The organism is Oribacterium parvum ACB1 (genome assembly GCF_000238055.2).
GTDB lineage: Bacteria > Bacillota > Clostridia > Lachnospirales > Lachnospiraceae > Oribacterium > Oribacterium parvum.
In genome coordinates this window covers 1,227,843-1,285,513 of sequence record NZ_KE148312.1, presented here as the reverse complement: position 1 = coordinate 1,285,513, position 57,671 = coordinate 1,227,843, and the positions used below count along the sequence as shown (strand labels likewise).

Annotated in this window: 42 protein-coding genes (1 of these 42 only partly in view); 10 read left to right on the top strand and 32 right to left on the bottom strand. The window is 44.6% G+C overall.

Going from position 1 to position 57,671, the window contains the following annotated elements; translation table 11 throughout:
* The first annotated feature begins 270 nt into the window (after positions 1-270).
* The 4 genes from HMPREF9625_RS05795 (at position 271) to csrA (ending at position 3,057) form a co-directional block, all read left to right on the top strand.
* Positions 271-1,500: a flagellin family protein gene (locus tag HMPREF9625_RS05795; RefSeq protein WP_009534848.1), complete on the top strand. Its 1,230-nt coding sequence runs from the start codon at positions 271-273 to the stop codon at positions 1,498-1,500.
* Positions 1,501-1,697: 197 nt separating this feature from the next.
* Positions 1,698-2,264, top strand: coding sequence for a hypothetical protein (locus HMPREF9625_RS05790; RefSeq protein ID WP_009534849.1), 567 nt, complete (start codon positions 1,698-1,700; stop codon positions 2,262-2,264).
* Between the two features lie 35 nt (positions 2,265-2,299).
* Positions 2,300-2,761: a flagellar assembly protein FliW gene (fliW, locus tag HMPREF9625_RS05785; RefSeq protein WP_009534850.1), complete on the top strand. Its 462-nt coding sequence runs from the start codon at positions 2,300-2,302 to the stop codon at positions 2,759-2,761.
* 47 nt (positions 2,762-2,808) lie between these two features.
* Positions 2,809-3,057, top strand: a complete 249-nt coding sequence (gene csrA / locus HMPREF9625_RS05780) for a carbon storage regulator CsrA (RefSeq protein ID WP_009534851.1) — start codon at positions 2,809-2,811, stop codon at positions 3,055-3,057.
* Positions 3,058-3,191: 134 nt separating this feature from the next.
* Here the strand turns inward: csrA and HMPREF9625_RS05775 are convergent, their stop codons facing one another.
* From HMPREF9625_RS05775 to HMPREF9625_RS05640, 27 genes are all read right to left on the bottom strand, one after another.
* Positions 3,192-4,274: a DUF4349 domain-containing protein gene (locus HMPREF9625_RS05775; RefSeq protein WP_009534852.1), complete on the bottom strand. Its 1,083-nt coding sequence runs from the start codon at positions 4,272-4,274 to the stop codon at positions 3,192-3,194.
* Between the two features lie 99 nt (positions 4,275-4,373).
* On the bottom strand, positions 4,374-5,201 hold the full coding sequence (locus HMPREF9625_RS05770; protein ID WP_009534853.1) for a carbohydrate ABC transporter permease: 828 nt from the start codon (positions 5,199-5,201) through the stop codon (positions 4,374-4,376).
* A 15-nt stretch (positions 5,202-5,216) separates the two neighbouring features.
* Positions 5,217-6,122 (bottom strand): carbohydrate ABC transporter permease, encoded by a 906-nt coding sequence (locus tag HMPREF9625_RS05765; RefSeq protein ID WP_009534854.1) that lies wholly within the window; start codon positions 6,120-6,122, stop codon positions 5,217-5,219.
* 148 nt (positions 6,123-6,270) lie between these two features.
* Positions 6,271-7,581, bottom strand: coding sequence for an ABC transporter substrate-binding protein (locus HMPREF9625_RS05760; RefSeq protein ID WP_009534855.1), 1,311 nt, complete (start codon positions 7,579-7,581; stop codon positions 6,271-6,273).
* Between the two features lie 195 nt (positions 7,582-7,776).
* A complete protein-coding gene (locus tag HMPREF9625_RS05755; RefSeq protein WP_009534856.1) occupies positions 7,777-9,684 on the bottom strand; it encodes a DUF5696 domain-containing protein in 1,908 nt (635 codons plus the stop codon).
* 229 nt (positions 9,685-9,913) lie between these two features.
* Positions 9,914-11,686: an oleate hydratase gene (locus HMPREF9625_RS05750; protein ID WP_009534857.1), complete on the bottom strand. Its 1,773-nt coding sequence runs from the start codon at positions 11,684-11,686 to the stop codon at positions 9,914-9,916.
* Between the two features lie 182 nt (positions 11,687-11,868).
* On the bottom strand, positions 11,869-12,429 hold the full coding sequence (locus HMPREF9625_RS05745; RefSeq protein WP_009534858.1) for a TetR-like C-terminal domain-containing protein: 561 nt from the start codon (positions 12,427-12,429) through the stop codon (positions 11,869-11,871).
* A 114-nt stretch (positions 12,430-12,543) separates the two neighbouring features.
* Entirely contained in the window at positions 12,544-16,245 is a 3,702-nt protein-coding gene (rpoC, locus tag HMPREF9625_RS05740) for a DNA-directed RNA polymerase subunit beta' (RefSeq protein WP_009534859.1), read from the bottom strand.
* Positions 16,246-16,255: 10 nt separating this feature from the next.
* Positions 16,256-20,152, bottom strand: a complete 3,897-nt coding sequence (gene rpoB / locus HMPREF9625_RS05735) for a DNA-directed RNA polymerase subunit beta (RefSeq protein ID WP_036569782.1) — start codon at positions 20,150-20,152, stop codon at positions 16,256-16,258.
* Positions 20,153-20,507: 355 nt separating this feature from the next.
* Positions 20,508-21,029, bottom strand: coding sequence for a hypothetical protein (locus tag HMPREF9625_RS05730; RefSeq protein ID WP_009534861.1), 522 nt, complete (start codon positions 21,027-21,029; stop codon positions 20,508-20,510).
* 100 nt (positions 21,030-21,129) lie between these two features.
* Complete coding sequence (locus tag HMPREF9625_RS05725; RefSeq protein ID WP_009534862.1) at positions 21,130-21,546, bottom strand: YwiB family protein; 417 nt, start codon at positions 21,544-21,546, stop codon at positions 21,130-21,132.
* Positions 21,547-21,841: 295 nt separating this feature from the next.
* On the bottom strand, positions 21,842-22,918 hold the full coding sequence (locus tag HMPREF9625_RS05720; protein ID WP_009534863.1) for a D-alanine--D-alanine ligase family protein: 1,077 nt from the start codon (positions 22,916-22,918) through the stop codon (positions 21,842-21,844).
* A 192-nt stretch (positions 22,919-23,110) separates the two neighbouring features.
* On the bottom strand, positions 23,111-23,389 hold the full coding sequence (yajC, locus tag HMPREF9625_RS05715) for a preprotein translocase subunit YajC (RefSeq protein ID WP_009534864.1): 279 nt from the start codon (positions 23,387-23,389) through the stop codon (positions 23,111-23,113).
* Between the two features lie 105 nt (positions 23,390-23,494).
* Positions 23,495-24,682: a tRNA guanosine(34) transglycosylase Tgt gene (gene tgt, locus HMPREF9625_RS05710; protein WP_009534865.1), complete on the bottom strand. Its 1,188-nt coding sequence runs from the start codon at positions 24,680-24,682 to the stop codon at positions 23,495-23,497.
* Positions 24,683-24,789: 107 nt separating this feature from the next.
* Positions 24,790-26,943, bottom strand: coding sequence for a protein translocase subunit SecDF (locus HMPREF9625_RS05705; RefSeq protein ID WP_009534866.1), 2,154 nt, complete (start codon positions 26,941-26,943; stop codon positions 24,790-24,792).
* Positions 26,944-27,132: 189 nt separating this feature from the next.
* Positions 27,133-27,624, bottom strand: a complete 492-nt coding sequence (locus HMPREF9625_RS05700) for a MarR family transcriptional regulator (RefSeq protein WP_009534867.1) — start codon at positions 27,622-27,624, stop codon at positions 27,133-27,135.
* Positions 27,625-27,936: 312 nt separating this feature from the next.
* Entirely contained in the window at positions 27,937-28,365 is a 429-nt protein-coding gene (gene fabZ, locus HMPREF9625_RS05695) for a 3-hydroxyacyl-ACP dehydratase FabZ (protein ID WP_009534868.1), read from the bottom strand.
* A 208-nt stretch (positions 28,366-28,573) separates the two neighbouring features.
* Entirely contained in the window at positions 28,574-29,803 is a 1,230-nt protein-coding gene (gene fabF / locus HMPREF9625_RS05690) for a beta-ketoacyl-ACP synthase II (RefSeq protein WP_009534869.1), read from the bottom strand.
* A gap of 112 nt (positions 29,804-29,915) precedes the next feature.
* Positions 29,916-30,686 carry a 3-oxoacyl-[acyl-carrier-protein] reductase gene (gene fabG / locus HMPREF9625_RS05685; RefSeq protein WP_009534870.1) on the bottom strand — a complete coding sequence of 257 codons (771 nt, stop codon included), beginning with the start codon at positions 30,684-30,686 and terminating at the stop codon, positions 29,916-29,918.
* A 31-nt stretch (positions 30,687-30,717) separates the two neighbouring features.
* Positions 30,718-31,656: an ACP S-malonyltransferase gene (gene fabD / locus HMPREF9625_RS05680; RefSeq protein ID WP_009534871.1), complete on the bottom strand. Its 939-nt coding sequence runs from the start codon at positions 31,654-31,656 to the stop codon at positions 30,718-30,720.
* A 342-nt stretch (positions 31,657-31,998) separates the two neighbouring features.
* Positions 31,999-32,907 carry a nitronate monooxygenase gene (locus tag HMPREF9625_RS05675; RefSeq protein ID WP_009534872.1) on the bottom strand — a complete coding sequence of 303 codons (909 nt, stop codon included), beginning with the start codon at positions 32,905-32,907 and terminating at the stop codon, positions 31,999-32,001.
* Between the two features lie 259 nt (positions 32,908-33,166).
* Complete coding sequence (locus HMPREF9625_RS05665) at positions 33,167-34,198, bottom strand: 3-oxoacyl-ACP synthase III family protein (protein ID WP_009534873.1); 1,032 nt, start codon at positions 34,196-34,198, stop codon at positions 33,167-33,169.
* A gap of 120 nt (positions 34,199-34,318) precedes the next feature.
* Positions 34,319-35,128 (bottom strand): acetyl-CoA carboxylase carboxyltransferase subunit alpha, encoded by an 810-nt coding sequence (locus HMPREF9625_RS05660; RefSeq protein WP_009534874.1) that lies wholly within the window; start codon positions 35,126-35,128, stop codon positions 34,319-34,321.
* 80 nt (positions 35,129-35,208) lie between these two features.
* Complete coding sequence (gene accD, locus HMPREF9625_RS05655) at positions 35,209-36,081, bottom strand: acetyl-CoA carboxylase, carboxyltransferase subunit beta (RefSeq protein ID WP_009534875.1); 873 nt, start codon at positions 36,079-36,081, stop codon at positions 35,209-35,211.
* 65 nt (positions 36,082-36,146) lie between these two features.
* Positions 36,147-36,377 carry an acyl carrier protein gene (locus HMPREF9625_RS05650; RefSeq protein WP_009534876.1) on the bottom strand — a complete coding sequence of 77 codons (231 nt, stop codon included), beginning with the start codon at positions 36,375-36,377 and terminating at the stop codon, positions 36,147-36,149.
* Positions 36,378-36,814: 437 nt separating this feature from the next.
* Positions 36,815-38,458, bottom strand: a complete 1,644-nt coding sequence (locus HMPREF9625_RS05645) for a Na+/H+ antiporter NhaC family protein (protein ID WP_009534877.1) — start codon at positions 38,456-38,458, stop codon at positions 36,815-36,817.
* 83 nt (positions 38,459-38,541) lie between these two features.
* The gene (locus HMPREF9625_RS05640; RefSeq protein WP_009534878.1) at positions 38,542-40,005 is read right to left on the bottom strand and encodes a hypothetical protein; all 1,464 of its coding nucleotides are present in this window, start codon (positions 40,003-40,005) and stop codon (positions 38,542-38,544) included.
* Between the two features lie 255 nt (positions 40,006-40,260).
* On the opposite strand from HMPREF9625_RS05640, the gene HMPREF9625_RS05635 reads away from it, so the two are divergent.
* A complete protein-coding gene (locus HMPREF9625_RS05635) occupies positions 40,261-41,766 on the top strand; it encodes a 4Fe-4S dicluster domain-containing protein (protein ID WP_009534879.1) in 1,506 nt (501 codons plus the stop codon).
* A 319-nt stretch (positions 41,767-42,085) separates the two neighbouring features.
* Here the strand turns inward: HMPREF9625_RS05635 and HMPREF9625_RS05630 are convergent, their stop codons facing one another.
* From HMPREF9625_RS05630 to HMPREF9625_RS05610, 5 genes are all read right to left on the bottom strand, one after another.
* The gene (locus HMPREF9625_RS05630) at positions 42,086-42,994 is read right to left on the bottom strand and encodes a glycosyltransferase family 2 protein (protein WP_009534880.1); all 909 of its coding nucleotides are present in this window, start codon (positions 42,992-42,994) and stop codon (positions 42,086-42,088) included.
* Positions 42,995-43,129: 135 nt separating this feature from the next.
* Positions 43,130-44,482, bottom strand: a complete 1,353-nt coding sequence (locus HMPREF9625_RS05625; protein WP_009534881.1) for a hypothetical protein — start codon at positions 44,480-44,482, stop codon at positions 43,130-43,132.
* A 235-nt stretch (positions 44,483-44,717) separates the two neighbouring features.
* Positions 44,718-45,917, bottom strand: coding sequence for a hypothetical protein (locus HMPREF9625_RS05620; RefSeq protein ID WP_009534882.1), 1,200 nt, complete (start codon positions 45,915-45,917; stop codon positions 44,718-44,720).
* 148 nt (positions 45,918-46,065) lie between these two features.
* The gene (locus tag HMPREF9625_RS05615) at positions 46,066-49,146 is read right to left on the bottom strand and encodes an efflux RND transporter permease subunit (protein WP_009534883.1); all 3,081 of its coding nucleotides are present in this window, start codon (positions 49,144-49,146) and stop codon (positions 46,066-46,068) included.
* A 6-nt stretch (positions 49,147-49,152) separates the two neighbouring features.
* Positions 49,153-50,313, bottom strand: coding sequence for an efflux RND transporter periplasmic adaptor subunit (locus tag HMPREF9625_RS05610; RefSeq protein ID WP_009534884.1), 1,161 nt, complete (start codon positions 50,311-50,313; stop codon positions 49,153-49,155).
* A 315-nt stretch (positions 50,314-50,628) separates the two neighbouring features.
* On the opposite strand from HMPREF9625_RS05610, the gene HMPREF9625_RS05605 reads away from it, so the two are divergent.
* The 5 genes from HMPREF9625_RS05605 to ispE all read left to right on the top strand — a co-directional run.
* Entirely contained in the window at positions 50,629-53,190 is a 2,562-nt protein-coding gene (locus HMPREF9625_RS05605; protein WP_009534885.1) for a Cna B-type domain-containing protein, read from the top strand.
* 463 nt (positions 53,191-53,653) lie between these two features.
* Positions 53,654-56,176, top strand: coding sequence for an Ig-like domain-containing protein (locus HMPREF9625_RS05600; protein WP_009534886.1), 2,523 nt, complete (start codon positions 53,654-53,656; stop codon positions 56,174-56,176).
* A 169-nt stretch (positions 56,177-56,345) separates the two neighbouring features.
* Positions 56,346-56,582: a hypothetical protein gene (locus tag HMPREF9625_RS05595; protein ID WP_009534887.1), complete on the top strand. Its 237-nt coding sequence runs from the start codon at positions 56,346-56,348 to the stop codon at positions 56,580-56,582.
* Entirely contained in the window at positions 56,569-56,946 is a 378-nt protein-coding gene (locus tag HMPREF9625_RS05590; RefSeq protein ID WP_009534888.1) for a type II toxin-antitoxin system VapC family toxin, read from the top strand. The genes HMPREF9625_RS05595 and HMPREF9625_RS05590 overlap by 14 nt, the downstream gene beginning before the upstream one ends.
* 134 nt (positions 56,947-57,080) lie before the next feature.
* Positions 57,081-57,671 carry the 5' portion of a 4-(cytidine 5'-diphospho)-2-C-methyl-D-erythritol kinase gene (ispE, locus tag HMPREF9625_RS05585; RefSeq protein WP_009538427.1) on the top strand. 294 nt of this gene lie beyond the right edge of the window, so 591 of the gene's 885 nt are visible here — the first part of the coding sequence; it begins with the start codon at positions 57,081-57,083; its stop codon lies off the right edge, out of view.

Genomic DNA, 57,671 nt, shown 5'->3' with positions numbered 1-57,671 from the left:
TGTCTCTTTACCACACGCAGTATAGTAGCATGTTTTTTCAAAAGAAAAAATATCTAAATTTCTCTCCTTTTTTCTATTTCACTCTATTTTCATCAGAGTTCTTTCCGAAATTACTTATAGTTTTGAAAAACTCGAACGATATATATTTTGACAGAAAAAGAGGCATTGTCTCTTTTATTGCTAAGCGATGCCAGATAGAAAGGAACAGCGGCTATACGGAGTCAAGTGTAGAGAAAGGATGGACTTCGTAGATATAGAGGAGTAAATAAAATGAGAGTAACAGCAAGAACCTATTATCAGGATTATGCACAACATGTGAATGACCTCCATAGTAAGCTGAACAGAGCCATGGAGCAAGTAGGAAGCGGGCGTCGCTTTGAGAAAGCCGAGGAAGACCCGATTGCCTATTACGCCGGAAAGAGAATTGAAAATCAGCATAATGATGCGGAGGCCAAGAAATCTGTAATCGATGATGTGAAAAACCGTTTGATTCAACAGGAAAAAGGAGCTTTAAGCATTCAAGACGGTATGCGAGAAGTGAATACCAATGTTATTCGCTTAAAAAATGAGCCAAATAACAATATACCCGGAACCGTAGGTGTCTTTGAGTCGGAGTTTATTCAAAGATTACATTCCATGGTGAATACCTTAAACTCCCAGTATGATAACTTCTATGTATATGGCGGAAACGATATGACTACCGTACCCTTCTCCTTAAAAGAGGATTTAGACGGTACTCCCCCAAGCATTACTTTAACCTATAAGCATAAGTTTCCGGGAGACCCGCAGACTACCGAGATGAATATCCGGTACAGCTTTGATGGAGCACACTACAAAAATGATTTCTCCGGAAAAGACGGAAACGGAACTCCCATGGGCGAAGCGGATACTTTAAAGTTTATTCTATCCGCTATGCGAGAGCAGGGCAAGATGAGCACCGGTTACGGTTCTCTCCGGGACCGCAGTACGCTGATCGATACTTATACCGGTGGGCTGAATATGATTACCGGCCTTAGTTCCGATGCCTTGAAATCTCTCAGTGATACGGATGCCATCAATCGTATCAAGGGAGCAAGCAATGGAGGAGCGGTTATCCAGGAAGAGGATTCTCTGATGAATTCTCCTATCGCCTTACTTTCCAAAGCCATCCTTACTTCACACCAATATGTTGATGCACTAAAAACCAATACCGGTGTATCTACCGCGAAAGAGCGTTTCCATAAAGATCTATCCGACTTCATCCTTCAAGATGATGATGCGGAATCCAGAGTAAGCGATACCTACCGCGTACTGGGCATCAAGTATGCCACTTTGGAATCCACGCAAAAGGGACTCGATCTTACCATGGACAGCTTACAGAATGAATACAGTGCTAAACTGGCCATCGACCAGTATGATGCTGCAGTAAAGATGTATTCCTATCAATACAGTTACAATGCAGCCATGAAGGTAGGAGCGCATATCATGCAAGCATCCTTGTTTGACTTTGTAGGTAGATAAAATGATTTGGTCATCTCTCAAAATTACCTGACCATCACGACACGGAGTAAGACGCTCTTGTAAGTTAAGAGTTCTTCTCTTTATGGATGGAAATAGCCAAAAGCTGTTTTTATTCTCCGAAGTCCGTAATAAACAAATGACTTTATTTTTCTACTGTTCATCTGTTACTAAGCCGGACTTTTAAGAGGGAGGCGTGTATGGGACAAGTCATTAAAATAAGTACCACCGACTTTAGGGCCATCCACCTCTCGATAGGCGGAAGGCTGGTCCCCTCTGATTTACTCGACGAAGCACGAGGGAGAGCGCTTCGAATGGGTGCAATGGAAGCTCAAATTGCCGGAACACACGATATCGGGTACCGGCGTGCAGTAAACCTTTGCTATCGAAGTTCCGGTCAAGTCAATTACGGAGCTTTGGTACACAGGATGCGCAGAATGGAGATAAATCCGAATGCTTTATCCCTTACAAGGCAGACGGCTTCTACCCCGAATCTCCACACCACAGATACTACGCAAAGCGCTGCTGCAACGAGCATGGAAGCCTTAGCTACGGTTCAGGCTTTACGAAATGAAAAAAGTGCCGGCTATCTACAGGACCGGGGAGCCTTTGAGATGAGGGTTCATCAGGGAGAGATTGTTTATCTCCCTGCGATGGAAATGGTCATCGTGACCCAGATGCCGGAAATAAAGTTCGAGTACACTGGAGATTTTGTTTACTTTCCCAAAAGACCTTTAGAAGGGGAAAATATGGATATTGTAAGCTAGTGTAGACTTATCATTATTATTCAATGGAGGAAAATATGCAATTACAAACCAAGGACTATGGCGTTATCGATTATGAGGAGAAGGATTTGTTCCACTTTTCTGACGGGCTTTTCGGCTTCAGTCAGGTGCAGCACTATCTTCCGCTCTGTTTAAACGAAGAAGAAGACTCTACCGTTCTTCTCCTGCATGGTGTGGAGGATCCGAATGTTGCCTTCGTAGTCATCAATCCTTTTGCTTTAGATCCTGATTACACTCCTTCCCTCACCGAGGAAGAATTAAGCTACCTTGGTGTAAAGACCGCAGAGGAGTTAAGCTACTATGTAACTTGCATTTTACAAGACGATTACTTAAGCAATACCGTAAATCTGAAGTGTCCTTTGGTAATCAATCCGGAGAATCATAAGGGGATGCAGGTCATACTGGAATCCAGTGGCTATGACTACAAGCACAAACTTGGCAGCTTTACTCACTTACAAGCAGAAAAAGCTGCAGTATAGAGGATAAGATTCCACAGGGATGTGGAAGAAAGAGGTGAAGGAAAACCATGTTGATCCTTAGAAGAAAAAAGAACGAAAGCATCTTAATAGGAGATAACATCCGCCTTACAGTGATTGAAACTGCTGCAGACGGGGTTCGCATCGCTATTGATGCCCCAAAGCATATTTCTATCCTGCGGGAGGAGCTCTCTCATGCAGAGGAAACGAATCGCTCTGCTGTAGCAAAGGATCAGAGTGCGATTTTTGAATTGCAAAACGGACTTCTACAGAGCCTTGCCGTTGGAAAAGCAGAATAATAAAGGGGCTGTAAAAAAAGTCCCAAAAGAAAATTTAGAATAGACCGATAAACCGGTGCTTGCCGGATTTATCGGTCTTTTCGTGGTGACTTATTTTTCAGCTCTTTTTAGTTCTTTTTCATATCCTCTTTTGTCTAGATTGGATCTTTCGACTCTTCCGACGCTTCCGTCTTTACAGAATCCTCCGTCTTCAAAGCTTTGGCATCCTTCTCTTTCTGCTTCTTTGCCTTCGCATTTAACTTCTTATTTAAAAGAAGCAGTGCCATAATGACCAGAAGAACAAGAATAATCTGCGGAATATACACCACGGCAAATACGGCAATGTTCAAGAAGAAAAGTTGGATAGCTAAAATATTTCTATAAAAACCATCTCTTACTTTATCCGAAAAGCTGTAGCTTGGCTTGCTGTTTAGCTGATCATCCACCGTGCCTTGTAATTCCAGATAAATCGTACTGAAATCCACCTTATTGTCATACTCGAGAATTTCCGAATTGTAGGAGTCCAACTGGTAACGAATATCCGTTAGTCTGCTTTCCAGAGCAATTAACTGTTCTACCGTCTCCGCCTTCTCCATAAGAGCCAGGATTCGTTCCTGCTCCGTCTCCAAGGCCTTGATGTGGTTCTTTGCATCTCTGTATTGCAGACGAATATCCTGCAAGTTTTCCGACTTGGAAAGGATTCTCCCCTCGCCATCTAAAAATTCCAAAAAGCCGTCCACATTGTTCTTCGGAATCCGAATGGTAAAGCTCATTCTTTTTGTATCATCCCACTCATTGAGGGTCGAAAAGTCTTCCGACTCAATATAGCCACCCTGCGTCTTAACTTTGTCCTTCAATTCTTTGGCGGCATTTTCCACACTTTTAACGGCAAGACTTATATTTACGGTCCGAATCTTCTTTTCGGAAAGAGCCGCCATATCGGTATTGGTCTCTGTCTCCTCGACAGCATTCGTAGGAATCTCATTTTGTAAGTTTCCCTCTGCATAATCGGAAGAAGTTCCCCTTTCACCGTTTTCCGCCTCTGCTCCGGATGATTTAGCCAGTCCCGACTGCTCTCCTCCCACTCCGCTAAGTTCCGCTTCTTCTTTATATACGGAATTTGCTGCAGAATCATTGTAAGCAGTCTGCTTTGCGCCGGAACAGGAACTTAAGAGTAAGGAAGAAAGCAACACTGCCGCTCCCACTTGCACTTTCCCGTATCGAATCTTTCTTTTCATAATTTTCCTCCCAAAAAAAATTACACGAACGATGATTCTACTCTATAAGACAAGAAAATAAGTTAGCCGGTTACGCTTTTCAACATTTTCAAAAAATTCTTATCCTTTAATTCCGGACTGTGCTACCCCTTCAATAAACTGCTTCTGGAAAATGAAGAAGACGAGAATCACGGGAATAACTGCCATAACCGCCCCTGCCATCTGCATAGGGTACTGTGTCGTATACTGTCCCTGCAAAGTGGAAAGAGCCGGTCCTAAAATCATATTTTTCGGAGAGGTGTTCACAATAAGAGGCCACATAAAGTCATTCCAGGCAAACTTAAAGGTAAAAATACTTAAAGTCACAAGGCCGGGCTTCACAAGCGGCAACATGATTCTTCCAAAAATCTGATAGCGACTACAGCCATCAATAATGGCCGCCTCCTCCAATTCTTCCGGAAGCGAGAGAAAAAACTGCCGCATCAAAAAGGTACCGAAGGCGCTGAAAAGATTCGGGATAAAAAGTGCCGGAATCGTATCCAAAAGCCCCATTTTCTGGATAATCAGATACTGCGGAATCAGGAAAATCTGCCCCGGAACCATGAGTACGGAAAGAAGCAGGATAAAAATGACATTTCTGAAGGGAAATTTTATTCTGGCAAAGGCATATCCCGCCATAGAACAAAAGAGAAGCTGGGCAAGGACTGTCACCACGGTAGAAAAAATCGTATTCAGATAAATCCGTACAAAGGGAAGCGAACGCACTATCTGCGTATAGGCTTCCGTAATGAATTTCTTCGGGAAAATGGTTGGTGGAATTGCCATTGCTTCTCCACTTGTCTTGAAAGAAGTCAAAACCATCCAAAGAAAGGGGAAGATGGTAACACCAAGTCCGGCAATAAGGATTAGATGCACAAAGAGTTTTTTCCAAGATAATTTCTGCTTCATACTTCTTCCTCCTTTCTAATAATTTACCCATTTCTTCTGCACGGAGAACTGCACAAGTGTCACCAGCATAATGACCGCGAAAATCAAAATGGAAATGGCCGCGGCATATCCCTTATAACCGTAATCAAAGGCCTGTCTATAGAAAAGCATGACTACCGTCTGCGTCGATTCATAGGCGGGATTCGATTTCAAAACCATCATATAGACCACATCAAAGACCTGAAAGCCGCTGATAATGGAGGTAATCATGACAAAGAAAATGGTCGGGGTGAGGAGCGGCACGGTAATCTTAAAAAACCGAGTCAGCGGTCCCGCTCCGTCAATCTCGGCCGCTTCATAATAGCTTTTGTTAATGCCTTGCATTCCGGCAAGGAGAATAATCATATTGTAGCCTACGCTCATCCAAAGACCGACCAACATGACAACAAAAATAGCCGTTTTGGGATTTGTAAGCCAGCCGATACGCGGGCCGCCAAAAGAAGTAATCAGCGCATTTAAAATCCCCATTTTCTCATTGAAGACCCATTTCCATACCATGGCAACCGCTGCAGCCATCGTTACGGACGGAAGGAAATAGAAGGTACGATAAAGAGACTTTCCCTTTATTTTCGAGTTTAGTAAAGCTGCAGTCACAAGAGAAAGAAACAAGCCCACCGGTACGGTTACTACGACATATTTCAGCGTATTTCCAAAGGTTTGAAATACTTCCTTATCGGAAAAAAGCTGTCTGTAATTCTCGAATCCGATAAAATGCGTCACATTGAACTTATTTACATCATTAAAGCTGAACCAAAAGTTCTGGACAAAGGGCCAGATGTAAAAAACCAAAAGACCGAGTGTGACCGGCGCAATAAAAACATAGCCTGCAATCCAGTCCTTTACCTTCCAGGACATCCCTGTCTTTTTCTCTTCTGTCTTCATACTTACTCCTTCTATCTTAAGGCTGAAAGCCTTGCCGTATTCTGCAAGAGCTTCAGTATAAGAAGAAACTATCCCGGAAGCGTAATTCTCCCGGGATAGTCTGATTCTTAACAAGTATCGTCCCTAAAGTTGCGATATCCCGTTTATCTTATTGATTCTTTGCAAGGAAAGCGTCCGCTTCCACCTTCAATGCCTTACAAGCATCAGCAAGACTCTCTTCTCCGCTATATGCCTTCTGTAAAGCCTTGGACTCCATGTCATAAAGCTCAGCTGCATTCTTACATACCGGAAGCGGATAAGCCTTATCGGTATGAGCAGTATAAACGGAAAGATCATACTTGTCACTGGACTTGGCAAATAGCTCCTGAGATTCATTTCTTGCAGAAATAACTACTCCAGCATTGCCCTGAATATCCATAGCTTCCTTGCTGCTAAGCCAAATAGCGAGGTCAGTAGCGGCTTCCTTGTTTTTGCTTCCTTCATACACCGCATAGCCTAAACCGTTGATGCAGTTTGTCTCAATGCCGTTAAAGCTTGGAAGTTCAACGCAGTCAATCTTATCCTTAATGGTATCGTTTCCTGCATATTCCGGAACCATATAGGACCCTGCAAAGTTCATAGCCAGCTGTCCGCCCTCAAACATAGCGTCTGAAGAAGTCTCGGAAAGAGCTGCGGAAGAGGGAGAAAGTCCCTTGTCAATCATATCAATCCAACACTGAATACCGCCCTGTGTCTTCGGATCATCGTATCCGGAAGTCTTCTTGTCTTCACTGAGAATCCAACCGCCATTTGCAAAAACCGTCTGATAGTACCAAGTCTGGAAGTCTACAGGACACGCGAAAGGATATACACCGTCAGGAAGTCCCGCTTTCTTGAGTTCCTCCGCCTTTGCCACCAAATCTTCATACGTCATATCATTTGTCGGATAGCTTACGCCTGCCTTATCGAAGATTTCCTTATTGTACCAAAGTGCATTGGTATCAAAATCCTTTGGAACTGCATAGTTCTTTCCGTCTCTTACATAGTTGTTTACAAGCGATTCCGGGAAATTGTCCTTAATATCGGACTTGGCAATAGCATCCGTAAGATCCGCAAGGATACCGCCGTCTACATAGCTGTCTGTATGGAGAACATTTAGCCAGAATACATCCGGTGCCTTTCCGCCTGTCGCAGCCGCTTCCAACTTGGTCCAATACTCTCCGCCCTTATAGGGAGTTAACTGTACTTCTACCGTTACATCCGGATGTTCCTTTTCGTAAGCTTCTACTAACGACTCCATCATCGGTCTCTGCTTCTCATCCCAGATGGCAAGAGATAAGGCGGTCTTTCCTTCAGCCTTATTCTCCCCTGCAGGCGCAGAATCTCCGGACGCTGTCTTGTTTCCGCAAGAAGCCAATACACTCACTCCCATGGTGAGTACTGCCGCCCAAGCGAGCAATGCTTTTGTTCTTTTTTTCATAATTTTCTCCTTTGCTATTTCTAAGCCTTTGAGGAGTAAATCCCCCTTGGCATAGTGAACTTTGATTTAACTTTTTTATTATCTTGATCTGCTAAAAGTATCTTTATCCCCTAAAGTATCTTTATCTCCTAAAAGGCATATCCGTATAGCTTTTTCTTAATGGGAATATCTTCATAGCTTATTCGCGGAATATCTTTATGCCTTATTCCGGAGAAAAATCCGGTAAGTTCCCTCTTTCAGATCCACTTCTACAGAATAGCCGTTTGCAAAGTCGGACCTTTGCCTGTAGCCCTTCTCATCTAGGATTTCATGACGGACAAGCTCCGCTTCCCCAACCTTCTCATGAAAATCACTGACCGTCCGGACTCTTTCCAAGTGGGTCTTCCATGGCATTTCCTCTTCCAAAGTGAAGGCTCCGTCAATTCCCATATAAGCAGGATCTCGCACAAGATACGGTGCACCGCCGTTTAAGAGAGCATAGAGCATGTAGTCCTCTTCCGGAAGCTTTTCCATCATCCAAGGGATAATGAGACAGTCATGATAAACCAGATTAAACATCGGAATCGGAATCCCGTACTTCGGGCTTCCCGGCTCTCTCAGCATAAAGTCATATGGCGCATAGTGGCAGAATACAAGCCAGGGAACAGCCCAGTCATTGACCTCTTCGGAACTTGGCAAAATGTTCTTACTTAAGAGGTAACGGAAGCAGGCATTTCTGTACTCATAGGAATCTCTACGCCTCATTGTATGGCGGGGATTTGCACACTCATCTCCCTCGTTACAGGTAAAAACATCGAGATACGCTCCGTCTAAATGTACTCCTTCTTTTAGAAGTCTTTCGAAATTTCTCCGCACATAGTATGGTGCCTGGATGGTACAAAGATAGGCCTGCGGTCCTCCCGCCCAGCGTGCATGGCTATAAATACTGCCGTCTGCACTTTTGCAGGCAAAGTCATCATCATAGCTTTCCGCCTTCTTGTAAAAATCCCTGTACTGATCATGGATGCCAAAGAGATAGCCCAGCTCTTCCATCGTCTTAGAAAGCTCTCGCATCCCTTCCCATCCACCGGCCTCTGCACAGGCAGGTCCTACATCCGGATGCTTATTGTCATAGCCTGCATCGCCCCATCCGTCAAGATGAAGATAGAGTTTCTCAACTCCGTCCGCCTTGAATGCCTTCATCTCTTCCGTTCTTTTCTTAAACGGAACTAGACGATTATTCTTATCCGGAGCATCCTTATCGAAAAATTCAGAATCCGACTGTACACAAGTCTTGATTCCCTTATGCACAAAAGATGCACCGATCAGTTTTTTTACAGAAGGAGTGGACACCTCCTTTTCTTTCAAGGTCTTCAGTTTTCCCTCTTCTCTTGCCAGTTCTCTATAGCATTTTAAAATAGAATTGTAATCACAATCCGAGAAGAAGATATAGCGCATAATCCGACGGTATTCCATCTGTCCGAGACTCGGCTCTATACGAAATTGCACAGTGGATTCATTTGCCCCCGCCTCATGCACCGCTTCATAGCCCATATTCCAAGGAGTAAGACTCTCCGCGAGATACCCTTCCCCGTTCTTTACCTGTGCAAAGATGGGAAGATAGGCACTCGCTGTTCCGAAACGACCGTTGAAGCCGTCCTGCTTAAAGCGCACATCCCAAGTATTGGGGATCAAGATTCCCTGCTCCTTCGGAATAATCGTGTACCAATCTTTACTTTCCTTTTTGAAGGAAAAGGGTCCCGGGAAAAAGACTTGCTCTACACAGTTCAGAGGAGCCTCTGTTAAAGGAATCCACTCAAAATAGACTTGCTTTGTGCTGTATTCTACCCAAACGAAGGTCTCAAAAGAAAACTCGGAAAGAGCAAAGCCGCTATAGCTGCTACGAATCCCTTCTCCTACACCGCTTTTCACAAGCTCATGTTTCTGTTCTTTGGCCTCTTTAAAGTAAATAGGCTTCTCACAGGCTTTTACGCGAAAGAAAGGAGAAAAGTTCTCCTCCGTTTCCCAAGCTGTCTTTCCTGCCAAAATAGAATATCTCAAATTTTCCTTATCAAATCGCAGGCAAAGCCCATCATAGGAAAATTGAATCATGGATTCATTCATATCAAGTATTTGCTCCTACTATACCTGTTTAACTTATAATTAATAATATCTGTATTATATTCCATTTTTTTTAATTTCACTAGTAGAAATATGCGATAAGTACTATAGCAAAACGAGATATCGCACGCTTTGCGGGCGATATCTCGTTTTGAATAAAAGCCCTCAACTTTTCACCGTTGAGGGCTTTTTGTAAGAAGATTCCTGCATTCCGTGACTGCATCTTCAAAATCTAAATCATTTTGCACTTCTTCATAAGTTTTTCCACTTCTGTTCCCTTGATTCGTTTTAAGGCTGCCTTAAGCACGATATCCTGAATAAAACCGAGCTGTAAGTCTGTAATCTTCTTTCCGTCCCGAAGGGCCACCGTGGCATTTAACAAATCTCGAATATCATATACACTGCCCCAGACCTCCGGAACTCCTCTATCCACATTTAACAAGGTGTACACTGCCTCCATTGCTGTTCGAATGGAATACTCTGTAGTAAACACCGTGTCTCTGGGTGTTTCCGCAAAATTTCCGATAAATGCAAAATTTACAGAACCCTCCGGCACAACCAGGGGACGGTCTCCTTCTTCACGAGGCTGGAAATATGCACTGGCGAAGGGCATCATCACAGGCACGGTATTTGCACTATGGGCTGCGAGCTCCGGAATCTCTTCCACCGGAACGCCTAAGTGATAAAGCCATTCTTCACAGATTTCCTGTCCGGTGCATTCCCGCATGGATTTTTTAACAAAGTCCCCCGGCTTATCGGAAAACATACCGTAGAGCCAAACCAGAACCTGTCCTTTTGGCTGATTTCTGTACTGGGGCTGACGGTTAATGGTCCAGCTTAAGAGCCAAGAGGAATCAGTGACGGTCACAATTCCGCCGGTTACCACTTTTCCGGAGAGAGGATCTCTTTTGCAAATATTTTTGATATAGGGAAGAATCTTTTCATCCAAGGTATTTACCGTAGCACTCACCCAATTGCTGTCCTCCGGGTCCATGCAGAATTTATCCGGCTTTCCGAAAGATGAATCCTGCGTAGCAATCCTTCTCCATAAGTCGAAAGTGCCGCCCGGGTGAATCTCCCCGTCCATACCGGTGGCCTCGGTCTGACTGCCGTAAGTGGAGTTTTCCACATTACTGCCATTCGTATAGAAAACCAAGTCATTTTCCGTTAAATCAATGCTTTCCTCTTTACCGTCTCGCAGAAGTTCAATCCGCCTTGCCTGCTTTTTTCCGGCAGAAATGTCAAAAAGCACATTTGTCACGCTGACACCGTAATGGAACTGTACTCCATGCTCCTCCAGATATTTTACCATGGGAAGCACCATGGATTCATACTGATTGTATCTGGTAAAACGCAATGCCTTAAAATCCGGGAGTCCGCCAATATGGTGGATAAATCTTTGCATGTAGCGCTTCATTTCCAAGGCACTTTGATCGTCCTTAAAGGCAAACATGGTTCGCCAATACATCCAGAAATTAGTCTTAAAAACTTCTTCATCGAAAATTTCCGTCATTTTCACATTAGCCAAATCTTCATCCGGCGTCATGAAAAGCTTCATGATTTCCATACTGCCTTTGTCGGAGAGACCGAACTTGTTCTCCGTCTTCGCATCTTCTCCGCGATTCTTGGTCGCACGGCATAAAGAATAATTCGGATCTTTTTTATTCAGCCAATAGTACTCGTCCAGTACGCTCACTCCCTCGGTTTCGATAGAGGGAATAGAACGAAAGAGGTCCCACATACATTCGAAATGATTGTCCATCTCTCTGCCGCCCCGCATGACATAACCCGCAATCATTTTATCTCCGTCTAAGGCTCCGCCCGGATGAGATTCCTTTTCCAGAATATGAATTCTTTTTCCTTCCATTTGAGCATCTCTTACCAAAAAACAGGCTGCTGCGAGAGATGCCAAACCGCTGCCAATCAGGTATGCCGACTTGTTCTCTATCCCTTCCGGCTTCTCCGGACGGGCAAATGCCTCATAATTTCCACTGGAATAATACATTCTCTAACCCTCCCTTTCTCTTTGTTCTTTCTCTTTGTTTTTTGTTTACAGCCTTATTCTAGTACATTAAAAAGAGGAAAACTATAAACAAAACAGCCGGCATGATAAAAAACTTATCAAACCGACTGTTTTGCTTAAATGATCTCAAAAAAAACTTCCTAAATGATCCGATATTCCGATGCTTACCGATATTTTGAATACGCCTCCAAAGCCCTTGCAAAGTTTCCCTGCATAAGGAGACTCATACGCGAAATGATTTTTTCAGGATTCTCTTTCATATCACGCTGAATCCAATCCAATATAAGCCCGACATAAGCATACTTGTAGAAGTTGGCAATAAAGTCCTTATCTTCTTCGCTGACTACTCCTTCCTTGTCCTCTTCCTCTACAACATCACGAAGAAGTCTGTACGACACCTTAAACAAATATTGCTCAAGTTGCTCTCTACTGACCGTGCGATAAACGTTCATAATCAGCGGCTTATTTTCCAGAATGGAAAGAAAAAGCTGAAGATAGCCTTCCTGCCAAGTTTCATAGCTCTTCTTTCCCGCCAGAATCTTCTCCGCTTCTTCCGCAAATGACCAATCTATCAAGTCATATATATCCTGAAAATGATAATAAAAGGTCATGCGATTCATTCCGCAGTCGTCCGCAATATCCGAAATTGTAATTTTATCCAAAGGTTTTTTTAGAAGCAATTTCTTTAAAGAGGCTTCCAAGGCCCTTTTCGTAAGATTTGACATTGTTTCCCTCCCATTTTTCGAAAGAAAAGAGACACTCGAATGAGCGTCCCTTTTCAAACGGATATCCTGTCTAGGCAGGGCTTACCCATTTCTCCCTATGTTTTTGTTTTCCAATTACAGCTCGTTCTCTCCATCCTTAATGGCTCTTAAGGCTTCCGCCAGTCCGGAAAGTCCCTGCGGATCAGCATCAAAGATTTCCTCTGTGCTAAGAGGCTCCGAAGTTTCCTCCGAAACATTCGGGGTATAGTCTACATGCTCTTCCTTATCGGTAGAAAGCTTTACATTACGATATCTTCTCATACCGGTTCCGGCAGGAATCAGCTTACCGATAATGACATTTTCCTTGAGTCCGATAAGATGATCAATCTTACCGTTAATTGCCGCTTCTGTAAGCACCTTGGTTGTCTCTTGGAAGGAAGCCGCAGACATAAAGGAATCGGTTGCAAGGGAAGCCTTGGTAATGCCGAGCATCGTTCTCTTTCCTTCTGCCGGAGTCTTTCCTTCTTTAATGAGTCTCTCGTTCTCATCTTCGAAATCCAAGCGATCCACAGTCGTTCCCGGAATAAAGCGGGAGTCTCCTGCCTCATTGATACGCTCTTTCTTCATCATCTGACGAACAATCATCTCAATGTGCTTATCATTAATTTCTACACCCTGCAGACGATAAACTCTCTGCACCTCGGAAATCATGTAGTTCTGTACTGCCTTAACTCCCTTAATCTTCAAGAGGTCATGCGGATTGATAGAACCTTCCGTCAAAATATCTCCGGCTTCCAGTACCTGTCCGTCCACAACCTTCAGTCTTGAACCATAAGGAATCAGGTAGGTTTTAGACTGTGCGGATTCGTTGTCCGTAACAATCACTTCTCGCTTCTTCTTGGTATCCCGTATTTCAACCACACCCGGAATCTCCGTAAGAATAGCAAGTCCCTTTGGCTTTCTCGCCTCGAAAAGCTCCTCTACACGGGGAAGACCTTGGGTAATATCTCCACCTGCCACACCTCCTGTATGGAAGGTTCTCATGGTAAGCTGTGTTCCCGGTTCACCGATGGACTGTGCGGCAATGGTTCCAACCGCTTCACCCACTTCAACCGGCTTCCCTGTTGCAAGGTTTGCTCCGTAGCACTTTGCGCAGATTCCGGACTTGGAACGGCAGGTCAATACCGTACGAATCTTTACGGACTGTCTTCCCATCTTGGTGAGCGCGTTCATAACAAGAGGTGCTCTCTTCGGAGTAACCATGTGATTTGCCTTGATGACAATTGCACCGGTCTCCGGATCGATGATATCTTCCGCAAGGAATCTTCCTGTGATTCTTTCCTGTAGAGACTCAATCTTCTCCTGTCCATCGGAAAGTTCAGTAATCTCCATGGAAGGAATCGTCTCCCTTCCTTCAGCGCAATCCAAGTCACGGATAATCAAATCCTGAGAAACGTCTACCAGTCTTCTGGTAAGGTAACCGGAGTCAGCTGTACGAAGAGCGGTATCGGAAAGTCCTTTACGAGCACCATGTGCAGAGATAAAGTACTCCAAAACGTCCAGTCCTTCACGGAAGTTGGATTTAATCGGTAACTCGATGGTTCTACCGGTTGTATCCGCCATGAGTCCACGCATACCGGCAAGCTGCTTAATCTGCTTATCGGATCCACGGGCTCCGGAATCGGCCATCATGAAGATGTTGTTGTATTTATCCAAACCTGTTAAAAGATCATGGGTTAACTGATCGTCGGTATTCTTCCAAGTTTCAATCACTTCCTTATAACGCTCTTCCTCCGTAATCAGTCCGCGGCGGAAGTTCTTTGCAATTCTGTCAACGGTGCTTTGCGCCTGCTCAAGAAGCTCTTCCTTACTTGCCGGAACAGTCATATCGTGAATGGATACGGTCATCGCAGCCTTCGTCGAATACTTATAACCGATAGCCTTTATATCATCGAGAGTCAGTGCTGTCTGCATTGCTCCATGCACATCCATAACCTTTTCCAGAATTTGCTTCAGGTTCTTCTTCTTTACAAGGAAGTTAATCTCGGGAAGCAGTCTGTTTTCCGGAATAGAACGATCGGTGAAACCTAAATCCTGCGGAATAATCTCATTGAAGAGCAATCTACCTACCGTGGTTTCGATAATTCCTTCCAGCTTCTCTTTCTGTCCGTCTTCGGAAACCCATTCTTTTCTTATCTTACATCGAATCTTTGCATGCAAGGTCACGAAGTGATTCTCGTAAGCAAGAATCGCTTCATCTATGGACTTAAAGAGCATGCCCTCTCCTGTATCTCCTTCTCTCTCCTGCGTAAGATAATACACACCCAGTACCATATCCTGAGAAGGAACCGCAACCACGCCACCATCTGACGGCTTTAAGAGGTTGTTCGGAGAAAGAAGCATAAAACGGCACTCTGCCTGTGCTTCCTGCGTTAAGGGAAGATGGATAGCCATCTGGTCTCCGTCAAAGTCGGCGTTGAAGGCCGCACAAACGAGCGGATGAAGCTTAATTGCCTTACCCTCTACGAGAATCGGTTCAAAAGCCTGAATACCCAAACGGTGCAAGGTCGGAGCACGGTTCAACATAACAGGATGCTCCTTAATCACATACTCGAGAATGTCCCAAACGCCCTCATCCAGACGCTCTACCATTTTCTTTGCATTCTTAATGTTGTGTGCCTTACCGGTATTCACAAGTTCCTTCATAACGAAGGGCTTAAAGAGCTCAATCGCCATTTCCTTAGGCACACCGCACTGGTAAATCTTAAGTTCCGGGCCTACTACGATAACAGAACGACCGGAATAGTCTACACGCTTTCCCAAGAGATTCTGACGAAAACGTCCCTGCTTACCCTTTAACATATCGGAAAGGGACTTCAGTGCACGATTTCCGGGACCGGTCACAGGGCGTCCTCGTCTACCGTTATCAATTAAAGCGTCTACCGCCTCCTGCAACATTCTCTTCTCGTTACGAACAATGATTTCCGGTGCACCAAGCTCCAAAAGACGCGCAAGACGATTATTTCTATTGATAATTCTACGATACAGATCATTGATATCGGAAGTCGCAAAACGTCCGCCGTCAAGCTGTACCATCGGTCTTAAATCAGGAGGAATAACCGGAAGATTTGTAAGAATCATCCACTCCGGCTTATTTCCGGAAGAACGGAAGGCCTCTACCACTTCCAGCCTCTTCACAATACGGGCTCTCTTCTGTCCGGAAGAGTTGTCCAGCTCGGAACGAAGACTGCTATATTCCTTCTCCAAATCAATATGAGAAAGAAGCTCAAAAATCGCCTCTGCACCCATACCTACACGGAAATTACCATAGCCGTACTGCTCTATTGCATCTCTATATTCCTTCTCGGAAAGCACTTCCTTATAACTTAGACTTGTCTCCATCGGATCCAAAACCACGTAAGAAGCAAAATAGAGAACTCTCTCCAAAATTCTCGGGCTGATATCCAAAATCAAGCCCATTCTGGAAGGGATGCCCTTGAAATACCAGATATGAGAAACCGGAGCGGCAAGCTTAATATGCCCCATTCTCTCTCTACGCACGGAAGACTTGGTCACCTCTACACCGCAGCGATCACAGATTACTCCCTTATATCGAATCTTTTTGTACTTTCCGCAATGACATTCCCAGTCCTTTACCGGTCCGAATATTCTTTCACAGAATAATCCGTCCTTCTCCGGCTTTAAGGTTCTATAGTTAATGGTTTCCGGCTTTTTTACCTCTCCGTAAGACCAATTCAGAATCTTCTCCGGAGAAGCCAAACCGATTTTTATGGAATCAAATTGTACCGGCTCATTTCCACTTTGAAAGTTTGCCATTTTTCCTCCTCTACTCGTCCTCACCATCATCATCTACTAAGCCGGAAGTGATGCTTTCAAAGAATTCCTCCGCATCCTGATCGGAAAATTCCCCTGCATCATCATTTCCCTCTTCGCTGTCTACCAGTTCTCCGTCCTTAAATTCCTGCTTTGTATAGCCGTAAGCTCCGAAGTTCTCCTGCTTTTCCGTGCGATAATCTCCGCCGGATAAGAGTCTATGCATATCCTGGTTTGCATCATAGAGATCTTCCGTAATCTCCACAACGTTTTGCTCTTCATCCAGAACCTGCATATCAAGACAAAGTGCCTGCATTTCCTTAAGAAGTACCTTGAAGGATTCAGGTACTCCGGGTGCCGGAATATTCTGTCCCTTTATAATCGCTTCATAGGTCTTTACACGTCCCGCAACATCATCCGACTTCATCGTCAGAATCTCCTGTAAGGTGTAAGCGGCACCGTAAGCCTCCAGTGCCCAAACCTCCATCTCTCCGAAACGCTGTCCGCCGAACTGCGCCTTTCCACCAAGCGGCTGCTGGGTTACTAAGGAGTACGGACCTGTTGATCTTGCGTGAATCTTATCATCAACCAGGTGATGAAGCTTTAAGTAGTGCATGAATCCGATAGAGGTCGGACCGTCAAATTTCTCTCCGGTTCTACCGTCACGAAGCTGTACCTTTCCGTCAATGCCGATGGGTACGCCCTGCCACTCTTTTCTATGCTCAAGATGAGCCCCTAAGTACTCATATACCTCCGGATTAAGCTCTTCCTTATGCTTTTCGGAAAATTCTTCCCAGCTAAGATTGACGTAATCATTTGCCAGAAGAAGGGTCTGCTGAATATCCACCTCGGTTGCACCGTCAAAAATCGGGGTAGATACATCGATGCCCAGCGCCTTTGCAGCCAGGGAAAGGTGTAATTCCAGCACCTGTCCAATGTTCATACGAGAAGGCACGCCGAGCGGGTTCAATACGATATCCAAAGGACGGCCGTTCGGAAGATAAGGCATATCCTCAACCGGAAGCACTCGGGAAACGACACCCTTGTTTCCGTGACGACCTGCCATCTTATCTCCTACACCAATCTTACGCTTCTGTGCAATGTAAACACGGACAGACTGAGAAACTCCCGGTGCAAGCTCGTCGGAGTTCTCTCTGGTAAATACCATGGTATTGATAACCGTACCATAAGCACCGTGAGGTACCTTCAAAGAGGTATCCCTTACTTCTCTTGCCTTCTCGCCGAAGATGGCACGAAGTAAACGCTCTTCTGCAGTAAGCTCGGTCTCTCCCTTCGGGGTAACCCTTCCTACTAGGATATCTCCGGCTCTTACTTCAGCACCGATACGGATGATTCCTCTTTCATCCAAGTTCTTTAAGGCATCATCGCCGACACCCGGTACATCGGAAGTAATCTCTTCCGGTCCGAGCTTGGTATCTCTTGCTTCCAGCTCATATTCTTCAATATGTACGGAAGTATATACGTCGTTCTGTACCAGTCTCTCGGAAAGGAGAACAGCATCCTCATAGTTATAGCCTTCCCATGTCATGAATCCGATAAGCGGATTCTTTCCTAAGGCAATTTCTCCATTCTTTGTGGACGGACCGTCGGCAATAACATCGCCGGCCTCCACATGGTCATGGGTATCCACAATCGGCTTTTGGTTGTAACAGTTACTGGGGTTACTGCGCATAAACTTCATCAGCTTATACTCGTCATAGCCCCCGTCCTTGTCCCTCTTAATCACAATCTTAGACGAGGAAGAAAGGGTAACCTCGCCGCTGTTCTTCGCTACTATACAGGCTCCGGAGTCAACAGCAGCCTTATTGGACATACCGGTATCTACTACTGCGGACTCTGTCGTCAGAAGCGGAACCGCCTGACGCTGCATGTTGGATCCCATGAGGGCACGGTTTGCGTCGTCGTTCTGTAAGAAAGGGATCATGGAAGTCGCCACGGAGAAAACCATCTTCGGGGATACGTCCATTAAATCGATACTTGCTTTCGGGAAGGCAGAAGTCTGGTCTCTGTATCTTCCGGAAACGTTGTCATGCTTAAAATGTCCTTCTTCATCGAGAGGCTCATTTGCCTGTGCTACTACGAAATTGTCCTCTTCGTCCGCCGCAAGGTAAATCACCCTATCGGTTACAATCGGATTCGCCTTATCCGTCTTATCCACCACGCGATAGGGGGCTTCGATAAAACCATACTCATTGATTCTTGCATAAGACGCAAGAGAGTTAATGAGTCCGATGTTCGGTCCTTCAGGGGTCTCGATAGGACACATTCTTCCATAGTGTGTATAATGTACGTCTCGCACCTCAAACCCTGCACGGTCTCTGGAAAGTCCGCCCGGTCCGAGTGCGGAAAGTCTTCTCTTATGAGTCAACTCCGAAAGCGGATTGTTCTGGTCCATGAACTGGGACAGCTGAGAAGATCCGAAGAACTCCTTTACAGCCGCAGTAACCGGCTTAATGTTAATCAAGGACTGCGGAGTAATTTCATCCATATCCTGTGTGGACATTCTTTCACGAACCACTCTCTCCATACGGGAAAGACCGATACGATACTGGTTTTGTAAAAGTTCTCCAACGGCACGAATACGACGGTTTCCAAGGTGATCGATATCATCCGGCGTTCCGATTTCTTCATCAATATTTAAAGCATAGCTGATGGATGCAAAAATATCTTCCTTTGTTATGTGCTTTGGAATCAAGGAATGGATATTCTTACGAATCGCCTCCTTAAGGCTCTCAACGCCCTGCTCTCCCACTTCTTCCAAAAGTGCCTTTAAAGCGGGATAATACACCAGCTCATTGATACCAAGCTCTTCCGGATCAATTTCTTCCGGAATCCATGCCCTGATGTCTACCTGCATGGAAGAAAGCACCTTCTCCGTACGGGTCGGGCCGTCAATCATTACGAAAGGAACCGCAGCGTCCTGAATGGTCGTTGCAAGCTCTTTGCTCACCATGGTTCCGGCTTCTGCCAAAAGCTCGCCGGTTTCAGTAGAATAAACTGCTTCCGCAAGGGTATGTCCCTTGATTCTGTTCTTTAAGTGAAGCTTCTTATTAAACTTATATCTTCCCACCTTTGCGAGATCATAACGTCTCGGATCAAAGAACATGGAATTCAAAAGTGACTGCGCAGAGTCAACGGAAAGAGGCTCCCCCGGTCTAATCTTCTTATATAACTCTAAGAGGCCTTCCTGATAGTTCTCGGAAGGATCCTTCTCAATGGATGCCTGTAACTTCGGATCATCTCCGAAGAGATCCAGGATTTCTTTCGAAGAGCTGACTCCAAGCGCACGAATGAATACCGTTACCGGCACTTTTCTGGTTCTATCTACACGAACAAAGAAGATGTCGTTGGAGTCGGTTTCATACTCAATCCAAGCACCTCTGTTCGGAATAATTGTACAACTGTAAAGCTCCTTACCTACTTTATCATGATCTACGCCGTAGTAAATTCCGGGGGAACGTACTAACTGGGATACGATAACTCGCTCTGCACCATTGATTACAAAGGAGCCGTTCTCGGTCATAAGAGGAAGATCTCCCATGAAAATCTCATGCTCGTTGATTTCTTCCTTATCTTTATTAAACAGGCGAACTTTTACCTTAAGCGGGGCTGCATAAGTAGCATCCCTTTCCTTACACTCTTCTATACTATACTTTGCTTCATCCTTAACAAGCTTGAAGTCCACAAACTCCAAACTCAAATGACCGGCAAAGTCCTGGATGGGAGAAATATCATCAAAGGCCTCCCTCAAGCCCTCATGCAAAAACCATTCATAGGAATCCTTTTGGATTTCAATGAGGTTTGGCATTTCAAGAACTTCCTTACTGCGAGAGAAAGTCATCCTGAGATTCTTCCCGGTTCTTACCGGATGCATTTTGCTTTTTTTCATCGACCGTTCACCCCTAATATACGAGACGGACCCGTCTCCTTGCTGAGAATTCACAATAAAAAGCACCCTACAGGGGAATAAGATATGCAGATATCTTTATAGCTCTTGTTGGGTATCCTTTTCTTGTAAAAAATTGACGATTCGTTCACTTCAATCCGGCATCCTATCCCCAAAGTGCGGAAAAAGGGCATAGTTTGCCCTGTGTCTGCCGAATAAGCAAACTTCATACTATCATTTCCCTCTTCCTCTTGTCAAGGCAAAGCATAGTAAAAAATTTACTCTATATTTTATGAATTTCTGTGAATATTTTTATCCAACAAATTCGGATTGGTTCTGATCATTTCTGCAGAATTTCTTACTTTTTCTTCTTACTCTGTTCTGTCCCGTTTTCTTTTACGACCTTCTCAGCCTTTCCTCTTAACTTGGCAAAAAAGCCCTTTTGCTTGGGCATTTCAGGCACAACTCCGCCTCGAACAGACTTAATGGAACGAATATAGATTCCGGAAACGGCAACCTTCACTTCCTTCTTAACCGGGATTATCTCATAGACTGTAGGATCCGCCATAAGAGTCAGGACTCTCGGGCCAACCTTCGCCTTCACAACCGGAAGCTTGGACATACGAGCATAAATCGGCATCTCCTTTTCCACCTGTTCAGGAAGTCCGGCAGCCACCGCTTCTTTCACCCGAAGCTTCTTCTTATCAATAATCAACATGGAGACCTCCATGGTATTGGCTTCAAGCATAGGTTGTTGCATAGCTTGCTTTGCCTGCAGGCGACGTCCCAAAATATACAGAATAACCAAGACAGCAGAAAGAATAATAAGAACTGTAATAAGCACAGAGAACACCGTTTGAGCAGAAATCGCAAGCAACATAAAAAACAACCTCTTCTTTCAAAATGATTATGCATAGCGAAACGAGATATTGCACAGCTTACGCATATAGCCCGTTACGAATTGGAACAACGAAAGTATTCTACCCTTTCAAGGGGAAAATTGCAATGGAGAGTTCCGTCTCCGCAATCATTTCCTCAAACTGATAAAGAAGATAGGAAAGACGCAGTTCTGCACGTCCTGCCGAAAATTCCTCATAGAGATATTTCACTTCCTTTGTATCAAAAGAAAGTGGCATGGCCCCCAGCTCCGTTTCATAGTCCACAGACCATTTGATGCCGGAAAGGTATTCCACTCGCTGCGTCTCCTTCCAGTTTCGCATCATAACCAGTTTGTTTTCCGAAGGAAAAAACTCCAGGGAATGGTGGATGTTATCCTGAAAATAACTCAGAAGATAACTCTTTCCGCGATTTAGAAGTACTCCCTTTTCCTCTATGGTAAACTCATCAAGTTCTTCTCCGATTTTTTGCTTGCTTTTTAATCTGATTTTAACCTTCATTTCTCTCCGCCCTTTCGAGCCTTATAACCAAAAGCGCCAATAGGCAATCCATACTGCGAAACAAGAATCCGCCTGTATTCATCAGGTTCGCTCTATCCTCATCATCAAACCGCACAAAAGTCAATTCGTTTTTCTATACATTAAAAGGGTTCTGCGTGCATAACAGAACCCTCAGGCGATAGAAAGCAAACTTTTTTATCAAATCGATTATGTTTTAAGTATAGCAGTTATTTCCAAAAAAGTTTAAAGTCTAAAGAAATAATTATTTATGAAATTCTTAAGGTCTAGGAAGGAACTATGTCGGTCTGTTTTCTGCACTGGAAATCAGGTTCTCTACCAGCTCTTCAATATTCCATCCCGCTTTTTGAAACAGCATAGGATACATGGAAATAGAAGTAAAGCCCGGCATCGTATTGATCTCGTTAAATACAATTTCCTCTCCCGTAAAGAAAAAGTCCACCCTGGACAAAGAGAAGCCGTCCACTGCCAGAAAAACGGATTTTGCCGCCTTCTGAATTCTTTCCTCTATCCCTTCCGGTAAGTCCGGATTAATATCTGTCTGCGAGTTCGGATTATTGTACTTGGCATCATAATCATAAAACTCCGCCGCCGCTTTAATTTCTCCAACGGAGGAAGCCTTTACTTCTCCGGGTATACCGGAAAATACTGCGCACTCCAGCTCTCTTCCCTTGATACACTCCTCAATCAAAACACGCCTATCTACTGTAAGAGCAAAATCTACCGCTTTTAAAAGCTCTTCCTTGTTTTCCGCCTTACTGACTCCGCAGGAAGAACCCGCATTGGAGGGTTTTACAAATACAGGGAAATGCAAATCCCGCTCTACATCTACGCATATTTCTTCTCTTCTTTTTTCCTTCTTCCACTCGGAATGCCGCAATGCAATGTAGTTCGCCTGACGAACACCCTGTTTTGTCAGTGTTTTTTCCACGGCAAGCTTTGTGGATACCTTATCCATGGAAATGGCAGAGGATAATACCCCACAGCCTACATAGGGAATCTCCGCAAGCTCCAGAAGCCCCTGAACCGTCCCGTCTTCACCGCCCTTTCCATGAAGAACCGGGAACACGATGTCGACTTTTTCCAAATGGAAGCTTCCATCTTCTTCCATAAAAACAAGAGACTTAAGAGCCGCATCCGGGAGAAGCGCCGCTCTTCTTTTTCCTTCTCTCCAGCTATTATCTTCAATTTTTCCTGTATTCTCAACCGGAATCCACTCTCCGGTCTTCGTGATTCCCACAAAAAGCGGACGGTATTTTTCTCTGTTTACCGCTTTTGCCACAGTAAGGACGGAACGACAGGAAACCTCATGTTCTGTGGACTGTCCGCCAAAAAGTAAAAGTAAATTTTTCATTTCGACCCTCTTGATTTTCTTTGTTTCCGTTTTCCATTTCCCAAATATCTTAGGTAAAACAATTTTTCCTGCGTATTATACATAGAACAAATGCATCGCTTATTTTTTCCCAAAAGATATCATACACTCTTCATCCAATATTCGTTATGCATAAGCATTGCCACCCGAGAACCGAGTGGCAATAAATAAAACTTAATTTGCTTTTTCAATCTGCACAATAGCAGCCTTCTGCATAGGAATGCGACAGTTCTTATTTCCGCCGAACTCTACAATCACGGTATCATCCGTCATATCGATAATCACTCCATAGAAACCGGAAGTAGTCAATACCGTATCTCCGACAGCCAAGCTGGACAACATATCCTGCTGCTTTTTCTTCTCCTTCTGCTGAGGACGAACTCCCATAAAATAGAAAATACCGACGATGACCAAAATGTACGCTACCGTTCCGAATACCCCAATGTTTCCCATATTTTTCTCCTTTTGTCCTTTACAATTCTGTCCTTCATTTTGCACCTTTTATCGAAAAAAGCAAGGCTTTTATCCATGCAAAATCTTAGATTTCAAATCTCTGCTTTAGGAATTCTGAATCTTCAGCTTATACAGCGCTTCCGTCTTCCATGCTTCCCACCTTCCTTCCCGAATCGCAAAACGCATCTCCCGCATCAAACGATTATAGTAAGAAAGGTTGTGCAGTACACAAAGGCGCATACCGAGCATTTCCTTCGCCTTTAAGAGGTGGCGAATATAAGCTCTGGAATAACCACCCGTGTAGCTTCCGTCCTCCAAGCGAATCCCCTTACATGCCGGGCAGTCACAGCCCTCCTCTATCGGGCGAAAATCCTTTTCATAAGCGAGATTCCAAAGATTCAGCTTGCCGGAGGCATGATAAACATGCCCATGTCTTCCGTTACGACTCGGGAATACGCAGTCAAAAAAGTCTATTCCGCGGTCTACCGCCTGCACCATGTTTTCCGGTGTACCGACGCCCATAAGGTAGGTCGGCTTATCCTTTGGAAGGAAGGGCACTACATCATCCAGAATCCGATACATGTCTTCATGACTCTCTCCCACTGCAAGACCTCCTACGGCATAGCCCGGAAGCTCCAGCTCGGAGATCTGCTTAGCATGGTTAATTCGCACATCCGAAAGGACGCCGCCCTGATTGATACCGAAAAGAAGCTGGTTTTTGTTAATCGTGCTTTCCTCTTGACTCAGTTCTTCCATCCTCTTTTTACAACGAAGAAGCCAGCGTGTCGTCCTCTCCACAGAGGGCTCAATATACTGCCTGTCCGCCAGTGCCGGAGGACACTCATCGAAAGCCATGGCAATGGTGGAAGCCAGGTTGGATTGAATCTCCATGGACTCTTCTGGCCCCATATAAATCCTTCGCCCGTCAATATGGGAGCGAAACTCCACTCCCTCTTCCCGAATCTTCCGTCCGGTCTTTGCTAAACTATAGACCTGAAAGCCGCCGGAATCCGTGAGAATCGGCTTATCCCATTTCATCATCCGATGCAGTCCGCCAAGCTCCTTGATCACCTTGTCTCCGGTTCTTACATGAAGATGATAGGTGTTGGAAAGCTCCACCTGTGTTCCGATTAGCCGAAGGTCATCCGTGGATACTCCGCCCTTAATAGCGGCTACCGTACCCACATTCATAAAAACCGGAGTTTCAATCACGCCGTGTACGGTTTCCATATGAGCGGACTTGGCCCTTCCGCACTGTCCGACTATTTCATATTTCATTTTGACAGTCGCCATATCCGCTCCTTACTTTACAGTGAACTTGACTCTACATCCATTTCTCTATGATTTCTCATCGTATTCTATCCGGTTAATAACCCCGGGCAATCCTGCTCAAGACAAGCTTACTTCTTGCCCTTCTCTGCAGAAAGCTTTTCCTTCCGCTTCTTGGACATATTTACAAAATCATACCAAAGCGGTCCGGCAATGCATACCGAAGACCAAGCACCGGAAACAATACCTACCATAAGCGGCATAGAGAAGTCTCGAATAGAGCTTACGCCGAAGAGGAAGAGGCAGAATACCGTGATAAAAGTCGTAATCGATGTATTTATAGAACGGGTAAGGGTATTGGAAATCGCCTCATTTACCGCAAACTCCAAGCCTTTCTTCTTCACCTCGCCCTTCTGAATGTTTTCACGAATACGGTCAAATACCACGATGGTCGCGTTGATGGAATATCCGACAATAGTCAGGATGCAAGCGATAAAATTGGAGCCTACCGCCCAGCGGAATGCCGCGTAGAAGGTTACTGTCACAAGCACATCGTGCGCAAGAGCAAGTACAGAAGAGGATGCAAACTTGATATCCCGGAAACGAACCCAGATATAAATCAACATACAGAAGATGGCAATCGTGAGTGCCCAAACGGCATCCGTCTTCATTTCCTTGGAAACGGCACCGGAGATATTTTCCGTAACAATCTTATCCTCGGAGATGGAGAACTTCTCTTGAATGCTGTTGTAGAGCTTTGCTCTCTCTTCCGTTGACATGGTTCTTGTTTTAATGATTACTTCGTTGGTTCCAGCCACTTTCGCCGCCTGTGCGGAAGCATCCCCGCCGGTTGCTTCCCTAAAGAGCGGAATAACCTGCTGATCCACTTCCTCCATACTTAAATCTTTATCAAAGGTAATCGTTGTGGAAGAACCGCCCTTAAAGTCAAGGTCATAGTTAAAGATATAACCCGTGTTTTTCTTATTCATCCCGAGCATGGCAAAGCCGGCAACAATCACTACCGCAGAAGCAAGGTAGGCAATCTTACGGAACTTGATAAAGTTGATGATTTTGGTATCTTTCTTGATTCCGTAAAGAGCCGGATTCTCCGCTCCCATGGAAAGGAAAGCATATAAAAGTGCTCTTGTCACAAAAAGCGCCGTGATTAAAGAAACCACGATACCGATTGCCAAGGTGGTCGCAAAGCTCTTTACCGTTCCGGAACCGCGGAGATAAAGCACCGCCGCCGCAATAAGGGTCGTGATATTTCCGTCCAAAATAGCGGAAAGCGCCTTCTCAAAGCCGGCCTTAATAGACTTTTCTACAGAATTCCCCTGTCCCAGCTCTTCCTTGATTCTGGTAAAAATGATGACATTCGCATCCACGGCCATACCGATGGAAAGAATAACGCCGGCGATACCGGGAAGCGTCAAGGTTACTTCAAATGCCTGTAGAAGTACCATTTCAAGCCCTACATACAGCACTAAAGCAATGGAAGAGGCAAGCCCCGGCAGACGATAAACAAGCAACATGAAAAGAATCACCAGCGCAATACCGATAGCAGCCGCCTTTAAGGAGCTCGCAATTGCCTCCACACCGAGGGTCGCACCGATTACATTGGAACGAAGCTCGGTCAGCTTTACCGGAAGAGCACCGATACGAATGGTGGAAGCAATTTTGTTCGCCTCATCATAGGACTCAATCGGGCTGATGGATGCCTGACCGCCGCTAATCGCTTCCTTTACATTCGGAGAAGAAATCACTTCATTATTATAGATAATGTAAATGCGCTTCCCTACATTGTTCTTGGTCGCTTCCTCAAATTTCTTCGCTCCCGCCTCATTAAAGACAAGCTCAATCACATATTCCTTATTATTGTTCTGGTTGGTCATTCCCGCCGAAGCTGTTTTTACATCATCTCCGGTAAGAAGCACATTTCCGTTCTCATCCGCAAACTCCAGTGTTCCGGGTTCTCCCAGCTCTTCGAGAATTGCATTGGCATCCGTGGCACCGGGAATATCGATATTGATTCGATTATCTCCCTCTTTATACACCTGCGCTTCATCCGAATAGCTCTGTGCCTTCATCTGCAGCTTATACACCGTGTCACTCATCTGCTCCGCAGTGGGATTCTCGTCCACAGTTTGGTAAGTGATGGAAACACCTCCGTTTAAGTCCAAACCGAGCTTAATATTGTTTGCGTTCATATAGCCGAGAACGCAGAACGCCGCAGTCAGGATCAGGACTCCCAACAACTGTAATGTAGCCTTAAATTTCTTGTTCATTTCGTACTTCCTTTGCAAAAGATTTTGCCTTTTTTCCTTAGGCATATACTGCCTTATATTAGCACAGGTAAAAGTCTTAGTGCAAGAAATAAAAAGAGCATCCGCAATCGGATGCTCTTTCAATACAAATCAGGAATATCCAAGCCTGAAGCCCTTTGAAAACGCACTGCTTCGGACAGAGATTTGCACTTAGTCCTCAGCCCCAATACTAATATGACGTTCTACACCTTCCTTGGTAAATTTTGCCGTATCCAATTCAGGCATCAGTTCTGTGGTAATAATATGAATCATCTCTTCCAGCTTTTCCATTTCTTCCTTCGTAAAGCGTTTCTTGCAACGCTCCTCTACTTTCTTCACATAGCGGAAAGAAACCTCGTAATAGTCCCAGAATTTCTTTGTGGGACGAAGATGAAATTCACGATGATCATTTTCATCCTGAATCTTCTCAATATAACCCTTCTGAATAAGAGCATTAACCTTGTAGGCCGCATTCGGCGCGGAAATGCCCATCATGATGGCAAACTCCTGCACAGTTGGCTCTCCCAGAGCCTTAATGCATTCTATGCTGTAGCTTTCTACAGTAGTGAGACTCGCCTCTCTTTTTTCAAACTTCGCAAATACCTGCATATAAAAATAAATCCGAAATTTGTCGTAAAGACCAAATATGGCATCACTAAACATACGTTTCTCTTTTCTCAAAAATTAAATTGTCATCACGCACTTTTACTTTGTTAAAATAAAAGCAATTTTCTATTTCAATCCAACTTTAACAGAAAATTACGATTTTTCCAATAGCAGAAGCCTATATTTAAGAGTTTTTTTAATTAAATGATTTAATCCATATGTTTATATTCATTTTTCAAAAGCAATATTTTCTTTTTTTAATATTTTTTTAATAATATTGCACTGCTTATTGACTATGAACAGCTCCTATTATTAAAATAATTTCCTTTTCGAATCGGTCCGAACTTCTTAGTATGACAAAACCGCAATTTACATGATAGCAAAGCTGAGCTCCGCCTTTACAGCCGTCTTTCCATTCACCTTCGCTTCCGCTTCACCTATCCCAATCGGGCCTTTTCTGTTCGTTAAACGACAACTAAGCTCCAGCGTATCTCCCGGTCGAACCGGAGTCTTAAACTTACAGTTCTTGATTCCTCCAAAGAGGGCAATCTTTCCTTTATGCTCCGGAAGAGAAAGAAGAGCTACTGCACCTGTCTGCGCAAGAGCTTCCACCACTAAAACTCCCGGCATTACCTTGAACTTTGGAAAATGCCCCTGAAAAAACGGCTCATTCGCCGAAACACATTTTTTTGCAACAGCAAACTCCCCGGGGGTGTAGTCCTCCACACTGTCAAGCAGTAAAAACGGATAACGGTGCGGGAGGATTGCTTCGATTTCTTCTATATTTAACTTTGGCATAGTGCGTTCCTTTCATAAGTACTTCTAAAGGAAACGCCCCCTAGCCCTTCCGGCAAAAGACGCTCTCGCTCGGTTCCGGCCTAGCGGTACTAGATTCACACTTCGCTACGCTTGTGTTCATCAAGTGCCGAGGCCTCCAAACGCTTTTGCCCGTAAGGGTATAGAGGGTCGTTTCCTCCTATTTACTCCTTTTTTATAACTTCCTTTGCTATTTCTTAAAGACAAGGCAAGCGTTATGTCCGCCGAAGCCGAGAGAGTTCGACATAGTATAACGAAGCTCTTTCTCCCGCCCTTTATTCGGCACATAGTCCAGATCCAGCTCTTCATCCTTTACCTGATAGTTCATCGTTCCCGGCACAAAGCCGTCGCGAAGGGCAAGGACGGAGAAAATGGCTTCTACTGCTCCGGCTGCACCAAGCAAGTGTCCTGTCATGGACTTTGTGGAGGAAATAGGAACGGAATAAGCTCTTTCCTTGAAAACAGCCTTTACCGCCGCTGTTTCTCCAAGGTCATTTAAATGAGTGGAAGTGCCGTGTGCATTGATGTAATCAATATCAGAAGATGTAATTCCTGCATCCTTTAAGGCAAGTTCCATGCAGGCAGCTGCGCCCTCTCCTCCGGGGGAGGGTGAAGTAATGTGATAGGCATCACAGTTCGCCCCGTATCCTACGATTTCGGCATAAATCTTTGCTCCTCTTTTTAAGGCATGCTCTCTTTCCTCTAAAATGAGGATTCCCGATCCCTCTCCCATGACAAAACCGGAGCGTTCCTTATCAAAAGGAATGGAAGCACGACTTACTTCTGTCGCCGGAGAAAGAGCCTTCATCGTTGCAAATCCACCGATTCCAAGCTCCGAGATGGCCGCCTCTGTTCCGCCGCAAAGCATGGCGGTTTCATAGCCGTCCCGAATACGATGAAAGGCATCGCCTACCGCATTGGATCCGCCGGCACAAGCCGTGACCGGGCAAATGCAGATTCCCTTCAACTTGTGCCGAATGGCAATCTCTCCTGCCGCCATATTGGAAATAGACATCGGAATAAAGAAGGGACTCACTCTTTCAAAGCCTCGTTTCTCGCCCTTGGTATGCTCTTCCTCTATGGTCTTTAAACCGCCGATTCCACTGGAAACGATGACACCCATTTCTTCAGGCGGGAGGGTTCCGGAAATTCCGCTGTCCAGCATAGCCTCTTCCGCAGCAATCATGGCAAACTGCGTGAAGCGCGCCATATGCTTTAATTCTCTTTTATCGAAGACCGTTTCCGGATGAAAATCCTTTACTTCTCCGGCAAGGTGCACGGAAAAGGCACTACTGTCAAAGGCAGTGATTTCCCCGATACCGATCTTTCCTTCGCGAATCCCCTTCCAGCTCTCTTCTACCGTATTTCCGACGGGGTTCACCGTCCCCAGTCCTGTCACTACCACTCGTCTCTTTTCCATTTTCACTCCCTATGATTCTTTGCTCTATTTTGCTTGATTCCCGTAGAGATTGTTTTCCGTCTCTCCCTCTTTCAGGAAAATAGATTTTCGTTTCTATTTACATACCGACAGGCTACATTCCCATACCGCCGTCTACAAGAAGACTTTCCCCCGTAATATAGGAAGACTCTCTCTTTGCAAAAAAGGCTACTGCATTGGCAACATCTTCTCCTGTACCGAATTTTTTCATCGGAATGGAAGAAAGAAGCGCCTCCTTCACCGCATCAGACAGAACCTCCGTCATTTTGGTATCAATAAAGCCGGGGCAAATGACATTGACCGTAATATTTCGTCCGGCAAGCTCTTTGGCGAGAGATTTCGAAAATCCGATAAGTCCTGCTTTCGATGCCGCATAATTACTTTGTCCGCTGTTTCCGTGTATCCCTACCACACTGGAAATCTGTACAATTCTTCCGTATCGCTTTTTAATCATATATTTGGACACTGCTTTGGAGAAAAGAAAGGCACTTCGCAGATTGCTATCGATTACGCAGTCAAAGTCTTCCGATGTCATTTTCAAAAGAAGCTGATCCCTGGTCACACCGGCATTGTTCACCAAGACTTCTATGGAAGAAAAACGGCTTAAGCCTTCTTCCACAAGGGCATTGACTTCCTCTTCCTTTCGAATATCCGCAGAGAGGAGAAGCAATTCCGTTTCCGGATTCTTTACTTTAATCTCCTTTGCAAGCTCCTCCGCCGCCTCTTTATTCTTTCCGTAATGCAAGACGAGATTATAGCCTTCCTCCGCCATTTTTAAAGCAATAGCGGAACCGATTCCGCCACTTGCCCCGGTAATTAAACAAGTCTCTCTTTCCACAATCCTTCCCTTTCTCTGTTTTTCCAAAGACAAAGCCTCAAAATTCCAATCCGCCTTTTTACTCCACTGTAGATAGGAACGCCTCCACATCCTCTTTTGTTTCCAAGGAAACGACTCTATAGTCTTCGATTCCCAGTTCCTTCGCAACTTTTTTAAGAAAGCCCGATACCGTCTTTCCCGGTCCAATCTCGATGAAGTCACGAGCACCAAGTTCCAATACACGCTTAAGGCTTTCTTCCATTCTTACGGGCTTTGCCACCTGTTCCTTTAAAAGTTCCGGAATCGAAGGGTCCCCTTCTTTTCTTTCTCTTCCCAGCACATTGTGAAGCACCTTGCATTTCGGCTCCTGCCACTTGATTTTTTGAAAATATTCTGCAAGAGCCTCTCCCGCACTATCCATATAAGGCGTATGGAAGGGGCCGGAAACCTTTAAGGGAATCGCTTTTTTCGCACCGGATTCCAATGCGAGCTTTGACGCACGCTCTACAGCAGTCTTTTCTCCCCCGATAACAATCTGTCCGGGGCAGTTCAGGTTACAAAGATAAACCTCTCCGCCGGCAGAAAGCACGATTTTCTCCAATTCTTCTTCGGAAAGCCCAAGAATAGCCGCCATAGAGGACTCTACTCCTTTTGAGGCTTCTTCCATCTTATTTCCGCGAAAAGCCACAAGCTCTACAGCGGTTTTTGCGGAAAATACGCCTGCTGCTTCCAACGCGGAATACTCTCCGAGAGACAGGCCCAGGCAGTAGTCCGGATGAATTCCTTTTTCCCTAAGTAAGGCCGTCATTCCCGTCGCAAAGGCAACAAGTGCCGGCTGGGTGAAGCGCGTTTCATTCAGCTTCTCCTCCGGGTCAAAGAAAGAAAGCTCCTTCACATCAAAATCCAGTGCCGCCTCATCATAGGCCTTTCGAAATGCAGGGAAGGCCTCATATAAATCCTTTCCCATCCCCTTTATCTGCGCGCCCTGTCCGGCGTATAAGAATGCCCGTTTGCTCATCACTTCCCCTTTCCGATATTTGAGTATGCCCGGATTATGCCAATCAGACCTACCCTATGCTTCTCACATCCTCTTACTTAGTTTAGGCTTCTATATCCTCTGCCATAATTCTTGCCTTTTCCTCACAATCTTCCCTATACTTCTCTCTTATCATGTTACTTTGATTTTTGATTATTTCTTTAGTTGCGGTGCCCTACACCTCTCTGAAAAAGCGTGTGAAGACGCCGGTACTTGCAGAAAACGAGCGCACGCGAAGTTTGATGCTTAGTATCCGCTCTATCGAGGTCGAGCGAGAGCGCCTTTTGAAGAGAGGCGTAGGGAACCGCAACGAAGGTGCAAAAATCAATCTATGATTCCGGAGCATATATCGGCTAAAATCTCGGCAACCGGTCGGATTTCCCCCACCTGTCCGCAGGTCTGTCCTGCCATAAGGGAGCCGGTTTTTGTATCTCCTTCAAAGACCGCTCTTCTTAAGGAACCCAAGGTGAACTTTTCGAGTTCCATCTTCTCCGCTCCGGCCTTCTCCTGTCGGAGGTATTCTCTACTCATCTGATTCTTTAAGATTCGAACCGGTACTCCGGCGATTCTTCCGGTAACCACGGTGTCTGAACCTCTTGCCTTTAAAATCGCATCCTTATAATTCTCATGAATAGGACACTCCTCCGCCGCAAGAAGCGCGGTTCCGATTTGCGCACCGGCAGCCCCCAGTGCAAAAACCGCCTTTAGCTGCCTCTTATCCGCAACGCCTCCCGCTGCGATGACAGGGATATTCACACTGTCTACCGTCTGCGGCACCAGGCACATCGTTGTCATTTCCCCGACATGACCTCCGGACTCACATCCCTCCGCAATCACGGCATCCGCTCCCTGCTTCTCCAGTCTTTCCGCAAGGATCGGCGCAGCTACAACCGGAATGACTTTACAGCCCGCTGTCTTCAGCGCTTCCATGTAGATACCGGGATTTCCCGCACCTGTAGTGACTACAGGTACTTTCTCCTCTATACAGATTTGCACCATCTTCTCCGTTTCCGGATTCATGAGCATCAGGTTCACGCCAAAGGGCTTCTCCGTTCTTTCCCGTAAAATTCGGATTTCCTTTCTCAGTCCCTCCGCCTCGCGAATTCCTCCGGTACCAATGAGTCCCAGTGCTCCCGCTTCGGAGCAAGCTGCAGCAAAGCTTCCCGTTGCAATATTTGCCATTCCTCCCTGGATAATCGGATAACGAATCCCCAGCATCTCGTCTAATCGCATTTTTAGCCCTTCCTCAACATTCTTCGTACTTCGATATCTGCTATTTCTTTACTTCTTCCGTTCTTTACTTATTCTATTCTTTACTTATTCTATTCTTTACTTATTCTATTCTTTACTTATTCTATTCTTTGATACTTCTGCTCTTTGGTTCTTCTGCTCTTTGTCACTTCTTCTCCTCTTTGTCACTTCTTCTCCTTCGTTTTTCTCTTTCAACAAAGTATGCAGAAGAACCCATTCTCTATTTCTTTCATGAAATCGATTATCTCTTGCCTTCCCCGTAAACAATCTCCACGGCACCGAAGGTCAGCCCCGCGCCGAAGCCGATGAGGAGGAGCTTCTCCCCTTCTTTCAAGAGTCCCTGCTCTTCCATATCTTTTAAGGCAAATGGAATGGAAGCCCCCGATGTATTGCCGTAGAGCTCCATATCTTCAAAAAACTGTTCGGGCTTCGCTTTCAGGTGACGAACGACGTTTCGAATAATGCGGGAATTGGCCTGGTGACACACTACATGGTCTATCCCTTCCAAGCGTTCTCCCGTTTTTTTCAAAATCCCCTCTATACACCTTGGGATAATGTCTATCGCAAAGAGGAAAACCGATTTCCCGTCCATCATAAGGTGGTCTATCTTCTCATGCTTTCCTTCCGTTGCTCCCTGCCCGAGTATCTCCGGATTCTCCGTCCCGTCCTCATAAAAGCCGTCAAAGGCTCCGGTATATAAAGACGGAGACACGATGGAAAAATCCCCGCGGGAACCTAAAAAGGAAGCATAGTCCGTATTGCTTTCCTCTACCACAGCCGCTCCGGCTCCATCTCCGAAGAGTACGGAGGTGGTTCTGTCTTCCATTTTCAAAAGACGGGAAAGTTGCTCCGTTCCGACTACCAAAGCTCTTTTCTTTTCCAAGGACGCAAGAAGTCCTCTTGCTACTTCCAAGCCGTAGACAAAGCCGCTGCATGCCGCATTAATATCCAGTGCAATGCAGTCTTCTTCCGCAGAAAGCTCTTTTGCTAAAATGGCCGCCATACTCGGGGCAGTGAAATCCGGTGACATGGACGCCACAAGGATTACCCCTAAATCCGAAGCGGAGATACCGGAAGATTCCAGTGCATCTTTTCCGGCCTTTATGGCAAGCGTTGCCGCACTTTCTTCTTTCTCGCAGAAGCGCCGCTCATGAATTCCTGTCCTGCTGAAAATCCACTCATCGCTGGTCTCCATGATTTTGGCCAAATCATCATTATGGACACGCTTTCCGGGAAGTGCCGAGCCCAGTCCGATTATTTTTAATCCCTGCATCTTTCCTCATTTCTTTTGTTTTATCTTGTCTTCGCCTAAGCTTTTACAGGAAGAGAATGGAAGCACATCGGCTTACCACTCCTCTATTTCGCTTTGGCAGTTCATTCCTGAATTATGCTGTTAGATGTTTCTGTATTTCCTAAGTCTATCCTTACGAATCTCCTCCGGGCTCATTCCCTCATAGGAAGAAAGGACTTTCTCCAGTGCTTTTTCCAATTCCAAAAACAAAGCCTCCGGATCTTCTTGAGCACCGCCCGGGACTTCCGGCACGATAGCATCGCAAATACCGGCTTCCTTTAAGTCCTCCGCGGTAAGTTTCATCACCTTTGCCGCCTCTCCCGCTTTCGAGCTGTCTTTCCAAAGAATGGTCGCAAAGCCCTCCGGGCTTAATACGGAGTAAATGGCATTTTCCAGCATAAGAATCTTATTTGCGACGCCGATGGCCAGTGCCCCTCCGGAGTTTCCTTCTCCGCTGATAATACTGATAATTGGAACATGAAGAGAACTCATAAAAGCAAGATTCCTTGCAATCGCTTCACCCTGTCCGTGCTCCTCCGCTTCCAGTCCGGGATAAGCTCCCGGCGTATCAATGAAGGTGATAATCGGACGATGAAACTTTTCCGCCTGTTCCATCAGTCTCTTTGCTTTACGATAACCTTCCGGGCAGGGCATGCCGAAGTTGCAGGCGATATTTTCCTCCATGCCCTTCCCTTTTTTATGACCGAGCACTGTCACCGGCTTTCCGTGAAAACGGGCAATCCCTCCGTAAATAGAGCGGTCTTCATCATAGAGGTGGTCTCCCTTTTGCTCAAAAAAATCCGTAAAGATATGGGAAATAAAATCCTCAATATGCGGTCTTTTGGGATGACGGGCAAGGAAAACCTTCTCCCCCGGCTCCAACGCTTTCTTTTCCGCTAATTCCTGACTCATATTCTTCCTTTCCGCTTCCGGCAAAAACCTCACGCTTTGCGAACAAAATCCTTTAAAAGACTAAACAATACCGTCTGTTTCTACTCCTGATGAAGAGAAAGAATCTGCATTAAACTCTCTCTCATATTTTTTCGTTCCACAATAGCATCAATAAAACCATGTTTTTCCAAGTACTCCGCCTTTTGGAACCCCTTCGGAAGCTTACGATTGATGGTTTGCTCAATGACGCGCGGTCCCGCAAAGCCGATGAGTGCTCCCGGCTCCGCCAAGGTAATATCTCCTAAAGTGGCAAAGCTCGCCGTAACCCCTCCTGTCGTAGGATGGGTTAAAACGCTGATAAAGAGTCCGCCGTGCTCGGAAAACAATTCCACTGCCGCAGAGGTTTTCGCCATCTGCATAAGGCTGAAGATTCCCTCCTGCATCCTTGCTCCACCGGATGCCGAAAAAATAATAAGAGGACAACGAAGTCTATCCGCTTCTTCAATTCCCCTTGTAATTTTCTCGCCGACCGCTTGAGACATGGACCCCATTAAAAAACGGTTGTCCATGACCAAAGCTACCACAGGAATGCCTCCGATTTTTCCTTTGGAAGAAACTACTGCTTCTTTTAAACCGGTCTTTTTTTCCAGTTCCTTTACCTTCTCTTTATAGTCCGGAAAATCCAAGGGATCCCTTACTGCAATATCCTTATCCAATTCCTGAAAAGTTCCCGAATCATAAAGCTTTTCCAAACGGTAATAAGCGCCAACCGCCGCATAGCTTCCGCAGTTAGGACATACGAAAAGATGCTCCTCCCAGCGAGCGCGAAGCGCCCTTCTTCCACACTTTTTACAGGCAATAAAGGCAGAAGGGATTTTTATCGGCGCTGTACTGCCCACTCTATCGGAAAGTGCTTTTTGCTTTAAATCCCTGTCCTTCACCATATCTACCAAGGTTTTAATCGGTGACTGCATACTCCCTCCTGAACTGTTCTTCAACATGAAATCCGGCTATTCATAAAAGTTTCTTGCCTGGCCGCTTAGCCCTTTATACTGTTTACATAATCGAGAATGTCCTTTACGGTATGCAGCTTTCCGATTTCTCCGTCCGGAATGGTCTCAGACAGCTCATCCTCTAAAGCCATGTGGAGTTCCACCAAGGAAAGGGAATCAATTTCCAAGTCCTTCTCCATGTCCGCATCTAAAGTAACCTTCTCCTCATCACAAGCCAAAGTGTCTACAATAATCTCTTTTAATCTCTCGAATTCCATTTGTTCTCCTTTCACAATATTCCGGATGATTTAGGGAGTAACGAATAACCGATTATTCTTTCCTATACTTCGGTCAGCAGTGTTCTCTCTTCCGGAAAAGATAAAATATATTTAACTATTTAGCAGATATACTATAATGGTCTATATAATTAAAATCAATGAAATATTTTTTTAAGATATGTAGTTTCAAAAACGCCCTAAGCAGTTTCAAAAACTACTTAAGGCGTTTTAATGAATAAATAAAATATTTGATATTTTTATTTTATTTAATATTTTATCCCATTTCATGTTTCCGGTTTATTCAATTCTTCAAGTTGATCTAGTTCTTTTAATTTATTTAATTCTTTTAGTTTATGTAATTCTTTTAGTGGATTGAATAATAAGTTCCGGAAATAGAGTAAAGTAACCCGACATTTCATCGGGCTTGTCGCAAAGTTCTAACGTAATACCCTTCTTTTTTTTCTCTGTCTTTCCTCTTCTCTCGCTATCTGAATATGTTTTATTTGCAATAGAATGAAAAAAAGCAGAATGGCAGCCGCCGAAAAGGAGACCCACGGATTTTTTATAAACCCTGCCATAATATAGGCAAAAAAGGATACCAAGGCTACCAAAATGGCATAAGGAAGCTGCGTACTAACATGGTTCAAATGCACGCACTGCGCTCCCGCTGAAGACATAATCGTCGTATCGGAAATAGGAGAACAGTGATCTCCGCAAACCGCTCCCGCCATACAGGAAGCAATAGAAATAATCATCATGTTGTAATCCGATTTATCAAAAACCCCCACCACGATAGGAATCAAGATACCGAATGTTCCCCATGAAGTTCCTGTTGCAAAAGAGAGCCCTACGGCGATAAGAAATACAAAGCTCGGAAGGAAAGAAAGCATAGTGTCCGCTCTTCCTTCCACCAGTTCAGAAACAAACTCCTTTGCGCCAAGGCTGTCTGTCATAGCTTTTAAGCTCCAAGCAAAGGTAAGAATCAGGATTGCAGGTACCATTTGCCTAAAGCCCTCGGGCAGGCAGTTCATCGCTTCTTGAAAAGAAATGGCTTTTTTTGATAAATAATAGATGAGGCTGATTACAAGTGCCATAAAAGAACCGAGCACCAAACCGGTAGGTGCATCGGAATGGGAAAAAGCAGTGATAAAATCAGCCCCCGCAAAGAAGCCGCCGGAGTAAATCAAGCCGATAATACAGGATAGAATAAGTAAAAAAATGGGAACAAGCATATCCGGAATGCTTCCTGTTTTCCCTTTATTCCCTTTATCCTCTTCCCCTTCTCCGTAAGGTCTTTCCGCAGTTGTAAATAAATCTCCTTTTTCCTCCGCATTCCTTTCGTGAACCCACATCGAAGCAAAATCCACCTTCAATATAATAAGGAAGAGCATCATACAAATAGAAAGCAAAGCGTAAAAATTATAGGGAATGGTCTCTAAAAAAATCTTCATCCCATCCTCCCCTTCCACAAAACCCGAAACAGCTGCGGCCCAGGAGGAAATGGGAGCAATGATACATATAGGCGCTGCCGTGGTATCAATAATATAAGCAAGCTTCGCTCTGCTGATTCTGTGTTTGTCCGTTACAGGCCGCATGACCGAGCCTAGGGTAAGACAGTTAAAATAGTCGTCAATAAAGATGAGACAGCCTAGCGCCACTGTAGCAAGCATGGCTCCGCTTCTTGTCTCAATCACGCCCTTGGTCCATTCTCCAAAGGCTCGAGAGCCTCCCGTCTTATTGATTAACTGTACCATCATTCCCAGAATCACAAGAAAACAAATGATTCCCACATTGGCGGAGGTACTGAGCACAGGAATAATGCTGTCCATAAAAATATGCCGGATACTTCCCTCAAAACTGAATCCGCTAAAGAGCAGTCCTCCTGAGAGAATGCCTATAAAAAGGGAGCTGTACACTTCCTTCGTACCGAGCGCAAGCACAATCGCTATCAGCGGAGGAAGCAAAGACCAAAAACTTTCCTGCACCGTATCCTCTGTCGTTGTAAAATAGGCCACCACAAGGAAAAGAAGCACCGCTCCCACGGAAATTAAAGAAATGATTTTCTTTCGTTCTTCCTTCATAATGCCCTTTCCACCTGAGTAAAGCGAATTTTCACTCTCTTTAAAAAGGTGATGCCGTTCTTTCCTGCATCACCTTAAAAAATCTAGAAACCGAAGTTTTCATACAAGGAGTGTGTAGACAATATCTCCTCGATTACCATCATGATTTCTTCCATATCCTCTCCTTCGAAATAATCTCTTGCAGTACGGATACATTCCTGCTGCTCATTTAATCCCATACCCAGTTTCTGATAGGATTCAATAAATTCTCTGAGCTTTGCAAAAGCACCGCTTACAGAACGATTTCGATTGGATTTCAAAATTTTTTGTAAGGCTTTCAGATATTTTCCTTCCAGCATGACCTGAGCCGCATCGGCACGAATTTCACGCTCCCCCTTATCCGGAGGAGCAATATACCAAAATCCGTCCTTTGTCCATCCAAACTGAATGACCAGCTTTCCGGTCACATCCTTATAATATTGAAAGCCTTTCGACTCCTCATAGACCAAGAAACCGTCATCCGCCTGCCTGAACAGATTCAAAAGTAAAAATCTGTCTAAAACAGGAACCCGAATCAGCCCGATGTCCTCTCCTTCACAAAAACCTCTTTGCCGTGCATGCTCAATAATGGCTCTCGCACTGCTCTCCGAAATACGATAGCAGGCATCTTCAAAAGCCAGGTCCTCTATTGTTTTCTGAATGAATTCAGGACTCTTTCCCCGTTTTGTTCCCAGTTCCCACATCGCTTTAGCATGGCCCACCGCCTGGGCATCAATCATACATTCACGAATATTGCAACTGTGGTGCCCCAATAAGGAGGCCTTCATCACTACGGAAGTAATGTCCTCATTCAGAAGTTCCAGACCATATTGCGGCTTTTCTCCACCGCTTATTCCCAGTCCGATAGAGGCGACGTTCGGGGTATAACGTAAACTCTCCTGAATCCGCGGATCATCCCAGCTGATTTCCTTTTTCTTCGGATTATCCAGCGGAATAAAGCGCACATTGCTCAAGGCCTTAAACTCCTGTTTCAAAATACGATACGCCGTATCCATGGCAAGAGAATCCACTGACGCATAAATATTTAAACGCGGGTTTTTTTCCATAAAGGAGCGAAACATCCCCACATTTTCCCGTGCCTCACCGGAAGACAATTCTCTGCTTAATTTATTCATATCAATCGGAATCGTAGGACGTCTTCTCATGTAAATAAAAAGTTCGTATTTACTTCTTGGAATTCGAATACACTCTCTTCCCGTTAGATAAGCATTGGCAATATCGAGCTTTACGGATGTCATCATATCCACAAGCTCTTTTCTGGCATCCGCATTTTGAGGATAAGGACAGCTCATAAGGCTTCGTATCTCCTCATTCCTCTCATTTCGCTGAACCAAACGAATCAGTCCTTCTTCCTTTTCCTGTACGATATCCAAGCTTTCTCCGATGCTCACGGTTGTAATTTTTTCCCCTGTTACGCCAAGAACACGTACCGGCTTTAAAATCATCTCCTCTTCACTCAGAGGACTGCCCTCTTCGGATTCTCCGAAAATAATATCCATTAGCGACATAAGCTCTCCCTCTCTCATACACTAATTCACAAGAGACTTCGCTTCACTCAGCCATATCTCTCTTTTCTAAATCATTGCACGCGAACAAAAAACATCCCTGCAATTGTTTATCGGCTGTCTGCAGGTCTTGGATAAGCGCGGAAAGGCATTTTCGGAAAAAGAACAACACTTTGTTAAAAATATGTTATACTACCTCCGAGTTGACAGGGTGCGCCCCTGAAAGAGCAGAGTCTATGGTTTATAAGGAGAAACGCTATGGTAACCAATGATAAGGGTTTTATCCCCCTGAAACACAGGGTAATTGAAGGTCTTGCAAGACTTGCATGGGAAAACAACGTTAATCAAGAGAGTACAGAAAAGCTGATTCGGGAGATTTCTCCGGGACCGAAGGCAATCTTCCGCTGCTGTGTATATAAGGAAAGAGAAATACTGCGTAGAAGAGTGCGTCTGGCCTGCAATGAAAATGCGAATCCGCACAGGCAGTCAAACAATGTTATTCAGGTTATCGACCCGGCTTGTGAAGAGTGTCCCATTTCTTCCTACTCCGTAACGGACAACTGCCGTCTGTGTCTCGGCAAAGCCTGCCAGAACAGCTGTCATTTCGGCGCAATCACCATGACCGACCAGCGTGCACACATTGATCCAATGAAATGTAAAGAGTGCGGGCTCTGTGCCTCGGCCTGTCCCTACAGTGCTATTGCGCAGCTCACCCGTCCCTGTAAAAAGGCCTGTCCGGTCAATGCCATTACCTATGATGAGAACGGACTTTGTGTTATCGATGATGAGCGCTGTATCCGCTGCGGACAGTGTGTACACTCCTGCCCCTTCGGTGCCATTTCCACAAAAACCTATATTCTGAATGTTATTGAAGCAATTCAGACCGGAAAAGAAGTCTTTGCGATGTGTGCTCCGGCAACGGAAGGGCAATTCGGAAAAGACATTTCCATGGGCTCTATCCGAACCGCTTTAAAGAAGCTGGGATTTACCGATATGGTGGAAGTAGGACTGGGCGGAGACATGACGGCAGCTTACGAGGCTCTTGAGTGGTCGGAAGCAAGAAAAGAAGGAAAGAAGATGACTACCTCCTGCTGCCCGGCATTTATCCACCTTTTAAAGAGACATTTTCCGGATCAGTATCATGAAAATATGTCCCAAACTATTTCTCCCATGGCAGCCGTTTCCCGCTACTTAAAAGCGACTCATCCGGGTTGTATCACCGTCTTTATCGGACCCTGCATGGCAAAGAAGTCGGAGTCACAAGAGATGGGAATCGAAGGAAATGCGGATTATGTACTCTCCTTCGGAGAATTTACTTCCTTGTTACGTTCCAAAGACATCAGCATGGAGCCGGAAGTAAAGGCATATCAGGAAGCCTCCCTCTGGGGTAAGGGCTTTGCAAGCTCCGGCGGTGTTGCCAATGCCGTTATGGAATGCATGCGGGAAAGAGGCGAAGATACCACCAATATTAAGCTTCGTGCCTGCTCCGGCGGGAAAGCCTGTGTCACTGCACTTTCCCTTTTAAAGGTCGGCAAGCTTCCGGAGGATTTTATCGAAGGCATGGCTTGCGAAGGCGGCTGTGTGGGTGGACCTTCCAGACATAAGGCGGAGAGTGAGATTAAGAAGGCTAGAGAAAGCCTGATGGAAGAAGCGGATACCAGAAAGGTATTGGACAATCTGAAGAACTATCCCATGGATCAGTTCAGCATGATGAGGGAGAACACGATGTCTCAGGCTTCGCCTGCGCCACTTGTTAAGAATTAAAAAACGGACTGTAGAAAGTTCTTTTCTGCAGTGTAGGTCTAAATCCGGGGCACGCTCTCGCTAACTTCGCCTTGACTGAGCAGTGGTTTTTTGTTAACCACTGCTCACTTTGCTTTGCAAAGCAACTTCTGAAAGAAGTTGGTCTGCGTACAGGGGGTACTTTTCTAAAGAAAAGGTACCCCCTTAGCAGTACTAAGCTTCAAGCGTCGCTTACGCTCGCTTTCAGCAAGTGCTGACGGGCTCAGATTACCCCGAATTCAGACCTACAACTGCACGAAAAACCAAAACTCTTTCTACAGTCCTAATTTATTGCTATCCATCAGGCAAAGAGGGAAGATGCGGAATAGACGAAGGAAAGGATTCCGCCTAAGAGCTTCCCGTGTATGCTCTGTAATACCTCCCGTTCTTCTTTTCTTCTCCGATTGTCCTTCATCTGCTTACGTGTCTCCGAAGAGGGATGTCTTCGGTAGTATAAGAGCGGTTTTTTGACATAAAGAAACCTGCCTTCCGCTTTTGCCAGTCGGAGAAAGGCCCGCCAGTCTGTTACAAATTTACTCTTATTGTCAAAAAGAAATTCCGGGGTTTTGTCCATCACATAGGTACAGCTTGGGCAGGGTATGGGATTTCCGAAGGAAAGCGGTAAGAGTTTATAGGGTAGCTCATTTGTCTTTTTCGTTAAGCAGTAGGGCAGGCGAAGCAATCTTTTGATTTTTTCGGAAACATTCGGGATTTTTTCTCCTTCGGCATTGATATCCTCTGCCTGGGTAAAAATCAGGCTTCCGTCCGGGAAGCTCCGGTACGCATGGCAGACTGCAAAGCTATAGTCCTCATGGTAGCAGTCATCCTGATGCGCAATCGTCACAAGTTTCCCTCTCTTCCTGCCGATCTCCAAAGCAAAATTCCAGTCCTTTGCCAAGGAAGGCTCTTTTCTTCGAATATAGAGGGGCAGATGGTATTTCTTGGCAAGCTCCTGTAAAAAGGAACTTTCCGTGGAAGTGCAGAGGTAGATGGGCGACTTTTTTTTCTGCGCAAGTAAAGACCGGAGCATCGTTTCCAGATAAGGGGACTTTCCGTAGCAAGGCACTACAAAAACATGCTCTACCCGCTCATCCCTTCTATCCTTCTCTTTCCGCTCTTTCGATGAAACGGAAAGAAAGCCTCGTTTTACTTTATTCCAAAGCTTCCCGCCCTTTTCCAATTTCCTCTTTTTCCACAGCTCTTTTTCCATTGTTCTCTGCTTTCTGATCTGAGATTAAGAATTTTCTTGCTAACTGCTTTCTGCTATTTTAAACGAACAAGCCCCTATTTCTTGGTTCTTTGGTTCTTTTGTTCTTTTGTTCTTTCTTTTTTTATTCTTTGTTCCCTATTCTAAACTCAGAATTCCCTTCTTCACCGCTTCTTCATAGCGAAAAACTGCCTGATTATAATCCAAACGGGCATTTTCATACGCATTCTCAGAAGAAAGGGCATCCAGCTCCATGCCTTCCGCATCAACTCTGCTAATAAGTCCCTGCGCCTCCATCCGAGCGGCTCGATCCTTCTTTAATTGAGAAAGAGACGCGTTTGTTTCCGCCATCTTTAAGGCAAGAGCCTTTTCCTCCACCGTTGCCCATAAAGCCTCCACAGCACTGCGAATCTCTTCCGACTTTTCTCTTTCCTTTTGTTTCTTCTCCGTCCAGCCGGTAATGTTCTTCTCTTTTTCCCGAAGAATCTCACCATATTCACTGTTTCTTGCCAAAACAGCTTGATAGTCCGTCTCCTGATTCCTTCCGTTTAAGTACTCTCTCGGAAAATCCGGAATGCTTTCTATCGTTATATTCTGATAGGTATTCATGTGCCAGCCCAGACTTAAGCCGATGTTTCTCTTCATCGTGTCCATTCCGTCTCTTAGCTTATTAAGATCCGCCTCAGCCGATTTTAAGGAAAGCTCCGCCGCGGCAACATCATTTCCGGTCGCCTTGCCAAGACTCTGCTCTTTTCTTATTTTATCCAGACTTCTTTGCATAAGACTTACCCGTTTTTCCAGCATCTTACGAGTATTTTCCGTCTGTGCATAGCTGAAAAGAAGATTCTGCATCGCATCGGAGAGCAGAGCCTTTCCGGTCAGAAACTGAGAACGAATAGACTTTTCCGTCTTCTTTTCCGCTTTCGTCATCTCCTTATCCGTCTTTGCAAGCTCCGTTAAAGCATAATTTGCCTCGACCAAGCTGCTGTCCAGTCCGGGAAGAATCTTCTTACTGTTCTTGACCTTCTCCAGCTTTGCAATCTCTTTTCCGAGTGCTTCCTTTACAGTCTTATCTTCTGTATTGTCCCTTTGATCCTTCAGGAGGGAAATATTGTCGGAAAGAGCATCTACAATATCCGCCTTCTGCTCCTTTACAGCAGATTTTACCCCCTCCATTCCCTTCGTGCTTTGGGAAATCAGATCCTTTTCCATCTCCGCTATACTGCTGTAGTGATTCACCAGCTCCGGAACCTCAAAAAAAGAAATGCTGTTGTCTTCCAGATTCCAAGCATTTGCATCGCCGCTTACAGTATTGTTTGTACCGCTCTCTACATTATTATTGGCATTCTCCGCAAAAGAGGGAAAAGCGGAGAGAGAAAGCAGAGAGAAGGAACAAAGTGCTATCAAAGCCTTCTTCTCTATTCCATTCTTCCACTTTGATTCAGCCTTATACGCACACTTTTCATTTCCGCTCATTGTATTTTTATTCATCTTTTTTCCACTCATTTTATTTATACGCATTGTATTTATACGCATTGTGTTTATACGCATTGTGTTTATACGCATTGTGTTTATACGCATTGTGTTTATACGCATTGTGTTTATACGCATTTTTTACTAATTGTGTTTATGCTCAGTGTATTTATGCTGATTGTATTCGAGCTTATTTTATACACACTTGTCTCATCTATACAATTCTTTACTAGGGTCTTCTTCCTATAATGCTCTACTCCGCAGTGGCAAGTCCGCTCACTCCTGCACGATAATCAAGATATTCTTCCGTAAGCTTTAAATCTGCCTGCTTCTTCTGTAAGCCGGCAATGGTATAGGCGTTTTTCGCCTTATTTCTTGCTTTTACGCTGATTGTTCCAAGCTGCAAGCTTCGCTCCGCCTTTTCATAGCTTTTTCTCGTATTTTCCTCCTGTAAAACAGCCTGTGCCTGCGCGTCCAGTGCCTGCTTTAAGCTCTGATAGCGGGAAAGCAGATCCGACTGAATCTTTTCCTTCTGATTCTCTATTCTTTTGGATAAGTTCTCTCTATTGGCTTCCCCCTCGGAAAGATTCAACTTTCTTTCGTTGATTTGCAGACTCAAATTATTGTCTACAGCCTTCTTCGTGTCTTCCGAAAGGGAAATCTGTTCAACACTTTCTTTTGCCGTCTCCGGAATCGTCGGGAAAACGGGCTCGGCATTTGCTTTCCAGCCAAGACTCACTTGCAAAAGCTCCGAAGTCTTCTTCACGGTACTGTCATCACTCATTAACTGAATTTCTGCCTGATCCGCTGCAGCCTTTGCCGTTAAAACATCGATTTCCGTAGCCTGTCCGACAGCCTTCTTTCTCTCGGCGGTTTCCTTGTCACTCCGTGCATCTTCCAGATTTAAGGCATCAATCTGTCTTTGTAAGATGCCGTTCTCTCTACTGATAAAGGACTTCTTAATCGTTTCTATCGTATTCTTTTCCGTCTGTTCTATGGAAAGCTTCGCAAGCTCCCTATCGCTGTTTTGTGCCACTGCATCGGCAGAAAAGGTATTGCTGTCACTCTGATACTGTAACTCTGCCAAGGCTTCCTGAACCGCATTTCCATTTGCAGCAAGAAGCGCTTTCTCATAGGCATCTTCTACCGCAGAGCGCGCCGACTCCACATCAATATTGTAAGAACCTCTACGGTCACTGTCACGAAAATTAATCCAAAGAGAAGAAACCGTAGGATTGTACTCATGCACCAAAGCATCGATTTCCTCCCAGGAAATCGTATTATCCCGAAGACTTGCCCATTCCTCCGCAGTTTTCTCCCTCTCATAGGAAGTCTGCATCGGTGCCGTATCCACATTCTCCGAAAAACCGTAACGTCCTGCCGCAAAGGAAGGGGTAAACGCCATACTCGCAACAATGCAGGAAATCGGTAAAATCAGACCCTTTTTCTTCATTTTATCCTCCAAAAACCAAGATACATTCATTCACTAAACAGAATTGCTTCTTAATTCAACTAAAGTGTCTCTCGTATCTAAACTCTTTACCTGAAAGGAAACTCCACTCTGTCGCCCTCTACTATAGCATACAGTTTCATCTTACTTTTTACATTTCTATAGCAATACTGTGAAGATTTGGTGTTTTCTTTCGCCCATACATTATCCTGTAATACACCGGAAGGAGGAGAAGCGCAAGCAGAGTGGACGCAGTCAGTCCTCCCACATCAACAAGAGCCAGTCCCTGCATAAGCTTTCCGTTTTCCCCGATAGCCATCGCCATCGGTACCATGGAAAGGACAGTCGTAAGAGTCGTCATGAGGATAGGACGGAGTCTTGTTGCTCCGGCTTCCACTATGGCTTTTTCAAGCGGCATTTCCTCTCGATATTGATTTACGGTATCCACATAGAGAATTCCGTTGTTTACTACCGTTCCGACCAGCATCAAAAAGCCGAGAAGGGAAGTCATGGAAATGGTCGCATCAAAGAGCCAGAGCAGTCCGAAAGAACCAATCATAGCGAAAGGCACTGTAGTCATAACCATGAAGCTGAAACGTAAGGACTCAAACTGTCCCGCCATCACAACAAAGACCAAAAAGACTGCAATGGCAATGGAACGGAAGAGGTCGGTAAACTCTTCTCTCATATTTTGTGTCCTTATGCTCTCGGATATCTGCAAATCCTCTCCAAGATACGAGTCCACGAGCTTATCCACTTCCTTCTTCGTATTTTTATCCGCCTTTTCCGTATAGTGTGCAGAGATGCTCACCTGGTATTTCTTATCTTCCCTAAGAATACTTGCCGGGGAATCCGTGAATTTGACAGTAGCGATACTGTCTAAGGAAACGATACCGCCACTTGGTGTGGAAAAACGAATATTCTTCAGCTTTTCCAGCGTATCGTAGCTATCCTTCGGATATTCCACCCGAACATCCGCCTTTTCTCCGTTTAAGTCCATTTTCATAACTGCTTTTCCGGCCAAAATCGTATTCAGGCTTTGTCCGACCACAACGGGGCTTAGCCCCTCTGCCGCAGCCTTTAAAGGATCGACCTCCACCTTTAAGAGCGGAGCGGCATTTTCCAAACTGGAATGAATTCCGGTAAGGCTATCCATTTTTTGCATTTCCGTAACAATAGCATTGCTCTTTTCTCGTAGAATATCTAAGTCTGATCCTTTTAAAGTGACCTCATAGCCCTCCGTTGTCTTGACATCCTCATCACTTGCCCCGAAATTGGCATCACTTACGGATTTTACCGAAATCACTTCATTCGGCCTTGTTTCCAGGAGCTTCTCCCAAGTCTTGGCCTTTTCTTTTGTAGACATGGAGCGTTTCTTCTTAAGATACGCCGTCACGGTACTCGTGCCGTTTGATCCGTACAAGGCGGAAAACCCTTCTCCCCCTCCGGAAATGGTGGTATAGCGTTCCACATCCGGATCCTTCGACACCATTTCCTCTATTTCCAAAATCGTCTTCTTCTTTTCTTCCGTATTTAAACCGGGCTTTTGGGTAATGGAAATCTGTACGGTTGCACTGTCAATCTCCGGCATCAGTTCAGACTGAATCTGCGTCGCAAGAAACAGAGACAAAAGAAGGATAAGGAAGGTGCCCAAAACCACCGGCTTCTTATGCCGTAAAAAGCGCCCAATCACTTCTCTGTAGGAATCCTGCAAACTCCGTACGGCTCGATAAGCCACTGCTTTCTCATTTTCCTTCGGTTTATAGAGAGTAAAGCAGAGCGGGACAATCGTAATTGCAGAAAGCAAAGATGCCAACATACAAAAGACAATCGTAAAGCCCAGCGGCTTAAAATACTGTCCCGAAATTCCCTTTAAAAAGCCGAGCGGGAGGAAAACCACACAGGTGGTGAGGGTGGAGCCGAAGACGGAAGCTCCTACAATCCGCACTGCGGAAATCGCCGCTTCCCTCCTCGACCTTCTTTCCTCCTGAACCTCGTCCATCGCACGGAAAGACGCCTCCAAAACAACGATGGAATTATCCACCATCATGCCCACACCCAGTACCAAAGCGGACAGAGTCAGCATATTCATGCTGTAGCCCATGGCATACATAAAGACAATGGCACCGAGAATCGCCATCGGAATGGAAGAGCCCACAATAAGAGACGCTTTCCAGTCTCCGAAGAAAAAGAAAATGATTGCCATGGAAATGACCACCGCCATAATCATGGTCTGAAAAACACTGGAAAGGGAGGATTTAATGCTGTCCGCATTGTCCTGAATAATATGGATAGAAAGATTCGGATTCCGCGCTTCCAAGTCCTTGATAACCGCTTTTACATCCTGACTCATCCCTATATCCGAGTCAGCCTGCGACTTCGTTAAACTCAGGCTGACGGTATTTTCCCCATTATATCGCCCGATGCTGTTCTCTTCTTCCAGCGCTGAACCCACAGTCGCAAGATCCCTTAAGTATAAAGTACTGCCGGTGCCCGTGGTAAGAGGCAGGTTCTTTAATTTCTCAATCGTGGAATAATCCTGCGATACGCTAAGGGACAGATTTTGCTTCCCGTAGTTTGTCTTTCCGGCAGGATAGGTAAAGTCGGAAGCTTTGATCATCTGGATAATATTTTCCATGGTCAAATGATACTGGGCAAGCTTCTCCTCCGACAGCTCCACGCGAACATACTCCGCCTGACCGCCGGACAAAGAAATGGACGCAACCGAAGAAAGCTTCTCCAGCTCAGGCTCTATCCTGTTCTCCACATAATTATGGAGATTTCCCTTCGTCTTATCCGAAACGGCAAGAACCATGCCGGGCTGTGCATTGATATCAAACTCTACATAAGAGGGATCCTCGGCATCCTCGGGGAGATTCGCCTTTAAAACATCCAGCTTCTTTTTTAAATTGTCATAGGCTTTATCCATGTTTGTGCCGTAACGGTAGCGAATGATGACCATGGAAAGATTTTCCATGGAACGGGATTGCACCTCCTGCACATTGGAAAGGAGAGAAACCTCTTCTTCAACCGGTTTGGAAATAAGCTCATCCACATCCTCGGGAGAAGCACCGGGATAAACGGTGGTAACAATCATGTAGGGAAAATTCATGTCCGGGAGCAATTCCATCTTCATGGTCGTAAAGGCAATAAAGCCAAAAAACACGAGTGAAAGCACCGCAAGGAAAGTCGAAACCGGGCGGCGCAGAACCAATTTCGTAATCGATATCATCCGCTTCTACCCCTTTTCTTCTTTTACAGACTCTTTTGTGCTTTCTGTTACAGACTCTTTTTGCACCGGCTCATCTTTTGTCTGCCCTGCTTTTCCGGATTCAGCCTGCAATCTCACCTTGGCTCCGTCATACATCTCATTATTCCAGGAGGAAACCACTTGATCATCCGGACTTAAACCGGAAAGAATCTCGACCTTCTCCTCTCCCATAAGCCCAAGCTCCAACTTTTTCTTGCGAAGAACCCCTTCCTCTCCCTCTGTCCTCTCAAAAATGTAAACAAAGGCCTCTTCATTTTCGTAATAAATCACATTAACAGGAAGGGTCTCCACATCGGAGCGACTGTCCTTTATGAGACTCAGCTTCACCTTGGAGCCCTCCGGAAAAGCTGTGTTTTCCACGCTCGCCTTAACCGGATAGAGTCCGGTCTGCGGAACAAGGACAGAAGAAATCTCCGTGATGGAACCGGTATGGCTCTCCTTTCCCTTTTCCACAACAACCCCCTGCCCAAGCTGCAGTTTTTTTACCAACTCTTCCGTAACGAAAAAGTTCAGCTGCTGTGCACCGGATCCCATAAGCGTGCCAAGCTGTGTTCCTTGCGGAACAAAGGCGCCCTGCACCAGAATGCTGTTTTGTAAAATGCCGTCTGCCGGCGCAGTGATCGATGCAAACTCAAGCTGTGTGTCATAATTCAGCTTAGCCGCCTTAACTTGTGCATCCATAGCCTTCGCCTGTGCATTCGCCGTTTCAAAATCCTGTACGGAAATATCGCCCGAATCCCTAAGTGCTGCCAGCCTGTCCCGGCTGTCCGACGCCACCTGCGCCTGTGCCCTCGCCTGCTCCAGACTGTACTTTGCCGCATCAATCTGCTTTTGGTTATCTAAAAGAGCAATCTTCTCCCCCTTTTTGACTTCCGCTCCATTTTCCTTATAAATCTCCAAAACCTCTCCGGAAATCTTACTGAGTAATACGAACTGCTCGTTTGCGGAAATCTCTCCGAGAAGCTCTTCTTTTACGGAAATATTCCCTTTTTCCATGGAAATGGTCGTGACAGTCGGCAGCGCTTTCGCTTCCACCTCTTCCTTTGGCTTTGTAAGACGTAAAAACACGAAAAACAGCAGTACGCCGATAATCAAAATACCGACAATATATTTTAGCTTTTTACCCATAGCTTATCCCTCTCTATCAGCAAGATATGTACAAATGGTAGCACGATTTAAACTGAATATCCATAAAGTCGGAATGCATTTTTCTTTTCTATTCTCTCGAATTTTTTCTCCTTTTCATAAATAGAGAAATCACACTATGGCGAATTGAAGAAGAATTATAAAAAATTATAATCTAATATCATTAAATCAATTTCTTCTATGATAATTTTTTTTATTCTACGATATTCTTTTCTTTATATTGAAATATTGAATCTATATGTTAAAGTAACTAATCGTAAATATATTTAATTTTTTGTTTTTGAGGAGAAGAAGAACATGAAAGCAAAGAGACAGATTTTGTCCCTCTTGCTTGCTCTTGTGATGGTTTGGCAGGGGTTTTCCTTTGCGAACGCAGAAGGCAGCAGCAACGGGACAGCGCTTTTAGCAAGCGAAAATACGTATGAGACAACGCTTTCGACCGGTGAAAGCACGGAAAAAACAGCGCTTTCGACAAGTGAAAATACGAACGAAGCGGAACTTTTCAGCACGGAATTGGAAGCCTATACCGCAAGCGACAGCACAGTCCCAATGGCAGCCGCATTAAGCACCTCTTTAGAAAGCACAGGCAAGCAAATTGAAGGTGCTATATACGACCCGGAGTTCTTGATAAACAATGATACCCCTTTGCAGAATGGCGGAAGCCTTTACAGCTATCAGAATCTGCAATTTAAAGCAAAGATTAAGGTGCGGGGCTTAAATATTAAAGAGAACGACTATATCTCCATCCAGCTTCCCAAGGAATTAAAGTCCACAGACACGAGCTTTAACATTTCGGGAACAGGCGGGAAAACTCTGGCTAAAGGAAGCTACAATGAGACGACCAAGGAAATCCTCATCACCTTCACTAAGGATGCCGAAAACTACAGCGGTACGGATGGAGAGGTATACTTTAATACGAGAATTGACCAAGAAAAGGTAGCGTCCACAACAAGTGCTCCGCTTAAGATGGAAATCAACGGACAAACGGTCATCAACTACAATATAGAGTATCAGATTGTAACAAAAGAAAATCCGAAAAGCTTTTATAAGGATCGCGACTATAAACTTTATCCGCTTGTAGACCAGGACGGGAATACCCATTACTTAATCCATTACACAATGACCCTGGATATGAGAAATATTAAAAAGGACTCCGGTGCTACAAGCTATGAAAATATTGTTTTTACCGACACACTGCAGAGTGATGCGCTGACTTACTTTGATGTAAAAAATCATTTTACAAAACTGAACTTGAATCAGGCTGATATTGATAAGTATGCTCCTGTTCTTAGAAAAGGAATCTGGCGTTCCGGAGCTTATCAGAATGGTGCTTGGAAGAATGCCCCTGATGACACCGATGCCAATCGAGGTAACAGTTGGAGCCTTCGAAATAGACAGAACCCTGATGATTATGCTCCGGCAGTAGCGGATAGCCCAAAATATTCCGCAGATGGAAGAAGTTTTAGCTATTCTTTAGGAACTCTTGCTCCTGATGACGGTTATGAACTTAGCTATTATGTTGAGATTAACGAAGCTTTTAAAAATGGCGATAAATTCAATAATTCAGCAGAGCTTACCGGTAAGGGAATTGTTCCCGCAGAAAAGCTTAGAGATTTTGTAGTCAGTGAAGCCGGCGGTTTCTTAAACGGACAAAATTTCAATATTCAGATTAAGAAAGTCGGAGATGACGGCAAAGCTCTGCAGGGAGCAAAGTTTACTTTAGTTAATCCTAAGACTAAATATACAAAGACCATTGTGACCGATGATAGCGGTATTGCAAAGTTGGAAAATGTTTTGAAAGCCGACTATGTCTTGACCGAGGTGGAAGCTCCGAAAGGCTACGAGAAGAATTCCACTCCCCGTACCATCAGCAAGAAGGATTTTGAGGATTCCATCGCAAACGGGTCTACTGTGGAAGTGGAAGTGCTGAATAAGAAAAAGGAAGTAAAGAAAAAGAGCACAAGCTTTTCCGTTGAAAAGATATGGGTTTTAGATCCGACTCTTGCAACCAACAAACCTGATAAGGTTACGGTTTTCGTTTTAAAGAACGGCGTTAAGGATGATAATCTTTCGGTAGAATTATCCGCAGCAAACGACTGGAAGGCATCCTTCTCCAATCTTCCGAAGGAAGGTGCTGACGGAGGGGAAATCGTGTACACCGTTTCCGAGGAAAACATAGCAGGATTTAATGCCGCTATCTCCGGTTCCGATGAGAACAAATTCACCATCACGAACTATAACGGAGGAAATGTTGTTATCCCGGTTACAAAGAAATGGAAAGGAAGCGGAGCACACCCTGATCACTTAAATGTTCAGCTTTTTGCCAACAATGAGAAGGTAGCTACTTATACCTTAAACGAGGGCAACGCTTGGCAGCATAGCTTTGATATGCCAAAGCTTGATGCAAATGGTAAAGAAATCCGTTACAAAGTTACCGAGGAAAATGTTTCCGGCTATACGGCAACAACACAGAACGATCCGGCTACCGGCTATGTGAACGTCTTTGTCAATACAAAAAACGACGTTCCTCCCACAAGTCCTAACGGCGGTGGAAACGGTGGCGGAGGAAATGGCGGTGGCGGAAATCCGCCGAAGCCGAGTCCCAATACACCCGGTACTCCTACAGAGCCCACTCCCGGAAATGTCTTGGGAAAGAATCGTGATCCCGAAAGCAATCCGGAAACAGTCGCTACTGTGCTTGGTGTAGACAAGACCGTCCCTTCCGTTTTGGGAGCAGGACGAGGAATTGTAAAAACGGAAGATGCTTCACGGATGCCGATCTACCTTTTATTCTTCGCTTTAACAGCTTGCGGCCTTACGGCAACGGTTCTTTATGAAAGAAAAAGAGCAAAGAGATAAAAGATAAATCTCCATTCCAAGTAATACTATATAAAAAACCGACAGAAACGGCATAAGCCGTGTACCGACCCCCAAAAGTTAGACCTAAAATTCTAACAATTGGAGGTCGGTTTTTTTTTGCAACTTCTCTTCTTCCCTATTCTGAACAAGTTTAAAGGTTTCAATTCTCTATTCAAAAAACTTTCTATCCAAAAAAAAAATTTATAGTTTTAAGGAATCTTTACGGCAGGAAGGATATTTTTTCACAAAATAGACAATTATTTTTTTATTAATGAAATTAATTGTACAAATAATACAATTATGAAGAAAAATTTCAATTTTTTATTTATATTTTATTAATATTTTGACTCAAGCACTTCCATATATTTATTTTAATCTCTTGAAATCTTTTTTCTATATGGTAAAGTGTGTTCGATAAGAATTTATTAATGTTTCATTAAGAAAGAATAAGGAGAAGAAGATTATGAAAGCAAAGAGACAGATTTTGTCCCTTTTGCTTGCACTTGTGATGGTTTGGCAGGGATTCTCCTTTGCCAATGCTGCAGGAAGCAATCAAGATGGGATAAACCTTGAAAACGAAGCAGTAGAAATCGCTTCCTCTACGGAGGAAAAGCGCGAGGAAGCTCCAAATGTAGAGCTCACTGAAAACGGTAGTAAGGAAGAAACAAACAGAGTTGCAGAAGAAGCGAATGAGGCTAATGACGAAGATGGCTTCGATGATTTAGCCATGCTTGAGGAGCTGAGCAAGAACTTCAGCGAAGAAGATTTGAATGCTTTAATCGCTGCATCAGCAACGGAAGTTGCCGGTGCACCTAAGGCAATCGATGGAGTTTTGTCCAATTACAAATTGACAGTTGATAATGCAGATGTACAAGACGGAACCACTATTACAAGCTACCAGAGTCTGCAATTTAAAGCGGACATCCATATTGATTCTTCAAAGAATGTAAAGAAAGACGATTACATTCTGATTAAACTTCCGGATGTTTTAAAGTCTGAAAGCAGTAAGTTCTCTATCCCCGGTAAGGATGATACAGGTAAGTCCATCACCTTGGCAGAGGGAATCTATGATGCGGGAAGTAAGGAGATTAAGATTACCTTTACTAAGGAAGTTGAAAACTATACCGCAACTTCCGGAAATGTATACTTTGCTGCAAGTATAGATAAATCCGTTCTCAAAGAATCGACAAAAAATGCCCCCTTACAGATTACCGTAAACAACAAAACGGAAATTAACCATACGGTAAACTATGAGGTAACGAACAGGGACAACCCGGTTAGTTTCTGGAAAGCCTCAGATAGAAAGATGTTCCTGGTCACCGACAAAAAAGGAATTACGCATTACTTAATTCAGTATAAGATTACTATTGATGAACGAAATGTAATAAGAGTAGCAGGAGCCGGTAATTTAAAAAATGTTAAATTGGTGGATCAATTAATCTCTCCTGAACTGAGTTACTTTGATCCAACTAAGAGCGATTTAACAGAAAGTGATATAAAAACCTATTCTCCCACAATGCAAAAGGGAAACTGGTATTCCGTAAACTGGGTAAACAATAAATGGGAAAATGCAACAACCGATGATGAGAACAGTCCGGATAGAGGAAGTTCATGGAAGCTTAGAAAGCCGGATAATCCCAATGAAGACGCTGAACCCAATCCTTGGAATCCGACATATGCAGAAGACGGAAAAAGTTTTACGTATACTATTGGAGATTTAAATCCAAGAGACGGCTATACCTTTGTTTACTACGCAGAAATTAATGATACGCCAAAGACAACAGCATACAACAATCAGGCAAAGCTTGTGGGGGACTCCAATATTAAGCACGACTTAAAAGTCAGAGATTCCTTCGTGAATATCGAGGGTGGTATTTTAAACGGATTAAACACTTATACCATTCAGATTAAAAAAACGGATGACAGCGTTCCCGGACAGCCTTTAAAAGATGCGGAATTCACCCTTAAGAAAAAGGGAAGTAGCTATACCAAAACTGCGAAAACGGATGATAATGGTATCATAAACTTCGATGGTCTTCTCTATGCAGACTATGAATTGGAGGAGACTAAAGCTCCGGATGGCTATGATATTTTGAATGCCGGTCCTATCTCTATTACTACAGATGATTTGACGAACCCCGATAATGTTAATAAAACCTTTGTTGTAAAAGTTACCAACAAAAAGAAGGAAGATCCACAGAAGGAAACCGTAGCTTTCTCCGTAGAAAAGCAATGGATTGTAGATGCGGCAAATCCCGCTACAATTCCGGCAACAATTGAAGTTTACCTTAAAAAGAACGGAGTAAAGGATCCTGATCAAAAGCTTGTATTATCCGCAACAAACAACTGGAAGGCATCCTTCTCCAATCTTCCAAAAGAAGATGCGCAGGGAAGAGCTATTAACTATGGTATTGAAGAAGTTACGGTAGAAGGTTTTACTGTAGGAATTGCAGGGGATGCAGCAAATGGATTCACTGTTACAAATTCACAGAAGCCTACCGTTCCCCCGACACCTCCGACACCGGCTACTCCTTCGGAGATTCCTCCGACACCTCCGACACCGGCCACTCCTTCGGAGATTCCTCCGACACCGACTACTCCGAGTACTCCTTCAGAGATTCCTCCGACTCCGACGACACCGAGCACTCCTTCGGAGATTCCTCCTGTAACTCCGGGCGGTGGCGGAAATAATCCGAGAACTCCGGGCGGCGGCGGAAACACACCGAATAATCCTGGTGGCGGTGGCAATACACCGAATCCTCCGACACCTCCTTCAGAGCATCCTGGAGAAGTTCTTGCCGCTGTTCGTACGCCGGAAGGAAATGTTCTCGGCGCAGAAAGACCTGCCGTTTTAGGCGTAGGTCGCGGTTATACCAAAACAGAGGATTCAAGAAACATCTGGATGAACCTTGCGCTCTTTGCTATGGCAGGCCTTGGCTTCTGCACAAGCCTCTTTGCAGGGAGAAAAAAGAGAAGCAGTAGATAAACAATGAAAGGGAAGGGCTTAAACGGCTCTTCCTTTTTTCATTGCAATTCCTTGTATTTTTTATTTTAAACCTTTTCAAACTGTTTTAACGCTTGCAGAAGAAGGGGAATTCAAGTTATAGTGTAGGAAAGCAATAATAATTGAATTTTTTAGAAGGGAGGTATTTCCTATGCTTGCATTAAATGGTTATTATGACGGAAAACAGATACAAACTTTTGAACAAGTTCATGCCAAAAAAAATCAAAAACTTATCATTACTGTATTAGACGAGTTCATCGAGGAAAAGCCTCTAAAGGCTTCTACATCCGCAAGAGGCTCCTTATCTAAATATGCTAATACAAATTTATGGAATAAGGAAAATAATGCATGGAACGAAATGGTAGGAAAAAAATATGGTTCTACTTGATGCAAATGCAGTATTGAGATACATTTTAAACGACCATATCGATATGGCTTCCGAAGTCTCAGAGCTAATTAGTAATGGTAAAGCCTTTGTTCCCATTTTTGTTTTAGCCGAAGTTGTTTATGTATTGACCGGGGTCTATCAAGTTAACAAATCTTCTTTAAAAGAATCCTTGCTTACCTTCCTTTTAGAAGTAAATGTTGATGACAGAGATGTTTTAGAGCTTGGCATTCAATGCTTTGCTGAAAAAAATTTAGACTTTGTAGACTGCATTTTATATGCATATAAATTTTATAAAAAATACGATGTTTTCTCTTTTGATCGGAAACTAAACAAACTATTAGATACTGTTTCCTTTAATGAATGACTCCTTATTGCATAACTTTCTCATCTCGTAGCCTTTGCTGCGGGATTTTTCTTGTACTTGCAAAAATGCAATTTTTTCAGTAAAATCTAAGGGACTTTGTATACAAAGAGGATTGTGTAGTCAAGGGGATTACTATGGATGAAATCGAGCTGAGAGCTCACGGAAAGATAAATCTTTCTTTGGATGTGTTGGGACGAAGGAATGACGGCTATCATGAAGTAAAGATGATTATGCACACAGTTGCCCTTCATGACGGTATTTTTATAAAAAAAGAGAGAGAAAGAGGAATCCGGATGGAATGTAATCTCCCCTCTCTCCCCACAAATGAAGAGAATCTCATGGTTAGAGCCGCAAAGGCTATTATGGATGAGTTCTCCATCGAAGAAGGATTAAGCTTACGGCTCATGAAACGTCTTCCTGTTGCTGCCGGTATGGCCGGAGGCTCTGCTGATGCTGCTGCGGTGTTTCACGGGATAAATCAACTCTTCCATCTGAACTTAAGTACAGAGGAACTGGAAAAGCGTGCTGTAAAGCTCGGTGCCGATATTCCATTCTGCCTGCATAAAGGTTGTTCTCTTTCGGAGGGAATTGGAGAAAAGCTCTGTAAACTTCCCACTCTTCCACCCTGCACCATCCTTTTGGTAAAACCTGCATTTTCCCTATCTACAAAGTTGATTTATGAGAATCTTCACTTGAAAAATATCACTGACGCAGAACATCCCGAT

What these genes read in the sequence shown, in the direction of transcription:
- HMPREF9625_RS05795 (WP_009534848.1), top strand. Translation starts at nt 271, where the DNA reads ATGAGAGTAACAGCAAGAACCTATTATCAGGATTATGCACAACATGTG.
- HMPREF9625_RS05790 (WP_009534849.1), top strand. Translation starts at nt 1,698, where the DNA reads ATGGGACAAGTCATTAAAATAAGTACCACCGACTTTAGGGCCATCCAC.
- fliW (WP_009534850.1), top strand. Translation starts at nt 2,300, where the DNA reads ATGCAATTACAAACCAAGGACTATGGCGTTATCGATTATGAGGAGAAG.
- csrA (WP_009534851.1), top strand. Translation starts at nt 2,809, where the DNA reads ATGTTGATCCTTAGAAGAAAAAAGAACGAAAGCATCTTAATAGGAGAT.
- HMPREF9625_RS05775 (WP_009534852.1), bottom strand. Translation starts at nt 4,274, where the DNA reads ATGAAAAGAAAGATTCGATACGGGAAAGTGCAAGTGGGAGCGGCAGTG.
- HMPREF9625_RS05770 (WP_009534853.1), bottom strand. Translation starts at nt 5,201, where the DNA reads ATGAAGCAGAAATTATCTTGGAAAAAACTCTTTGTGCATCTAATCCTT.
- HMPREF9625_RS05765 (WP_009534854.1), bottom strand. Translation starts at nt 6,122, where the DNA reads ATGAAGACAGAAGAGAAAAAGACAGGGATGTCCTGGAAGGTAAAGGAC.
- HMPREF9625_RS05760 (WP_009534855.1), bottom strand. Translation starts at nt 7,581, where the DNA reads ATGAAAAAAAGAACAAAAGCATTGCTCGCTTGGGCGGCAGTACTCACC.
- HMPREF9625_RS05755 (WP_009534856.1), bottom strand. Translation starts at nt 9,684, where the DNA reads ATGAATGAATCCATGATTCAATTTTCCTATGATGGGCTTTGCCTGCGA.
- HMPREF9625_RS05750 (WP_009534857.1), bottom strand. Translation starts at nt 11,686, where the DNA reads ATGTATTATTCCAGTGGAAATTATGAGGCATTTGCCCGTCCGGAGAAG.
- HMPREF9625_RS05745 (WP_009534858.1), bottom strand. Translation starts at nt 12,429, where the DNA reads ATGTCAAATCTTACGAAAAGGGCCTTGGAAGCCTCTTTAAAGAAATTG.
- rpoC (WP_009534859.1), bottom strand. Translation starts at nt 16,245, where the DNA reads ATGGCAAACTTTCAAAGTGGAAATGAGCCGGTACAATTTGATTCCATA.
- rpoB (WP_036569782.1), bottom strand. Translation starts at nt 20,152, where the DNA reads ATGAAAAAAAGCAAAATGCATCCGGTAAGAACCGGGAAGAATCTCAGG.
- HMPREF9625_RS05730 (WP_009534861.1), bottom strand. Translation starts at nt 21,029, where the DNA reads ATGTTGCTTGCGATTTCTGCTCAAACGGTGTTCTCTGTGCTTATTACA.
- HMPREF9625_RS05725 (WP_009534862.1), bottom strand. Translation starts at nt 21,546, where the DNA reads ATGAAGGTTAAAATCAGATTAAAAAGCAAGCAAAAAATCGGAGAAGAA.
- HMPREF9625_RS05720 (WP_009534863.1), bottom strand. Translation starts at nt 22,918, where the DNA reads ATGAAAAATTTACTTTTACTTTTTGGCGGACAGTCCACAGAACATGAG.
- yajC (WP_009534864.1), bottom strand. Translation starts at nt 23,389, where the DNA reads ATGGGAAACATTGGGGTATTCGGAACGGTAGCGTACATTTTGGTCATC.
- tgt (WP_009534865.1), bottom strand. Translation starts at nt 24,682, where the DNA reads ATGGCGACTGTCAAAATGAAATATGAAATAGTCGGACAGTGCGGAAGG.
- HMPREF9625_RS05705 (WP_009534866.1), bottom strand. Translation starts at nt 26,943, where the DNA reads ATGAACAAGAAATTTAAGGCTACATTACAGTTGTTGGGAGTCCTGATC.
- HMPREF9625_RS05700 (WP_009534867.1), bottom strand. Translation starts at nt 27,624, where the DNA reads ATGTTTAGTGATGCCATATTTGGTCTTTACGACAAATTTCGGATTTAT.
- fabZ (WP_009534868.1), bottom strand. Translation starts at nt 28,365, where the DNA reads ATGCCAAAGTTAAATATAGAAGAAATCGAAGCAATCCTCCCGCACCGT.
- fabF (WP_009534869.1), bottom strand. Translation starts at nt 29,803, where the DNA reads ATGGAAAAGAGACGAGTGGTAGTGACAGGACTGGGGACGGTGAACCCC.
- fabD (WP_009534871.1), bottom strand. Translation starts at nt 31,656, where the DNA reads ATGAGCAAACGGGCATTCTTATACGCCGGACAGGGCGCGCAGATAAAG.
- HMPREF9625_RS05675 (WP_009534872.1), bottom strand. Translation starts at nt 32,907, where the DNA reads ATGCGATTAGACGAGATGCTGGGGATTCGTTATCCGATTATCCAGGGA.
- HMPREF9625_RS05665 (WP_009534873.1), bottom strand. Translation starts at nt 34,198, where the DNA reads ATGCAGGGATTAAAAATAATCGGACTGGGCTCGGCACTTCCCGGAAAG.
- HMPREF9625_RS05660 (WP_009534874.1), bottom strand. Translation starts at nt 35,128, where the DNA reads ATGAGTCAGGAATTAGCGGAAAAGAAAGCGTTGGAGCCGGGGGAGAAG.
- accD (WP_009534875.1), bottom strand. Translation starts at nt 36,081, where the DNA reads ATGCAGTCACCGATTAAAACCTTGGTAGATATGGTGAAGGACAGGGAT.
- HMPREF9625_RS05650 (WP_009534876.1), bottom strand. Translation starts at nt 36,377, where the DNA reads ATGGAATTCGAGAGATTAAAAGAGATTATTGTAGACACTTTGGCTTGT.
- HMPREF9625_RS05645 (WP_009534877.1), bottom strand. Translation starts at nt 38,458, where the DNA reads ATGAAGGAAGAACGAAAGAAAATCATTTCTTTAATTTCCGTGGGAGCG.
- HMPREF9625_RS05640 (WP_009534878.1), bottom strand. Translation starts at nt 40,005, where the DNA reads ATGTCGCTAATGGATATTATTTTCGGAGAATCCGAAGAGGGCAGTCCT.
- HMPREF9625_RS05635 (WP_009534879.1), top strand. Translation starts at nt 40,261, where the DNA reads ATGGTAACCAATGATAAGGGTTTTATCCCCCTGAAACACAGGGTAATT.
- HMPREF9625_RS05630 (WP_009534880.1), bottom strand. Translation starts at nt 42,994, where the DNA reads ATGGAAAAAGAGCTGTGGAAAAAGAGGAAATTGGAAAAGGGCGGGAAG.
- HMPREF9625_RS05625 (WP_009534881.1), bottom strand. Translation starts at nt 44,482, where the DNA reads ATGAATAAAAATACAATGAGCGGAAATGAAAAGTGTGCGTATAAGGCT.
- HMPREF9625_RS05620 (WP_009534882.1), bottom strand. Translation starts at nt 45,917, where the DNA reads ATGAAGAAAAAGGGTCTGATTTTACCGATTTCCTGCATTGTTGCGAGT.
- HMPREF9625_RS05615 (WP_009534883.1), bottom strand. Translation starts at nt 49,146, where the DNA reads ATGATATCGATTACGAAATTGGTTCTGCGCCGCCCGGTTTCGACTTTC.
- HMPREF9625_RS05610 (WP_009534884.1), bottom strand. Translation starts at nt 50,313, where the DNA reads ATGGGTAAAAAGCTAAAATATATTGTCGGTATTTTGATTATCGGCGTA.
- HMPREF9625_RS05605 (WP_009534885.1), top strand. Translation starts at nt 50,629, where the DNA reads ATGAAAGCAAAGAGACAGATTTTGTCCCTCTTGCTTGCTCTTGTGATG.
- HMPREF9625_RS05600 (WP_009534886.1), top strand. Translation starts at nt 53,654, where the DNA reads ATGAAAGCAAAGAGACAGATTTTGTCCCTTTTGCTTGCACTTGTGATG.
- HMPREF9625_RS05595 (WP_009534887.1), top strand. Translation starts at nt 56,346, where the DNA reads ATGCTTGCATTAAATGGTTATTATGACGGAAAACAGATACAAACTTTT.
- HMPREF9625_RS05590 (WP_009534888.1), top strand. Translation starts at nt 56,569, where the DNA reads ATGGTTCTACTTGATGCAAATGCAGTATTGAGATACATTTTAAACGAC.